At 61.5% G+C, this 57671-nt stretch carries 45 protein-coding genes and 1 other annotated feature; of the genes, 11 read left to right on the forward strand and 34 right to left on the reverse strand.

Translation table 11 applies throughout. From position 1 onward, the window contains the following. A partial coding sequence (locus tag AC1RO0_RS13390) for an ISAs1 family transposase (protein WP_498593383.1) occupies positions 1 to 320 on the forward strand: 320 nt, incomplete at its 5' end. A 425-nt stretch (positions 321 to 745) separates the two neighbouring features. Here AC1RO0_RS13390 and AC1RO0_RS13395 read toward each other — a convergent pair. The 6 genes from AC1RO0_RS13395 to AC1RO0_RS13420 all read right to left on the reverse strand — a co-directional run bounded on the left by AC1RO0_RS13395 (position 746) and on the right by AC1RO0_RS13420 (position 5771). After that, complete coding sequence (locus AC1RO0_RS13395) at positions 746 to 1084, reverse strand: carbohydrate-binding module family 14 protein (RefSeq protein WP_498593384.1); 339 nt, start codon at positions 1082 to 1084, stop codon at positions 746 to 748. A 183-nt stretch (positions 1085 to 1267) separates the two neighbouring features. Further along, positions 1268 to 2218 (reverse strand): aliphatic sulfonate ABC transporter substrate-binding protein, encoded by a 951-nt coding sequence (locus AC1RO0_RS13400; RefSeq protein ID WP_498593385.1) that lies wholly within the window; start codon positions 2216 to 2218, stop codon positions 1268 to 1270. Continuing rightward, a complete protein-coding gene (locus tag AC1RO0_RS13405; protein WP_498593386.1) occupies positions 2215 to 2961 on the reverse strand; it encodes an ABC transporter ATP-binding protein in 747 nt (248 codons plus the stop codon). Before AC1RO0_RS13405 ends, AC1RO0_RS13400 begins: the two co-directional genes overlap by 4 nt. Next, complete coding sequence (locus AC1RO0_RS13410; RefSeq protein ID WP_498593387.1) at positions 2958 to 3791, reverse strand: ABC transporter permease; 834 nt, start codon at positions 3789 to 3791, stop codon at positions 2958 to 2960. Before AC1RO0_RS13410 ends, AC1RO0_RS13405 begins: the two co-directional genes overlap by 4 nt. Then, positions 3784 to 4917: an LLM class flavin-dependent oxidoreductase gene (locus tag AC1RO0_RS13415; RefSeq protein ID WP_498593388.1), complete on the reverse strand. Its 1134-nt coding sequence runs from the start codon at positions 4915 to 4917 to the stop codon at positions 3784 to 3786. The genes AC1RO0_RS13410 and AC1RO0_RS13415 overlap by 8 nt, the downstream gene beginning before the upstream one ends. 2 nt (positions 4918 to 4919) lie before the next feature. Further along, positions 4920 to 5771, reverse strand: coding sequence for an ABC transporter substrate-binding protein (locus tag AC1RO0_RS13420; protein ID WP_498593389.1), 852 nt, complete (start codon positions 5769 to 5771; stop codon positions 4920 to 4922). A 145-nt stretch (positions 5772 to 5916) separates the two neighbouring features. On the opposite strand from AC1RO0_RS13420, the gene AC1RO0_RS13425 reads away from it, so the two are divergent. Continuing rightward, complete coding sequence (locus tag AC1RO0_RS13425; RefSeq protein WP_498593390.1) at positions 5917 to 6306, forward strand: metalloregulator ArsR/SmtB family transcription factor; 390 nt, start codon at positions 5917 to 5919, stop codon at positions 6304 to 6306. Between the two features lie 120 nt (positions 6307 to 6426). On the opposite strand, the gene AC1RO0_RS13430 is transcribed toward AC1RO0_RS13425, so the two are convergent. From AC1RO0_RS13430 to AC1RO0_RS13440, 3 genes are all read right to left on the reverse strand, one after another. Continuing rightward, on the reverse strand, positions 6427 to 7701 hold the full coding sequence (locus tag AC1RO0_RS13430; protein WP_498593391.1) for an MFS transporter: 1275 nt from the start codon (positions 7699 to 7701) through the stop codon (positions 6427 to 6429). Next, positions 7701 to 20183, reverse strand: coding sequence for an amino acid adenylation domain-containing protein (locus AC1RO0_RS13435; protein WP_498593392.1), 12483 nt, complete (start codon positions 20181 to 20183; stop codon positions 7701 to 7703). Before AC1RO0_RS13435 ends, AC1RO0_RS13430 begins: the two co-directional genes overlap by 1 nt. A 113-nt stretch (positions 20184 to 20296) precedes the next feature. Continuing rightward, positions 20297 to 24634 carry an amino acid adenylation domain-containing protein gene (locus tag AC1RO0_RS13440; protein WP_498593393.1) on the reverse strand — a complete coding sequence of 1446 codons (4338 nt, stop codon included), beginning with the start codon at positions 24632 to 24634 and terminating at the stop codon, positions 20297 to 20299. Positions 24635 to 24856: 222 nt separating this feature from the next. Here AC1RO0_RS13440 and gntB point away from each other — a divergent pair, with 222 nt between their 5' ends. From gntB to AC1RO0_RS13455, 3 genes are all read left to right on the forward strand, one after another. Further along, entirely contained in the window at positions 24857 to 25867 is a 1011-nt protein-coding gene (gene gntB, locus AC1RO0_RS13445) for a guanitoxin biosynthesis L-arginine gamma (S) hydroxylase (protein WP_498593394.1), read from the forward strand. Positions 25868 to 25945: 78 nt separating this feature from the next. Beyond that, complete coding sequence (locus tag AC1RO0_RS13450; RefSeq protein WP_498593395.1) at positions 25946 to 26701, forward strand: thioesterase II family protein; 756 nt, start codon at positions 25946 to 25948, stop codon at positions 26699 to 26701. Positions 26702 to 26770: 69 nt separating this feature from the next. Then, a complete protein-coding gene (locus tag AC1RO0_RS13455) occupies positions 26771 to 27157 on the forward strand; it encodes a tautomerase family protein (protein ID WP_498593396.1) in 387 nt (128 codons plus the stop codon). Positions 27158 to 27199: 42 nt separating this feature from the next. Here the strand turns inward: AC1RO0_RS13455 and AC1RO0_RS13460 are convergent, their stop codons facing one another. The 12 genes from AC1RO0_RS13460 to AC1RO0_RS13515 all read right to left on the reverse strand — a co-directional run bounded on the left by AC1RO0_RS13460 (position 27200) and on the right by AC1RO0_RS13515 (position 40838). After that, positions 27200 to 28345 carry an acyltransferase family protein gene (locus AC1RO0_RS13460; protein ID WP_498593397.1) on the reverse strand — a complete coding sequence of 382 codons (1146 nt, stop codon included), beginning with the start codon at positions 28343 to 28345 and terminating at the stop codon, positions 27200 to 27202. Between the two features lie 174 nt (positions 28346 to 28519). Beyond that, positions 28520 to 29221, reverse strand: coding sequence for an HpcH/HpaI aldolase family protein (locus AC1RO0_RS13465; RefSeq protein WP_498593398.1), 702 nt, complete (start codon positions 29219 to 29221; stop codon positions 28520 to 28522). Positions 29222 to 29237: 16 nt separating this feature from the next. Beyond that, positions 29238 to 30041, reverse strand: a complete 804-nt coding sequence (locus AC1RO0_RS13470; RefSeq protein WP_498593399.1) for an SDR family oxidoreductase — start codon at positions 30039 to 30041, stop codon at positions 29238 to 29240. 9 nt (positions 30042 to 30050) lie between these two features. Further along, positions 30051 to 31727 carry a hydantoinase B/oxoprolinase family protein gene (locus AC1RO0_RS13475; protein WP_498593400.1) on the reverse strand — a complete coding sequence of 559 codons (1677 nt, stop codon included), beginning with the start codon at positions 31725 to 31727 and terminating at the stop codon, positions 30051 to 30053. Positions 31728 to 31738: 11 nt separating this feature from the next. Further along, a complete protein-coding gene (locus AC1RO0_RS13480) occupies positions 31739 to 33802 on the reverse strand; it encodes a hydantoinase/oxoprolinase family protein (protein ID WP_498593401.1) in 2064 nt (687 codons plus the stop codon). Positions 33803 to 33955: 153 nt separating this feature from the next. Further along, the gene (gene nac / locus AC1RO0_RS13485) at positions 33956 to 34894 is read right to left on the reverse strand and encodes a nitrogen assimilation transcriptional regulator NAC (RefSeq protein ID WP_498593402.1); all 939 of its coding nucleotides are present in this window, start codon (positions 34892 to 34894) and stop codon (positions 33956 to 33958) included. Positions 34895 to 34972: 78 nt separating this feature from the next. Then, complete coding sequence (locus AC1RO0_RS13490) at positions 34973 to 36181, reverse strand: aspartate transaminase (protein ID WP_498593403.1); 1209 nt, start codon at positions 36179 to 36181, stop codon at positions 34973 to 34975. A 42-nt stretch (positions 36182 to 36223) separates the two neighbouring features. Next, the gene (locus tag AC1RO0_RS13495) at positions 36224 to 36967 is read right to left on the reverse strand and encodes a branched-chain amino acid ABC transporter ATP-binding protein (RefSeq protein WP_498593404.1); all 744 of its coding nucleotides are present in this window, start codon (positions 36965 to 36967) and stop codon (positions 36224 to 36226) included. After that, complete coding sequence (locus tag AC1RO0_RS13500) at positions 36957 to 37727, reverse strand: ABC transporter ATP-binding protein (RefSeq protein ID WP_498593405.1); 771 nt, start codon at positions 37725 to 37727, stop codon at positions 36957 to 36959. The genes AC1RO0_RS13495 and AC1RO0_RS13500 overlap by 11 nt, the downstream gene beginning before the upstream one ends. Continuing rightward, a complete protein-coding gene (locus AC1RO0_RS13505; protein ID WP_498593406.1) occupies positions 37724 to 38710 on the reverse strand; it encodes a branched-chain amino acid ABC transporter permease in 987 nt (328 codons plus the stop codon). Before AC1RO0_RS13505 ends, AC1RO0_RS13500 begins: the two co-directional genes overlap by 4 nt. Before the next feature lie 40 nt (positions 38711 to 38750). After that, positions 38751 to 39623: a branched-chain amino acid ABC transporter permease gene (locus AC1RO0_RS13510; RefSeq protein WP_007690626.1), complete on the reverse strand. Its 873-nt coding sequence runs from the start codon at positions 39621 to 39623 to the stop codon at positions 38751 to 38753. Between the two features lie 21 nt (positions 39624 to 39644). Continuing rightward, complete coding sequence (locus AC1RO0_RS13515; protein WP_498593407.1) at positions 39645 to 40838, reverse strand: ABC transporter substrate-binding protein; 1194 nt, start codon at positions 40836 to 40838, stop codon at positions 39645 to 39647. Positions 40839 to 41061: 223 nt separating this feature from the next. Here AC1RO0_RS13515 and AC1RO0_RS13520 point away from each other — a divergent pair, with 223 nt between their 5' ends. From AC1RO0_RS13520 to AC1RO0_RS13540, 5 genes are all read left to right on the forward strand, one after another. Next, positions 41062 to 41355, forward strand: coding sequence for a hypothetical protein (locus tag AC1RO0_RS13520; protein ID WP_498593408.1), 294 nt, complete (start codon positions 41062 to 41064; stop codon positions 41353 to 41355). Between the two features lie 611 nt (positions 41356 to 41966). Next, complete coding sequence (locus tag AC1RO0_RS13525) at positions 41967 to 42164, forward strand: hypothetical protein (protein WP_498593409.1); 198 nt, start codon at positions 41967 to 41969, stop codon at positions 42162 to 42164. Positions 42165 to 42177: 13 nt separating this feature from the next. Beyond that, positions 42178 to 42369: a hypothetical protein gene (locus tag AC1RO0_RS13530; RefSeq protein ID WP_498593410.1), complete on the forward strand. Its 192-nt coding sequence runs from the start codon at positions 42178 to 42180 to the stop codon at positions 42367 to 42369. 151 nt (positions 42370 to 42520) lie between these two features. Continuing rightward, entirely contained in the window at positions 42521 to 43396 is an 876-nt protein-coding gene (locus AC1RO0_RS13535; protein WP_498593411.1) for a hypothetical protein, read from the forward strand. 86 nt (positions 43397 to 43482) lie between these two features. Next, a complete protein-coding gene (locus AC1RO0_RS13540; protein ID WP_498593412.1) occupies positions 43483 to 44328 on the forward strand; it encodes a VOC family protein in 846 nt (281 codons plus the stop codon). Positions 44329 to 44775: 447 nt separating this feature from the next. Here the strand turns inward: AC1RO0_RS13540 and AC1RO0_RS13545 are convergent, their stop codons facing one another. After that, positions 44776 to 44922: a DUF1127 domain-containing protein gene (locus tag AC1RO0_RS13545; protein ID WP_007690640.1), complete on the reverse strand. Its 147-nt coding sequence runs from the start codon at positions 44920 to 44922 to the stop codon at positions 44776 to 44778. Positions 44923 to 45255: 333 nt separating this feature from the next. Next, positions 45256 to 45311, forward strand: a sequence feature (sul1 is cis-regulatory element that is thought to sense ions involved in sulfur or methionine metabolism; They are found in Alphaproteobacteria). A gap of 70 nt (positions 45312 to 45381) precedes the next feature. On the opposite strand from AC1RO0_RS13545, the gene AC1RO0_RS13550 reads away from it, so the two are divergent. Beyond that, entirely contained in the window at positions 45382 to 46848 is a 1467-nt protein-coding gene (locus AC1RO0_RS13550) for a SulP family inorganic anion transporter (protein ID WP_498593413.1), read from the forward strand. Positions 46849 to 46906: 58 nt separating this feature from the next. Here AC1RO0_RS13550 and AC1RO0_RS13555 read toward each other — a convergent pair whose 3' ends face one another. The 12 genes from AC1RO0_RS13555 to AC1RO0_RS13610 form a co-directional block, all read right to left on the reverse strand. Beyond that, the gene (locus tag AC1RO0_RS13555; RefSeq protein WP_498593414.1) at positions 46907 to 47938 is read right to left on the reverse strand and encodes an ABC transporter substrate-binding protein; all 1032 of its coding nucleotides are present in this window, start codon (positions 47936 to 47938) and stop codon (positions 46907 to 46909) included. 33 nt (positions 47939 to 47971) lie between these two features. After that, positions 47972 to 48739, reverse strand: a complete 768-nt coding sequence (locus tag AC1RO0_RS13560; protein WP_498593415.1) for an ABC transporter permease — start codon at positions 48737 to 48739, stop codon at positions 47972 to 47974. Continuing rightward, positions 48736 to 49599, reverse strand: a complete 864-nt coding sequence (locus AC1RO0_RS13565; RefSeq protein ID WP_498594020.1) for an ABC transporter ATP-binding protein — start codon at positions 49597 to 49599, stop codon at positions 48736 to 48738. Before AC1RO0_RS13565 ends, AC1RO0_RS13560 begins: the two co-directional genes overlap by 4 nt. A 308-nt stretch (positions 49600 to 49907) precedes the next feature. Beyond that, the gene (locus AC1RO0_RS13570; protein WP_498593416.1) at positions 49908 to 50774 is read right to left on the reverse strand and encodes a Pnap_2097 family protein; all 867 of its coding nucleotides are present in this window, start codon (positions 50772 to 50774) and stop codon (positions 49908 to 49910) included. 7 nt (positions 50775 to 50781) lie between these two features. Next, a complete protein-coding gene (locus AC1RO0_RS13575) occupies positions 50782 to 52050 on the reverse strand; it encodes an MSMEG_0569 family flavin-dependent oxidoreductase (protein WP_498593417.1) in 1269 nt (422 codons plus the stop codon). Positions 52051 to 52061: 11 nt separating this feature from the next. After that, positions 52062 to 52349 carry an MSMEG_0570 family nitrogen starvation response protein gene (locus AC1RO0_RS13580; protein ID WP_498593418.1) on the reverse strand — a complete coding sequence of 96 codons (288 nt, stop codon included), beginning with the start codon at positions 52347 to 52349 and terminating at the stop codon, positions 52062 to 52064. Beyond that, positions 52342 to 53499 (reverse strand): MSMEG_0565 family glycosyltransferase, encoded by a 1158-nt coding sequence (locus tag AC1RO0_RS13585; RefSeq protein WP_498593419.1) that lies wholly within the window; start codon positions 53497 to 53499, stop codon positions 52342 to 52344. The genes AC1RO0_RS13580 and AC1RO0_RS13585 overlap by 8 nt, the downstream gene beginning before the upstream one ends. Beyond that, positions 53496 to 54473, reverse strand: coding sequence for a sll0787 family AIR synthase-like protein (locus tag AC1RO0_RS13590; protein ID WP_498593420.1), 978 nt, complete (start codon positions 54471 to 54473; stop codon positions 53496 to 53498). Before AC1RO0_RS13590 ends, AC1RO0_RS13585 begins: the two co-directional genes overlap by 4 nt. Continuing rightward, entirely contained in the window at positions 54473 to 55015 is a 543-nt protein-coding gene (locus AC1RO0_RS13595) for an MSMEG_0567/Sll0786 family nitrogen starvation N-acetyltransferase (protein ID WP_498593421.1), read from the reverse strand. The genes AC1RO0_RS13590 and AC1RO0_RS13595 overlap by 1 nt, the downstream gene beginning before the upstream one ends. Continuing rightward, positions 55012 to 56130, reverse strand: coding sequence for an MSMEG_0568 family radical SAM protein (locus AC1RO0_RS13600; RefSeq protein ID WP_498593422.1), 1119 nt, complete (start codon positions 56128 to 56130; stop codon positions 55012 to 55014). Before AC1RO0_RS13600 ends, AC1RO0_RS13595 begins: the two co-directional genes overlap by 4 nt. Beyond that, the gene (locus AC1RO0_RS13605) at positions 56057 to 57109 is read right to left on the reverse strand and encodes a Nit6803 family nitrilase (protein ID WP_498593423.1); all 1053 of its coding nucleotides are present in this window, start codon (positions 57107 to 57109) and stop codon (positions 56057 to 56059) included. The genes AC1RO0_RS13600 and AC1RO0_RS13605 overlap by 74 nt, the downstream gene beginning before the upstream one ends. 59 nt (positions 57110 to 57168) lie before the next feature. Beyond that, positions 57169 to 57651 carry an MSMEG_0572/Sll0783 family nitrogen starvation response protein gene (locus AC1RO0_RS13610; protein WP_007690674.1) on the reverse strand — a complete coding sequence of 161 codons (483 nt, stop codon included), beginning with the start codon at positions 57649 to 57651 and terminating at the stop codon, positions 57169 to 57171. Between the last annotated feature and the right edge of the window lie 20 nt (positions 57652 to 57671).

The raw sequence follows: 57671 nt of genomic DNA on the forward strand, positions 1-57671 counted from the left end.
GACAGGACACGGAAGGACAGGGCGCACGTCTGGTGCGCTATTTCCTGCTCTCGACATGCATGAGCGCAACGGCGCTCACCGAGGTCGTGCGCGCGCACTGGACGATCGAGAACCAGCTACACTGGGTTCTCGACGTCAACTTGAATGAGGACAAGGCGAGAAGTCGAAAGGATCATGCCCCGCAGAACCTCGCAACCTTGCGCAAGATCGCCCTCAACCTCATCAGGCTTCACCCAGACAAGGCATCCATCCGACGCAAAATCAAAAAGGCCGGATGGGATGACCAATTCCTAACCGAACTCCTCGCTCATATGCGATAGCCCTGCCATCGTCACCATCGTGAATACCGACGACTTCGGAATAGTCGCAACGCGAGGTCACTGGATCGGGGCCTGAGTCCGGCACATAGTATAGCCTCTTCCCGCCGTGGCCCATCGCACATGGCATCTCGTATGCATGTTCATGGGCCACGCAGGCGACGTAGTGGTCAGGTTTGGTGGGATGTGGGTAATTGCCGTCTGCCTTGTCGGAGCAGTCGAAATGAAACGGAGGCTCGCCGCTATCTTTGGGCGCATCCTGTGCCCCGGCCATAGGCGGTGTGGCGCACAGCATCAGGGATACCAGCAAGGTTTGAATCTTCATGGTTACTCCGGTGGGGACGTAAATATTTCGATGTTGTTTCGATAGGTATGGCGCGCCGGCGCGGATGGGTCACCATGCCCGCGCACCCTCACTGAGGTGACGTCTACTCCGGCTCCTCACAGCCGGCCACCTCGGGATAATCGCAATACGACTTCGCCGGATCGGGGCCTGAGTTCTGCACATAGTGTAACGGCTTCCCATCGGCGTTCGTTGCGCAGACCATCTCATATGCCTCCGTCTGTGCCACGCAGGCGACGTAGTGGGTGCATAGGGTTGGATGCGGGTAGTTGCCGTCGGCTTTCCCTGTGCAGTCGAAATGGAATGTGGGCTGAGTTTTATGTGCGGGTGTAAGTTGTACCGGCGTTTTGGGCGCATCTTGTGCCGCGACCATAATCGGTGTTGCGCACAGCATCAGGGATACCAGCAAGATTTGAATCTTCATGGTCGCTCCGGTGGGTGATGTAAACCTAGGGGATACTGTTGATGACGAAGACTGCGTATGCGACGGGGATCGCATACGCAGATACCTATGAGGCATCATTCGAAAATCAAGGTGTGTGATACACTTTTGCAACCCGCCCGCCCGACACCGAGACGCTCCCGCCTCAACAGTCCCAAGCGCGGCTTATTTCAGGGTAATCACGCCGGCGGCGATATCCGGCGTTGCCGGGATGATGCCGCTTTTCGCATACCATTCAGCTATATTGCCGATCTGCTTGACGTCGGCATCGGTGACAGCGGTCGTCGGCACGGCGTTATTTTCGCCGATCTTTGCACCAAGTTCGGCCGGAATATTCATTTCCTTTGCCCAGATCGCGCCCGCCTCGGCCTTGTTTGCCAGCGACCAGGCATTCTCGGTCTTCACGACATCGAATATGGCTTGCAGCTGATCGAGCTTCTTGGATGCAAACTCGCGGCTTGCGACGAGCACGACCGCATTGTCGGATCCGATCGCCGCGCCGTTGGCAAGGACTTTGCCATCATAGGATTTCTCGGCAATCGTGAGGAAAGGATCCCAGGTCGCCCAGGCGTCGACATGGCCTTGAGTGAAGCTCGGCCCGCTGTCGCTGGGGCTGAGATAAACGCGCGTGACGGTCGATGGATCGACGCCGTTCTTTTCGAGGCCACGCATCAGCAGATATTCGCCGGTCCCGCCCCGGTTAACGGCGACCTTCTTGCCGGCAAGGTCTTTCAGCGACGAGATGCCTGAGTCACTCTTAACAACGACGCCTTCGGAACCGGCTGCCATCTTCTGATAAGCAAAGACGACAAGCGGGATCTTGGCGGCAAGTGCTGCGATCGACGATGTCGAACTGCCCGCGGTGATATCGATGCTTCCGGCATTCAGTGCTTCAAAGGCCGGAGCAGCGGCTGGAAAGGGACCAGCCCATTCGACTTTGATGCCCTTTTCGGCGAGCGCCTTTTCCAGAGTACCGCGCGACTTGGCAAGGGTCAGATCGTTCGGGCCGCGCAGCCAGCCGATCCTGACGACCTGATCCGCAGCCTGTGCAATCGGGGCAATCAGAGACAGGAGAGTAGCGGCGGCAAATGCCTTAAAAAGAGAGCGTTTTTTCATGGATGTCTCATCCGTTCTGCCCGAGGGGCCTGAAGGTTTTCAAGATTGTTCTGTTCGACACCGAGCTGCGACAGCAGGTCGGACTCGATTTGGATAGCCCGCGGGTCGTTTCGCTGCCGCGGATGGGGGATATCGACGTTGATTTCCAGACTGAACCGCCCTTGATCGATAACGAGAATCCGATCGGCCAGCGCCACGGCTTCCCAAACGTCATGCGTGACCAGGAACACGGCCGGCCTGTGCTTGCGCCATAGCTCGTCGACAAGTGCGTGCATCCTGATCCTCGTCAGCGCGTCGAGCGCCGCGAAAGGTTCGTCGAGCAGCAGCAATTGCGGTGTTCTGACCAGTGCGCGGGCCAGCGCTGCCCGTTGCGCCTCTCCACCCGACAAGGTCAGCGGCCAGGCGTCTCGGCGATGCGACAGTCCGACGTCGGCGAGCGCCTGTTCGGCCGCCTCGCGAGCATTCAGCGAATTCACGCCGAGAGCGATATTGTCGATGACGCGCTTCCACGGCATCAGCCTCGGCTCCTGGAAGACGACAGCACGGCGGTTGGGGATCTCAGCTTTTATCGCAGGTGCCTGATCAAGGCCGGCCAAAACCCGTAAAAGCGTGGATTTCCCAGAACCACTGCGTCCGAGTAGTGCCACGAACTCTCCCGGTTTTATCTGGAGGTCGATGCCGTCGAGCACCGCCGGGCCATCGAACGATCGGCTCAGGCCCTGAATATCGACGAGCGCGCTCATGCCGTCACCACTGGGCGCCAGCGTAGCGCATAGGCCTCGATGATCCGCACCAGGCCATCCGTCAGCAGCCCCATCACGGCATAGACCAGAAGGCAGACGACAATCACATCGGTTTGCAGGAAGTCGCGCGCATAGGTCATGATCGAGCCAATCCCGCTCGATGCGTTGATCTGCTCGCCGACCACGAGGCTGAGCCAGGCAACGCTCAGGCCATAACGAATACCCACCAGCAACGATGGCAGCGCGCCGGGGATCACGATATGGCGCACGATCCCGAGCGTACCGAGGCCAAGCGTCTTTCCGGCCTCGATCAGCTTGCGATCAATGCCGCGAATGCCGCCGTGCAGGGTGAGATAAATTGGGAAGACACAGCCAAAGGCTACCATCCCGACCTTCGGCACCTCGCCAATTCCAAACCACAAGATGAACAGCGGCAGAAGCCCAAGAAACGGCATCGCCTTCAGCATCTGAATCGGCGGATCGATCATCGTTTCCCCGAAGCGGGAAAGCCCGGAAATGAGCGCAAGTAATACCCCCACTACGAGAGCAATGGAGAAGCCGGCCGCCACGCGCAGGAACGACACGCCAAGACCGATGATGAGTTCCCCCGATGCGATCAATTTTGTACCGGCGGCCAGTATCTGAACCGGAGATGCCAGGATACGCGGCGGCAACAGTCCGGAGACGCTCAAAAGCTGCCAGAGAACTAGGATGGCCAGGGGAGACACGAGACGGCTGAAGGAGCCGAAGCGAGGCTTGCGCCTTTGGCTCCGGGGCTCCGGTATGGCGGGCCGGTCCAGCGCCTGCCCGATAGAGCGGGTATCAACCATTCGCCGTCTTTCCCGAGAGGTCCCGATCGAACAGTGTCGACCAAGTGAACTGCTTCTTCTCCGGAATCAATCTTTCGACCGGCAATCTCGGCAGGACCGTCTCGCCGAACCGATAAGCCTCCTCGAGCAGCGGCATGCCTGACAGAATGAAGGTGTCGACGCCGACGGCCTGATAGGCCTCGAGCGTGCGGATGACGGTATCGGGCGATCCGACGATCGCAGTCCCCGGACCGGGCCGGACAAGGCCGATACCGGCCCACAGATTTGGCGATATCTCCAGATCGCGGAGATTGTCCGGCTTGATGCCGCCGTGCATACGACTCATACGCTGCTGGCCGATGGAATCGGTGTTCGACACGAAACGTTGATTGGCGGCGATCGCGGCGGTATCCATCTGTTCGTAGAGGTCGGCTGCGGCCTCCCAGGCCTTCTCGTCGGTCGATCGCACGATGACATAAAGCCGGATACCGTAGTTCAGCTCGCGCCCATACTCGGCGGCTTTCGCCTTCACCTGCAGGACCTTTTCGCCCATCTGTTCGGGCGTTTCACCCCAGGAGAGGTAGGTGTCGACATGTTTGGCCGCCACTTCGATGGCGCTGTCGGACGAACCGCCAAACCAGAGCGGCGGCGCCGGAATAGAGGTGCCCGCCGGAAGCGCGAGCTTGGCACCTTCCGTCTGGAAGTATTTGCCATGATGGGTCACGCTTTCGCCAGCCATCAGTCGGTGCCAGACCGTCAGGTACTCGTCGGCCATGTCATAACGTTCGTCGTGCGGCAGCGTCATGCCGTAAGCGCCCAGCATCTTGGCGTCGCCGGACACCACGTTCAGAAGCAGTCGCCCGTTGGAAAATTCCTGGAACGTCGCGGCCATCTTGGCCAGCAAGGTTGGGGCTATCAGACCGGGATGGAACGCCAGAAGAAACTTCATCCGCTCCGTATATGGCAGCAGCGCGCCCGCCAGCGGCCAGACATCGTGGGCGCCCGTTGCAAACAATGCGCCGGTGAAGCCAAGATGATCGTAAGCTTGCGCCAATTGCTTGTAGTAGCCGTAGTCGATCGTGCGCGACCCCTCAGGCTTCCACGGATAAGCGCCGTCCGGCGCGCACATGTACCAAAGAACGTTCATGGCTATGAATTCCCCGCGATAGTATTGTTTGCGATCTCAAGCCTGGCCGCCAGGTCCTTGTGACGGAACAGGGTATCGGCCTCCGCCTGCTGCTCGCGAAGGATCACGTCGCTGGCCGGAACGACACGCCAGTCCCGTTCATTGACGACGCGTGTCCAGGCCCGCCGCTCCACCTCGGTTCCATTCTCGGACAGAAGTGCGGCCGCCTTTTCCGGATCAGCTTGGATTTCGTTGCCGATCCGCGCCAGCTCCTTCGCAAAGCCATCGATAACATCGGCACTCAGCCCACGCTCGCGGATCGTCCAGAAGGTCGACCGGTTCGGGATGGTCGCGCCGCAATGGGCAAGCACCCGAAACTCCCCTGATGACAGCGACTGCTCAAGATGCGGAGCCATCGCCACCCAGGCGTCGATCGCACCGGACCTCAATGCGTCGCGGGACGACACCGGCAATAGGTCGTGGCGATGCACGTCCGGCAATCCGAAACCGGCTTCCTCCAGGCTCCTGGCAAGGAAATAGGTCAGGAAGGAACCATCGACGAGCGCAACCGACCGACCTTTCAAATCCGCCAAGTTTTCAATTTCGGATTGGCGATTGACCAAAATCGCCCCATTGGCGGGTCTTGGCGACGAGCCGGCGACATAGATCACCGACAGGCCGGAGGCGGCCGCCAGGATCGGCGGCGTCGATCCGGTGCCACCGATGTCGAAAGCTCCGGCGGCAAGCTTGGCGGCAGTCTCCCGCCCCTCCTGGTAGGGCACGAATTCGGGATCGAAATCCGCAAAGGCGCCGGGCCAGCGGGACGCGAGACTGAGATGCAGATTGTTCGGGTGAAACCCGATCCTCAAGGCCATGAATGTTTCCGCGATCGTTGAAATTCTCAATATATAAAATTATATAATGGAAGCTCGATTGCAATCGAAGAACGTTTCGATCAAACTTTTTCAGGTCGAGAGAAAACTATTTCACGGCAAACGCTGCATGATGAAGAGCGCCACGATGAATCTCATGAATGCCGAAAGGCACGAAGCCAGGGACCGACAGAAGGTCAAATGCCGCGCCATCGGCGCCGCATCGGATTTTTTGAAGGCCATGGCAAACCCAGTCCGTCTTTCGATATTATGCGCCTTGGTGGAAGGAGCGCGATCGGTCACCGAACTGGAGGCCATGCTCGACGTGCATCAGCCGACATTGTCCCAGCAACTGGGCGAGTTGCGTGAAGCGGGCATCATCGTGGGCAAGCGCTCCGCCCGCGCCGTCGTCTATCGCCTCGCCGACCCAAGAGCGGGACAGCTCATAGGCCACCTGCGGCTATTGTTTGCCGATCCCGACGCCTCCGCGATTTGGCGAGGAACATCGGTTGAAGCCGTCTTCACACACCAGATGTGACAGCCTCAGCAAAGCGCAATGCTGTCATGTCCGGATGCATATGGGTCGATCGCGCATGGAACGGAGCGCAAGCGCCTAAAGGTCAAATCCGAAATCAAGGAATTTCAGTTTGACAGCCGGCTAATTCTTGGTGCGCCAAAGACCGCCAATTGCCAGCGCATACATCGCGACGCCGATCACGAAGGGCCACCCGACCGCTGCCGGGTCGCCCGTTCCTCCACCCACCACGGTCAAGGCGTAGGAACCAAGCAACGGCGCAATCGCGCCGACAAGGCTCAGCATCGATGTGAGGCCGCCTTGCAACTCGCCATGATGACGTTCGGTGGCACAGCGCGACAACTCACTTCGCATCGCCGGCTCCGCGACCAGACCCAACGCCTGCGCCGCGATCCCGGCATAGGTGAGCCATGGCGACGACGCGGCGAAATAGCAAAGATACGCGACACTGCAACACCCATATCCGATCGAAATGATCCATCGGTTTGACAGGCGGGCAGTCATGCGTCGGACGAGGTATCGCTGCGACAGTGCCATCCCGAGAGCCAAGGCGGCGAGCGCCCAGGACGCATCAACGACGTCCCAGCCGTAGCGCACCTGGTTGGCCAGCACGAAGCAGCTCTGAAATACGCCATATGCGAACCATGTGCAGATGGAGCCGAGCAGATAGGGACGCATCGAGCTGTTGTGAAACAGCGCGTACAGGCTGCCGACCGGATTCGCTCGCCGCCATTCGAACGGTCGACGGTTTTCCTGCCGCAGGCTTTCGGGAAGGTAGAACCATCCGTACAGCAGATTGAGTGCTGCGAGTGCACCGGCAACCATGAACGGCAGGTGTGGGCTGATCGACGCGAGCCAACCGCCCGCCACCGGCCCGACGACCAGCCCGACCGCAATCACGCTCCCCGCGCTTCCATAAAGATGCGTTCGCCGCTCACCGTCGCTGACGTCTGCGATATAGGCCATCACCGTCGCGATGTTTGCCGCCGACGCACCGCCGAGCGCGCGACCGACCAACAACGACACCAGCCCGCCGGCGAGCGCGACCATCCAGTTGCTGGCCGCCATGCCCGCCAATGCGACGAGCAGGACCACGCGGCGCCCATACCGGTCGCTCAACGCGCCAAGCATCGGCGCGAAGAGGAATTGCATTGCCGAATACGCCGCGATCGCCGCCCCCAGCACGAGCGACACCTGTTGCGCGGGCACTGTCGCAAGCTCGGCGATCAATGTCGGCAGCACGGGCATCGCCAGCCCCATACCAAGCACATCGAGCGCGAGGATCCACAGGATGAATCCCACCGGCGGCGCGCGATTTCGATCGGTGGCACGCAAAGCTTCGCCTTCGGAGCATACCGGCGCGCCACCCACGCCGGCAGGGTTCGATTTGGTGCCCATTAGTCAAACTCCGCCAGACGCCGTTTCAGCGTGCGCGCGATCTCGCCCGCATACTCCGCCGACAGGCATGTAAAGTGATCGCCCGGCACGTCATGGCAATCGACCGGCGCCGCGCTGAAGTCCTCCCATCCCCAGGCCGGCGTCTGCCGAATTTCCGGCAGATTGATGCCTGCGGGCATGGAATCGACGGCACGGAAGAGCAGCAGTGATGAGCGCAGTGGAGTCTTCGGCGGATCGTAGTTCATCCCGAACGCCGCTGCGGCCTTATAGACGCTGAAGATGCCGCGAATGCTGCCCTCGTCCGCGCGCGCATCGATCAGCCCGTATGATTGCAGCTGCTCCTTCAGGTGACGGATGCGCTCTTCGTGTCCCTGCGTTTCGAGCCGATCGAGCATCTCGCGCGTCACCTCGACCGGCTTGCCGGAATAGCGCCCGAAGATGCTCAGCAGCGAGCCGACCACCTGCGCATCGCTTGGCGGCGTCAGGCGCAAGTATGGCGGGGCCGCGGAATCGAACAGTGCGAGCAGGCCGGGCCTCTCACCCTCCGCCTCGAGCCGGCGCACCATCTCGAGGGCGACCTTGCCGCCGAGCGAGTGCCCGCCGAGCAGGTACGGCCCTTCCGGCTGAACCGAGCGGATGCACCGGATGTAGAGCTCCGCCATCTCCTCGACGCTGCCATGCGGTTCGGCATTGCCGTCCAGTCCGAGGCATTGCAGGCCGTAGAAGGGGCGTTCGCTGCCCATCGCCTTTGCGAGCGCCAGCACCTGGTTGACGTTGCCGCCCATGCCAGGCAGGCAGAAGAACGGCCTGCCCTCACCCGCCCGCTGAACCGGGACGAGGCAGTAGCGCAGGTGCAGATCCGCATCATCCTCCGGCGTGTCGCCGGTTTCCTCGACGGTACCCAGCGAAGCCGCCATCCGTTCGATCGTCGGCTCGTCAAGAAACTCGGCAAGCGTCAGGCACTCCGGGAAGCGTTCCCGCACGCGGGAGATCAACTGCGCGCCGAGCAACGAATGGCCGCCAAGCGCGAAGAAATCGTCGCGGACGCCGGGCAGTTCGCCCCCCAGCAACTCGCGCCACAGCTCAGCCAGTTGCCGCTCGAGCGCGGTGCGCGGCGCGACATGCTCCGCTGCCGGCGTGGATAACGCCGCACTGCGCCCGCCGGCCCCATTGCCGAGCGACCGGATCAACGTTTCGATATCCTGCGCCTTGTGCACGATGATCTGCGCGTCGGCATGCGCAAGTGCAATGTCGAACAGCCGGCAGCCCTCGGCGTTGAGCAAGCCGCTGGTCGTGTCGATCGGCGCCTGGTTCGGATGGGCGCGGTCGTACGCGACGCGCATGCCGACCTCGGCCCAGGCGTCCCAATTCACCGCGACCACCGGCAATCCCTGCCGGCGCGCCGCCTGCGCCGAGGCGTCGACATAGGCGTTTGCAGCCGCATAATCCGCCTGGCCGAGACCGCCGAGGACGGCAGCGAGCGACGAGCACAACACAATGAAATCGGGCTTCTCGTCGCGCAGCGCATCGATCAGCGCATCCGTGCCGATCGTCTTCGGCGCGAGTACGCGGGTCCATGCGTCGGGCTCGGCGAGCTGAATGAGCCCGCTCGCTTCGACACCCGCCGCGTGGATCGCGCCGTCGATCCGGCCGCAACAGCTTTTTATATCGGCAAGCGCAGTCGCGAACGCATCACGATCGCCGCAATCCGCTTGAACGACGGTGACGACCGCGCCAAGTGCGCTGAGCGCGACGATCGATGCTTCGGCACTCGGGTGCGATGCCCCCGAACGCGACACGAGAAACAGGCGAGGCGCTTTGGTCGATGTCGCAAGATGCGTAGCAAGCGCGAGGCCGATCCCACCTAGACCACCGGTGATCACATATGCGCCGCCGTCCACGAAACGTGGCGCGGCTGCTACTGCGGGCAATGTGCGGAAATATGGCTCGTAGAACGCACCGTCGCGCACCGCAACGGTCGGCGCGAGTGGCGAATGGTTGTGGCGATCGTACCGCGCAAGCGCTTCACGAAGCGCCGCTTGATCGGCACTTCCGGCCTCCACCGGCAGATCGATATGGCGGCAGCGCAGGTTTGGAAACTCCCACATCGCGGCTCGCACCGCACCGAGCAGCGCCGCCTGTGCCGCTCGTGGCTGCTCGTCGGCGAGCACCGCGCAGGCGCCAGCCGTGACAAGCGTCAAGACCGTGCCATGCGGCGCCTTCGGAGCGGCTGCCCGCAACAGCTGCATCAGATCGCCGAACAGCGCATCTGCCGGATGCCTCGTGCCATGTCGAACGCTATCGCCAACGATATAGACGATCTGCGTCGGCGGCGTGGCCATTTCGAGCTGCACCGCATATCCGTCCGTATCTCCGATCCATAGGCTGCCCGGGGGCACGGCCGGTGCGATCGACCTGGGGTCGACAGTCCCCCGCGCAATGATCGTCCACGCCCCTTCCGGCATCGGTTCGCCGCGCGGCGGCAAGGCCGTCCGCCACGCCGGCCGCGTGCACCATGCAGCCGGATCGGTGCGATCCACCGTGTCGGGCGCTCCGCGCTCCTCCCTCAATGTAAAGCCCTCGATCTCGACCAGCACCGGCCCGACATCACCCGCTTCATCCGCCGCGAACAGCGTCACATCATAGACGTTCTCGCGCACGCGGCGTGCGTGGCTAAAGAGCTCTGCCGTCAGCGGCGCATGCATCTTGAGCCTGCCATAGTGGAACGGCAGCCGCGCACCACGATTTTCCATCGTCGACAGGAAGCCGGTCGCCATGTCGAGCAATGCCGGATGAAGCGGGAAAGCCCCGATATCCGCGGCGAAATCCGGAGCAAGCGCTAGGCGCGCGACACCTTCGTCCTCGGTAAGCCAGAGTGAGCGGAAGCATCGCCAGCGCGGGCCGAACAGCCCAAGCCGCTCGTCGAGCGCCTGGCGAGCCGAAGCGTTCGCGAGCGTGTCCGCACGATCCGCAAGAACGCGATCAAGCGCGGATGGCACCGCGGGTGAATGCTCGTGCGCGGTGATCCTTCCCTGCGCGTGGACCGTCAGCTGGCCGTCATCGCCATCGAGCGCGGATACCAGCATGAATTCCTGCACGCCGTCCTCGTCTCCCCGGAAGGTGACCCGGGCGATCTGCACGCTGGTGTCGTCATCGAGTACGAGCGGCGCCGGAAAATATACGTCGTTGAACTCGATCCGCGAACCGTGGCCCATTCGTTCGAACGCGCCGCGCACCAGCTCCAGGCAGCCAGTGCCCGGCAGCACCGGCTTGCCGTCGAAGACGCGGTGTTCGTCGACGAGCCACAGCGTCGGCGACAGCACGAGTTCGTACTCCCGGCGCTGCCCACTCAGCTGCCGCCAATGGCGGTATACCGCTGGCCCTGTCCGCAGCTCCGCGCCTTCCGCATCGATCCAGTGCCGGTCGCGTGCGAACGGATAGGTGGGCAAGGGCACCCGCCGGCCGTCCTCTGCCCCACTCGCGCGCGGCCAGTCGAGCGCCGCGCCGAAGCGCCATAGCGCCGCGATCGCATTTGCAAATGTCTGGGCGTCGTTAGCGTGATCGCGCGGGTGACGGCCACAACCGGTTGTCGCGTACGCATCCGAGTCGGACTGGAGCGCATTTCGCAAGGCCTGTCCGGGACCGACCTCGACAAGGATCGGCGCGTCCAATTCGTCGTGCAGCATCGCGATGCCATCCGCGAAACGCACTGCATCGCGCAGATGCGAAGCCCAGTAAGCGGCATGGTTTGACTGATCGAGCGACAGCCACGTACCGCTGCGGTTGGATACGATCGGGATCGCGCCGGTATTCACCGGAATTGCCGCAATAGCGTCCTCGAGTTGACGCGCCGCATCCTCCATCATCCGCGAATGAAACGCATGCGATGTCTTGAGCGGATGGCTCTGCACACCGGCTTCGGCGAGCGCTGGCTGCAACCGCGCAATCGCGTCGATGCTGCCCGCAAGCACGCATTGGCGGCTGCCATTGACAGCCGCAAGCTCGACGTCGGCGCCCAGCCAGCGTTCGCACGCTTGTTCATCGAGGGTGACCGCCAGCATCGCGCCGCGTTCGGCGCGCTGCATCAACCGGCCGCGTTCGGCAACGATCGCAAGCGCATCCTTCAGCGTGTAGATGCCGGAGACACAGGCCGCGACCAGTTCACCAAGACTATGTCCGATCAGTGATTGCGGTCGGATGCCGCGAGCTTGCAGCAGCATTGCGCAGGCATATTCGACCGCAAACAGGGCCGGCTGCGCAACCTCCGTCTCGCGGAGCGCGGCGGCCGCCTCGTCCTCCCGTGCCGGATCGGGATACAGATAGCCAAGGATGTCCGGGCCGCCTTGCGCGGTAAGCAGCGCCGCGCATTCGCGCAGCGCATCGCGGAACACCGGCTCCCCTTCGTAAAGCCCTCTCAGCATCCCCACATGCTGCGAGCCCTGCCCCGGAAACATGAAGACGACCGGGCGATCCTGACTGGACTCACGGGTCGGAACGGCGAGCGGTGCCTCGAGCGCGGCAATTGCCTGTTCGCGCGTCTGGCATACAAGTGCATCCCGGAACGGGAAGCGCGTGCGGCCGGCACCCAATGTGAAGGCGACATCCGGCAGAAGCGCGCTCGTCGCGCGCAAATGGCCGGCGAGCCGGCGGCGCGCGCACCGCAGCGCTTCAGGCGAACGTGCCGATAGCGGCAGCACATGCCAGCCCTCGTCGTTCGGCTCGCGCGGCAGCGGCTCAGGCGGCTGCTCGACGATAATGTGTGCGTTGGTGCCGCCGATCCCGAACGAACTGACGCCGGCCCGGCGCGGCCAGGGCGACTCGGGCCACGGCTGCCGCTCGGTGTTGACGTAGAACGGGCTGGCCTCAAGGTCGATTTCGGGGTTGGGCTGCGAGAAATTCAGGCTCGGCGGCAGCACATCATGTTCGACCGCAAGTACCGCCTTGACGAAGCCGGCGATACCGGCGGCGGCGTCAAGATGGCCAATATTGCTTTTCACCGAACCCAACGCGCATCGACGGTCCGCCGGCCAAGGTCCGGCGCCTGTGTAAGCTGTGGCGAGCGCGCGAAACTCGACCGGATCACCGAGCCGCGTGCCGGTGCCGTGTGCCTCGACATAGCCGATCGACTCGGCCGGCAGGCCGGAACGTTCGAGTGCGGCGGCGATCACCTCGGCCTGTCCGGTGACGCTCGGCGCCGTGTAGCTGACCTTGGCTGATCCGTCATTGTTGATCGCCGAGCCACGAATGACTGCGTGCACATGGTCGCCGTCCTCGATCGCCTTTGCGAGCGGCTTCAGCATCACGACCGCGCAGCCGCTGCCGCCGGTCGTGCCGCTTGCATCCGCGTCGAACGGCCGGCAGCGGCCGTCGCTGGAGATAATGCTGCCCTGCATCGGCCGATAGCCGTAATACTCGGCCTCGATCGACACGCCGCCGACAAGCGCCATCTCACACTCGCCCGCAAGCAGGCTCGTGCATGCATTGTGCACGGCCACCAGCGACGACGAGCACGCCGTCTCGATCGTCACCGCCGGACCTGACAGATCGAGCTTGTAGGCGGTGCGTGTCGCGAGGAAATCACGGCCGTTGCCCAGCAGCCACTGGATGTTTTCGAGCTTCAGCTCGCGACGGCGCGGATAGACGTGGTCGAGCAGGTAGTGGCTGGTACTGGCGCTCGCAAACACGCCGACCCGCTGCCCGCCAGTTCCACCGCCATAGCCGGCCGCTTCCGCCGCTGCCCAGGCACATTCGAGAAAGAGCCGCTGCTGCGGGTCCATCAGAGCCGCCTCGCGTGCCGAGTAGCCGAAGAATTCGGCGTCGAATTTGTCGGCATCCTCAAGCCGGTTGCCGAGCTTCACTAGATCCGACTGGGCAAGCTTCGCGGGGTCGGCACCATATTCAATGAGCAGCTCGTCGCTGTAATGCAGTGTGGTTTCGACGCCTTCGACCAGATTATCCCAGAAGGCTTGCAGATCGGGCGCGCCGGAAAAACGGCCGGCCATGCCGACCACCGCGATCGCGCCGTCGGCGACGGGCACAGCTGCGGGTGCCGGCGGATCGACGGGCCGGTCATCCTCCACAACACTGACCTGAAGCCGTTCGAGATGCGCGACGAGCCCGCTCAGTGTCGGATACTCGAAGAGATCCGTCATCGCGATCCGCGTGGAAAACGTGTCCTCAATGCGCTTGCGCATTTCTACGATACGCAGCGAATGCCCGCCGAGATCGAAAAAGTTGCTGCCCGGCTCGATGTCGTCGCGCTCCAGTACCTGTTGCCAGATCGTCTTGACGCGCCCAAGCAGCCTCTTGCCGCCAGTCGGCCCGCGAACGGGCAGCGTGGGGGTCGTGGCCGCCACGACGGTCGCCGGTTCGTTGACAACCGGCTCGTCAACCCTGGCCACCAGCGCCTTGCGATCAACCTTGCCGGTCCGGCCCAGCGGCAATTCGGGCAGCTTCACAAGTCGCTCCGGCACCATATGCGCGGGCAGCTGCTGCGCGAGCAGGGCACGCACCTCGTCCTCGGAAGGCTCGCCGACATAGTAGCCGACGAGAATCCGGTGGCCGCCAACGCCAAGTGGCGTGAGGATAACAGCCTGCTCAACCCCATGCAGCGCATTGAAGCGCGCCTCGATCTCGCCGGGCTCGACGCGAAAACCACGGATCTTCACCTGCGAGTCGGCACGTCCGACATAGACGAGGCTGCCGTTCGGCTGCTGGATCACATAATCGCCAGTCCGATAGAACCGCGCGCCCGGTTCGGACGAGAACGGGTCCGGCAGGAAGCTGCGCGCGGTCGCCTCGTCGAGGTTCAGATAGCCCGCCCCAACGCCGTCGCCGCCGATATACAGCTCGCCCGGCACGCCGCTCGGCAGCGGATTCCGGTAGCGATCGAGCACGTAGAACGTAACGTTTGCCATCGGCCGCAATACGAGTGCGCCGCGTGCATCCCAATAGTCGGTCGCCGATGCGTAGATCGTCGTCTCTGTCGGTCCGTAGCCGTTGATGAAGCGCCGGCCGATCGCCCACATATGCGCGACGTTCAGCGGGCACGCCTCGCCGGCGGCCACGATCACCGCCAGGTCCGGCAAGTCGGAATAGGGCAAAAGCCGGAGCGCGGTCGGCGTGATCTGCAGATGCGTGATGCGCTCCGCACGCAGCAGGTCGAGCAGGTCGGGGCCGGGCAGCAATTGCCCGGTATGCGCGAAAACCAGTGTCGCGCCGCTGACAAGCACCGGAAACACTTCGCCGCAGACGCCGTCGAACACCGGTGAGAAATACTGCAATTGCCGCGCACCGGCATGGTGGCCGACGCACTCGGCAAATGCATTGGCGGTATTGTGCAGATTGCGCTGCGTGATCATCGCGCCCTTCGGCCGGCCGGTCGAACCGGACGTATAGAGCACGTAGGCCAGGTCGTCGGGTTCGCGCACGCAGCGCGGCGCGGGCGCGGGCGTGTCGCCGTCGAACTCGTCGGCAAACAGCGTTTCCAGACCAAGCGGCTCGCAACGGTCTGCCAAGCCACGATGCGCGATGATGAGCCGCACGCCTGCGTCGTTGATCGTGTAACCGAGCGTGCCCTCCAGCGAATCCTCGGGATTGAGCGGCACAAACGCGCACCGCGCCTTCAGCGCGCCAAGCATACCGGCGACGAGGTATGGATGGCGGCCCGTGAACAGGCCGACGCGCGTGCCCGGCGTCGCACCACGCGCAAGGAGCTCGTTCGCAAGACGGTTCGCCAGCCGATCCAGTTGCGCGTAGGTCCAATGCCGGCCGTCGAACTCGAGCGCCACGGTGTCGGGCGCCGCCGCCACGCGGGTTTCAAATTGCGCGATCACGTCGCCCGTACCGCTGAAATCGCGCTGTGTGTCGTTGCTCCCACGTGTCAGCGCGTCATATTCGTCCGCTGACAGAATCCCCACGCCGGCAACCGTCTGGTCGGCGTCAGTGAGCAGGTTCTGCAGCAATTCCCGGAAGTGTCGCGCGAGCCCTTCGACCAGCGCGCGGTCATAGCGCGACGTCCGGTATTTGAAGCCACCGCTAAGCTGTGTCCCGTCGATGGCGCGCAGCTCCAGCATCAGGTCGAGCTTGACGTCGCTCGACGACAATCCGATCTCCTCGATGACGACGCCCGGCATATCGAGCGCGACAGACGGCCCGCTTTGCACGACGAGCCCTATCTGGAAGAACGGGTGCCGGCCCGGTGTGCGCTCGGGATTCAAGACTTCAACCAGATGGTCGAGAGGGACCGCCTGCGCGGCCTCCGCATCGAGCACAGCACGCCGGCTCGCGGCGATCACCTTGGCGAGCTGCTGTTGCCCCTCGACGCGCAGCCGCACCGGCAGCAGGTTGACGAAGAAGCCGAGAAGCGCCTCGCTGTCGACATGATCCCGACCGGCGAACGGCAAGCCAATGACGATGTCATCCTGACCAGTGTAGCGGTGCAGCAGGATCGTGAACGCGGCATGCGCGACCATGGTCGGCGTGCAGTTCAGGCGCTGGCAGAGCCGCCCCAACTGCGCGGAATAGGTCTTCGGCAAGGCGAACGCCACGTAACCGCCGGCGGGGTCATCCGTTGCGGCCGGGTTCGAGCGTTCCGGCAACGGGAGGGTCGGCGGCAAGTCGCTCAGACGTTCCCGCCACGCCTCCACATGCTCGGCGAATGCCGGCGTGCTGGTCTGCGCCCGCTGCCACGCCGCATAATCCTGATATTGCAGCGCGGGCGCGATTGTTGCCGAAGCGCCGCTCAGCAAGGCGCGATAGCTAGCCGCGAGTTCCCGCCGCATCAACGCGCTCGACCAGCCGTCATAGGCGATGTGATGCAGCACGAGGCACAGAACATGCTCGTCGTCGGCAATCCGAAACAGCGTCGCGCGGATCGGCCCTTCACGATCCAGCACGAACGGGCGCTGCACCTCTCGCGCGAGCCGTTCGGCCAGCTGCCCGCCGTCCAGCGGCTCGACGGCGAGCGTGACATGCGCCGGCGGATCGATCTTAGCGAGCGGCTCCTTGCGCGTGGTGCCGGTATCGTCGGCAAATGTCTGCACGGCGGCCGTGAACCGCGTGCGCAGTACCTCGTGGCGCTCGATCAGGCGGTTCAGCGCGACTTCGAGCGCCGGGTGATCTAGTGCGCCGCGCAGGCGAAAAATCTCCGGCATATTGTAAGCGGAGTTCGGCTCCGACTGCTGCGCAAACCATAGCCGCTTCTGTGCGAACGACAGGCGCTGGCGTTCGATCCCCGTGGCGCGCGCAATCGGCGCCGGTTCATCTGCCGCGGCAAGCCCGCGCGTCAGCATCATCATCTCCTGCATCACGCGTTCGGCAAGTTGCGCGATGGTCGGCCGCTCGAACAGATCGGCCACCTTCAGCTTGACGCCAAACGCGCTATGAATGCGTGCGAGCGCCTGCGTGACGAGCAGCGAATGGCCTCCCCGTTCGAAAAAGTTGTCGTGCACGCCAACCCGCTCCACCTGGAGCAGGGCCTGCCAGTCCTTCGCGAGCCGTGCCTCGAGTGGATTCTGCGGCGCTGCATATGCGCGCGCGGTCATCGCCCAGTCCGGATCGGGCAACCGCTTACGGTCGATCTTGTTATTCGCCGACAACGGCAGTGCAGGCAGCAGGGCAAGCACGCGCGGCACCATATGCGCGGGCAGGCGCGTGCGCAGATAGTCGAGCAGCGCATCCGCCGTCGCGCTCGCGCTCGCGTAGCCGACCAGTTCGATCTCGCCGCCCGGCGCCTGCCGCGTGACGACAGCGCATTCGCGCACGGCCGGGTGATCGGCGAGCGCGCTTTCGATCTCGCCCAGCTCAATGCGGAAGCCGCGCACCTTCACCTGGTTGTCGAGACGGCCGAGAAATTCGATCGTGCCGTCGGCGAGATGCCGGCAGAGATCGCCGGTGCGGTAGAAACGCCGCCCGTCCGGATCGGACACGAAGCGTCCGTCCGCGCCGAACGAGCCCGTCGGGAAGCGCTCGCCGCTCAGCTCCGGCCGGTTCAGGTAGCCGGTCGCCACCGCGCCGCCGCCGATCATCAGTTCGCCGGGTACACCGAGGGGCACCAGGTTCAGCGCGTCGTCGACGACATACATCGCGGTATTCGGCAGCGGTGTGCCGATCGGCAAGCTGCGCTCGGGCTCGTACCAGTCGTCGCGAGGTTCGAAGGTCGCGCTTTCGCAGGTGGCTTCGGTGACACCGTAGACGCTCAATACGCGCGTCTGCGGCGAGCACAGGGCGCGCAGCTTGCGGTATTCATGCACGAACCACACGTCCGCGCCGCATGTAACGGCGCGCACGCCATTCAGACGTTTGCCTGTACGCTCGAGGTACTGGATCATCTGGCGCACGACCGCGGGCACGAACTCCATGACCGTGGCATGCTCGCGCTCGATCAGATTGTGAAGCGCCTCCGGATCGGTCAGGTGATCGCGCGGGCACATGATCAGCCGTCCGCCGCCGCCAAGTCCGCGTATCACATCACTCATGAACACGTCGAAGGTGTGATTTGCCATCTGTAACACGGCGGTCACGCCGACCTCGCTACGGTCGTAGGCTGCCTCGAATGCATGGAACAACGAGATCCAGCTGCCGTGCGACACCTGCACGCCCTTCGGCCGGCCGGTGGAGCCGGAGGTGAAGATGATGTACGCGATATCGTCCGCATGGGTATGCGCGCCGCCCCAGTCCGGATCGGCCGAAGGCATGTCCGCGTCCCAACCCAGATCCTCCATTGCGATCAACGGATAGTCGAGCGCCGCACCGTCCTCCAGGCGGGCGACGAGTAGTGTGGCTGGATTGACGTCATCGATGAGCACTGCATGGCGCGCGTCGTTCGGCGATACCGGCACGAATGCCGCGCCGACCTTGTGGATCGCCAGCAGGGCGACGATGACATCCGGTCCGTAAGGCTGAAACACGACGACGCGATCGCCGCGATGCACACCGCATTCATGCAAGCGCGCCGCGAGCGCGGTCGCACGCGCGTTGACCTGCGCATAGGTATGACGCGTGTCGGTGTGAACCAGCGCCATGACATCGTCGGCACGCGCGGCTACCGCTTCGAATGCGCGGTGAAACGGTACGAAGGTGATGTCGGGATCGCGCGCGCCGTCGTTTGCGAGCGTCAGCATCGCCGTGGCGGCATCCGGCGACAGCAGCGAGAAGCCGTCGATACGCGCATCCGGCTCCGCCGAAAAACGCTGAAGAATGTGCAGAAGGCCATCGCCCATGCGTTGCATCATCGCGTCGTCGAGCAGGTCGCTGTCATATTCGAACACGCCGTTCATCCCATCGTCGACGAGCTGTAGCGTCAGGCTCAGGTCGTATTTCGCGCTGCACGAGTCGAGCGTATAAAACTGCGTATCGAGGGCGGCGCCGAACGATGCCGTGAAGCCTTCGGCGGCCAGGTCGAACTGCACCTGGAATATCGGGGCGTGGCTGAGCGAGCGCGGCGGCTGAACGGCTTCAATGATCCTCTCAAACGGCACGTATGAATGCTGCAACATCTCAAGAACGGCGACGCGGACGCGATCGAGCACATCGGCGAACGACGGCGTGCCGGACACGTCGATGCGGTTCGGCAAGGTGTTGACGAAATAGCCGATAGCATCCTCGCGATCGAGATCGTAGCGGTTGGAGATCGGTGATCCGATCACCACATCGCTCTCGTGCGTGTATCGTTGGATGAGCACGGCGAAGGCCGTCAGCCCGATCATGTACAACGACACGCTGCGCGCGCTGGCGATGCGCTTCAGTTTGTCGACCACATCGGCAGGTACGGCGAAGGCGACGCGCCTACCCTTGAACTGGCGTGTGGCCGGGCGCGGATGATTGAGCGGCAGCGGCAGCACGGCCGGCGCACCCGACAGGCGGTGCTGCCAGTACTCGATGCCGGCGGCGAGATCCTCGTCGACCACGGAGCTATCCGAATACAGACCCTCGTCGACTGGGGACACATCGGGTTCACCGCCCTGCACGAGCGTCGCATAGGCGCTGGCAAGCTCGTTCAGGAAGACCTGCACGGAGCGGCCGTCAAAGACGATGTGGTGAATGATTACGATCAGCAGGTGATCGTCATCGGCGACGTGTACGAGGGTCGCGCGGATCGGCGCGCCATGTTCGAGATCGAACACATGGCATGCCTCGGCGTTCTGCAGATCGGTGATGCGTGCTTCCGCGTCCGGGTCGCCCGACAGGTCCACACGGTTCAGCGTGATGGTCTCTTCGCTCAACTGCGCGGATGGCTGCCCGTCGACACCTGGGAAGCGATACCGGAGCGCCGGATGCCGTAGCTGCACGACATCGAGAGCGCGCGCAAGCGCGTCTGGATCGAGAAGTCCGGAGAAGCGCAGCACGAATGGAACATTGTAGGTAACCCCACCGCGCTCGAGTTGGTTGAGGAACCAGAGGCTCTGCTGAGCGGTAGACAAACCAGTCGAACTTACCGAGGCAGACAGGTTGGGCGAAGCGATCAAATACAGGGAATCCATGTGTTGCTCCATGTGGAATGGGCGCGCATGCCGCGTGCCACGGTAATTCGGGACAGGAGGAAGGTCAGCGCGGACCGATCGCTGCAGGACCGGTCCGCGCGGCGGGGCAGCGCTCAGTGACGCGCGGCGTCGTGACCGTTTGTGATAGCCTCGGCGAACGACGCGACCGTCGGATAGCGGAACAGCATGTCGAGCGGCAGGCGGCGGCCTAACGTCTTGCTCAGTCGTGACATGATCCGCATGCCGGCAAGCGAGTGTCCGCCGATTGCGAAGAAGTCCTGGTGCCGCTCGACCTTGTCGAGCTTGAGGACCTCCGCCCAGACCGGCGCAATCAGCCCCTCCAGGGAACCGGCCGCGATATCCGGTACGTCGGCGGAAATGGCGGCCGGCTGTGGTGCGGGTTCTGGCAGTGTAGGCTTGCTCGGCTTGCCGCTCGGTGTCGTCGGACGCTGTTCGATCGAGTGGATGCGTGCCGGCGTAATCTGGTCAGGCGACGATTGCCGCAATACCTCGCCACCGCTTTTTATAGCCTCGGCGAACGATGCGACTGTCGGGTAGCGGAACAGCATGTCGAGCGGCAGACGACGACCCAGCGTCTTGCTCAGTCGCGACATAATCCGCATGCCGGCAAGCGAATGTCCGCCGATCGCGAAGAAATCCTGATGTCGCTCGACCTTATCGAGCTTGAGGACCTCCGCCCAGATCGGCGCGATCAGTCTCTCGAGAGAGGCGGACCCGGTATCCGGCGCATCAGTGGAAACGGGGCTCGGCTGCGCGGCGATTTCGAGCAGGGCGCGCTTGTTCAGTTTGCCGCTCGATGTCGTTGGCAGCTGCTCGATCGTGTAGACGTTCACGGGCACCATGTAATCGGGCAACGCCTGCCGCAATGCGTCGCGGATCGCCGACCCCGAAAGCGTCGTGCCGCGCACCGGGGCAACAAAGGCGATAAGCTGCTTGTCCGCGCCCTGTGCACGAACGATCACCGCGCAGTGGGCGACACCTTCGATCTCACGAATCGCCTGTTCGATCTCGCCCGTCTCGATGCGGAAGCCACGGATCTTGATCTGGCTGTCGCGGCGCCCGAGGAACTCGACGTGACCGTCGACTGTCCAGCGGCCGATGTCACCGGAACGAAACAGCGTGTGCTCAGACAGCCACGACAACTGCACGAAACGCTCCTGGCTCAGTTCCGGGCGTTTCAGATATTCGCCGGTCACGCCGCCACCGACGTAAAGTTCGCCGGGCACGCCTTCCGACGCCAGATTGCCGAATACGTCGACCACGTAGAGATCGCGGTGCGCAATCGGCCGGCCAATCAGTGCACGGCCGCTCACCTGTTCGGCTGCGTCGAGCGTGTAGGCAGTGGTGAACACCGTCCCCTCGGTCGGTCCGTAGCAGATCGTCAACTGACGGCCACCAGCCGCGAAGAACGCGCGCATGGCATCGGCGGACACCACGTCGCCGCCGGTCAGCACCCGCCGCGCGCGCGCCAGCGCCTCCGGATGCTGCTCCACCATCTCCTGGAATAGTGCCGAGGTCAGCCACAGGATGCTCACCTGCTGCGTGTCGAGCGTGTCACCCAGATCCTCGAGGCTCGCGAGCGCCCCGGGCTGGACGACGAGTTGCGCGCCGTTCAGCAGCGCCCCCCAGATCTCGAAGGTGGACGCGTCGAACGCGAGCGGTGCGAATACCAGTAGCCGGTCATCCTGACCGATCTTCAAATAGTCGGTGTTGGTCACCAGGTTGATGACCGCGCGATGGTCACTCGCCGTCGCCTTTGGCTCGCCGGTGGAGCCTGATGTGAACATGTAGTAGCACCGCGCGTCGGTATCGACGCGCGGCCGGTTCGCTGGCCGGACGCCGGCCAAGGATTCAACCAATGTGCCGTCGATGCGGTGCACCGCGATATGATCGGAGAACACCGGCGCCAAGGCATCGACGAGCACATGCGCGACGTCTGCCTCGCGCAACTGCCAGTCGCGGCGCGCGGCGGGCAGCGCGGCGTCGGCGGACAGGTAACAGCCGCCAGCCTTCAGGATGCCGAGCAGCGCTGCAATAAGCCATGGTGAGCGCGCCATGCACACCGCAACGGCTTCGCCGGGCTGCACGCCGTTGCTCAGCAGCAGCTCCGCGATTTCGTTCGCTCTCGCGTCGAGTTCCGCATAGGTCCAGACGCACACGCCGCTGCGCACCGCGACGGATTCGGGCTGTATCGCCACCCAACTCTCGAAAATTTCGTGCAGCGTCGACTGGTGGCACAGCGGACGCACGCCTTCGCTGATCGCGCGCAAGTGGTTGTCATCGAGCGCGGCACCCGCCCGTTGGAGCGTCGTATCCAACGACGCCGCGGCGGCATCGAGCATCCTCGAGAAGTCTTCCGCCAGCAGTTTCACGGCATGTTCCGAGAACAGATTCGACGCGTAGCGGACACTCAGCACCGGGTCTTCGCCCTCAGTCCTTACGATCATCTCGATGCGCGCGCGACCGGCAGCGGACGCACTCTCCGCGTCGTTTGACACCCCGAACGCGGATTGCAGCAGCGACGCGGCCGACCGCCCCGAGCTTTGCTGCCACGCCTCGATCGCGGCGGACAACACGTCCGGCGAGCGAGCGTAGTGCTCGCATGCGCGCCGGCAGAGCGCCTCCGCCGCGCGGAACGTGTCCGCGAACGAGGCCGCGGGGTCCACGCGCGTTGCAACCGGCAGGAGTGTCTTTAGCGCCTGGGCGTCGTTGTCGGCGACAAGACCAGCCAGCACGTCGAGATTGCCGGAGAAGCGCGCAAGCGACGTCGCGTGCAGGGCGAACAACGCTACGGCGGGTGTGATACCGGCGGTCTCGCATGCCTGGCACAGACGCTCGAACGGTTCACGGGCAAGCGCGATGTTAAGCCGGTCGAACCGAAGCTCACTACCGGCGAGCGTGCCGAGTTGGTCGGGAACCAGTTCGCCGGCGTCAGTCTCGATTTGCGCCGCCCAGAACGCAACGTCATCGGCCTCGGCGGAAGCAAGGTCATTGGTCACGTCTGTGGCCAGGCTGGCATGCACGATATCCGTGAGATGCTTCTCGGGATTGGCGAGCCACGCATTGGCGAGCGCAAAAAACTCGTCCATCAGCGAGACGACACCCGCCTCGTTCGTCGACGACGTCGAGTATTCGAGCAGGAACCGACCACCCGCTTCCGGCCGTGCTTCGTCGTCGAAAACGACGATCACGTTGAGGTCGAACTTCGCCGATCCGTTGCTGAGGCCTTCGACGATCTCGACATTGAGCCCGTCGAATTCGAGCTGGCGGGTCATCGAATTATGGAAGCTGAACCCGACCTGGATATAGGGCAGCAGGTTCGCGATACGCGCGGGCTTGAGGTCGGCCACCATGCTTGAGAACGGCACATGCGAATAGGCGCATGCCGCGCGGATCTCGTCCTTCACACGGTCGAGCAGCGCTGGCCAGCGCGTGTCGCCTTGCAGTTCGACGCGCAGCGGCAGCATGTTCACCAGCATTCCGATCGTGTTCTGAATACCGTGAATGTCTCGGTTCGCGACCGCCGTGCCGACGATCTGCCGTGCGTTGCCGGATCGCGTTCCGACGACGGAGGCAAACAGCGAGAACATCGTTTCGAACAACGTCGCCTTGTTTGCCGATGCATACTGCTTCAACCGCCTGGCAAGTTCGGCGGGGAATGGAACGGACACCGAGCTGCCGACGAAATCGAGCCCCGCAACACGCGCCTGCGCTTGCGGAAACGGCGAATGGCCGTGCGCGGACCAGTCGGTAAGACGACGACGCCAGAACTCGCGGCCGACGCGTCCGGCAGGCGAATCGAGCCATGCGCGCTCCCAGTTGCAGTAGTCGATGAACTGGATCGCGGGCTCCAGCGCCGCGAGGTCGAGACGGCCGCATTCCTCATTGTAGAAGTGGCTCAGCTCGCCCAGGAACAGGCGGAACGACCAGCCGTCGTGAATGAGGTGGTGCTCGATATGCAGCAGCGAATGGTCATGATCCCCATGTTTGAACAGCACCCAGCGCATTAGCGGCAGCGCTCCAACGTCAATCTTCTGTGCAGTCTCCATCCGGATCAGCGATGCGGCATAGGCATCGCGCATCGAGTCCGCCGCTTTCGACAGGTCAACGACGGGGAGCGTCACCTGCCACGCATCCTCGATCCGCTGCTGCGGCTCGCCGTCGCGATCGATGAACACCGTCGACAGGCTCTGGTGCCGCTCCACGAGCCGTCCAAGCGCGCGCTCAAGCGCACCAACGTCGAGTTCGCCACGCAAATTCAGCACGGCCTGGAAGTTGTAGGCGATGCTGTCCGGGACAAGCATTTCCAGAAACCACGCCTGCTCCTGCGACATCGACAGCCGCGCTTCGGTACCCGTCGGGTACGTGCGTCCGGCAGCGTTGCTCAGTTGGTCGAAAGCATCGACGCTTTCATCGACAAGATAGCTCATGAAGCACTCCTTATTCATCGGGCTGACGAAATTGCGAACTGGTATTCGGCGCGAGCACATGCCCGCAGCGAAGCGCAATGATTGGCCGTGAAAGGAAGACATCGGAGCGGCTACTCGCACAATCTGGGAAAAATCCCGCAGGAAACTTCCCGGACGATGAAGCAAAATCGATTTGTTAGCTTGCGAGCCACTTTAACGCGAAGTGTAAGCAAGGAGCTTGCCATGGAGAAAGAAGCGAAGGAAACACTGAATAAATTCAGGGTCAGCAGCGCAATAAAGGCCGATCTAAAACTTCTCTACGCGAGTAACGACTGGCATTGGCTGCTCGGATGGACGGCCGATATCTTGGTCATCGCCGTCGCGGTCGGCCTTTTCAAGCTTTCCCCTTACGCCTATCCGCTGACTATTCTGCTCATCGGCTCACGGCAGCGCGCGTTTGCATCCCTGCTGCATGAAGCGGCCCACATGACGCTTGCGCGCAATCGCCGGCTCAGCCGCTTCATCGGCCAATATCTGACCGGCCTGCCGGTGTTTCAGGATTTCGATTCATACCATCATTCGCACGTCAAAATGCATCACCATTATCTTGGCGACCCGCACAAGGATCCGGATTACATCTACTATATAGAATCCGGCCTGCAGCGCGCGGAGGACCGGTTTGAATTCGTCTTCAAGCACCTTCTCAAAACGGTATTCCTGCTCAAGGTCATCAGCTATCTGAATTACCTCATTCGCCATCGTCTGGCGGCACTGCTCGGCTCTCCCATAGGCGCACTCAAACTGCTCTCCGTTCATGCCGTCATTTTCGCCATTTTTTTTGCGGCGGCGGGTCCAAGCGGATATGTCCTGTTCTGGCTAATTCCCTACTTGACGACATTCCAGATCATTGGCTGGCTTTCCGAGGTATCCGAGCATTTCGGCCTGTTGGGCAAGGAAGACGAGGAACTCCTGGTGACGCGCAATCGCTTTCCCGCCTGGTGGGAACGGGCGTTCATCGGTATGCATGGTGACAATCTGCACCTCACGCATCACCTGCTTCCTGGAATACCCTACTGGAATTTGCACAAGGCCCACCGGATACTGATGCGAGATGAGCGCTACGCGGTCGCCAACGGGCAAACCGGTGGTATTATTTCGCGCGGTAAGTATCCCCGCTCCGTCATGCGGCAGATTCTCGATGGCTATCGCGCACAGCGACTGATCGCCCACAGTGCAGTTCGATCGGCGGCATGACGACTTGCGCGCGGCGAGCCGCCGAATCTCGCCGCGCCGGTTTGAAGGGCCGCATGTTCGTGTTCGAAAGGAAATATCATGAGTTCGTCCCGCTGGTTCGTTAACGGGCAATGTTCGTCCCCTCGGCTTCGCCTCTACTGCTTTAGCCATGCAGGAGGCGACGCGGCATCCTATCTCGGCTGGCAAGCCGCCCTGGCGCCAGACATCGAGATATGGGGCGTCCGGCTGCCCGGTCGCGGCAGCCGCTTCCACGAGGCGCCGTACCGGTCGCTCGACGACGCCGTCGTGGCCGTCACGCCAGTGATCGCCGCAGCCTCCGCCGGCATCCGCTTTGCATTCCTCGGCCACAGCCTCGGCGCACTGATGGCATTCGAGGTCGCCCGGTCGCTCCGGCGCCAGCGCCTGCCGGAACCGACCGCGCTGATCGTATCGGGCGCGGATGCCCCGGACACGCGTGATCCGCGACGCCGCCTCAGCCTGCTCGACGACGATGCGCTGCTCGACGCCCTGACCGCGTTCAACGGCATTCCCGCCGATCTCCTCGGTCAGCGCGAGCTGATGGAGCTTTGCCTGCCGACCACGAGAGCGGACTTCGAAATGGTGGAAACTTATCGCTATGTGCCCGACGAGCCGCTGGCGATACCGATCGACGTGTTGGCCGGAAGAACGGACACGCACATACGCCTGGATCAGGTCGCCACATGGAAAAACCAGACGAGCGCGCCATGCACGGTGGAATGGTTCGACGGCGACCATTTCTTCATCGACGCGGAGAGGGATCGGGTCTTGTCTCACTTGCGAGATATCCTCGATTGCCGGATGCCGGCACATTGAGCGCGATTTGCCGCGAAGCTTTCGGGCCGACCGAAACGTGAAGGCCAATCTCGGTTTGAAAGGGAAATCATGCCTGCCATCAGAATAGAAACGCGGCAGGGTTGGATTGGCGATCGTCGTTCCGACATCATCGGGGCGGTACAGCGAGCGCTTCTGACGGGGCTGGAAATCCTGGACGATGACTGTTGCATAAGTCTGGTCGAGTATGCAGCAGACGCGATCATCGTGCCTCCCGGCAATGGGCCGGCCTATCTGGTGATCGAAATCAAGCTATTCTCCGGTCGCCCGCTCGACGCCAAGCGACGATTGTATGCGGCGATCGTAGACGAACTTTCAGCATTCGGCATTCCGGCCGGAGACATCGAAACCATTCTCGTTGAGATTGACCCGGTGCATTGGGGACTGAGAGGTCTGCCCGCCAGCGAACTCGACCTCGATTTCAAGACCGATGCATGATCCCCGCAAAACGGGCTGTTGCCCGGAGACGGAGACACCGAATTAGGCGACGTGAGCACCGCTCCAGAGACGCCAGGAGGCTCCCAGGCGTTGTTTCAGCTCATAGGCCAGCGCACATATGGCAAGCGTCGCAATCACAATCGGAACGAAAGTCGAGGCCGACATCACCCCGAGCTGATGCAACTCATAGGCAATAAGCAGCATGACCGTCTGATGCAGCACGTAATAGGTGAGAATGGCCTTGTTCAAATAGCGAATAACGACATTTTCCGAATTCAGCCAGATTCTCGCATAGCCAAGAATCGCGACGATCGCGCACCACTGGAAGGTGCCGCCAAGCACCCTTCCCACAAACCGTCGCCAGATTTCCGGCTCTCCGACAGGCAAGGTAGGAAAGAGTATCGTCAGAGACAACGCACATGCCAGCGCCAGGATCAGGGCAGGTTTTCGCATGCGGACAATCGCATCCCAGCAATCGCTGCGCGTGGCCATCACGGCACCCAACAAGAACGACGCCAGATAGACCGCGTGGCTATACCAATCGGTCAGGATATCGAGCGTCGGGGGAAAAGCCGGCCGCAAGACAAGTCTCAGTAGAATGAACAGCATAGCAGGCAGTATCAAGATCGCCTTGCCCGCCAACCAGGGCATCAACCAGTCCCCTACGCGGCGCAACAGCCCCGGCCAGACCGACAGCGCAAGTGTCAGGATAGCCGTATACGCCCAGAGGTAGGCGAGATACCAAAGGTGCTGCATGCCTAGGAGATTGACCTCACCTCCATCCGGCAGCGGAACGGGCGTCAGGGTCAGATAATACCGAAAGACGTCGAGGAGGCTGATATTCACACCAAAACGGGCATTCAGGCAAACATACATCTGGGGCGGAATCAGAAGCAAAACACCTGCCAGCAATGGGGCCAGCAGCTGCCTCGTTCGCGCACTCCTTAACGCCTGGGGAGCTTGCCGCGTCAGCAAAATCCCCGTGACGACACCCGAGATCAGAAACAGCAGCGACATACGCCAAGGATGCGTCCACAGATGGATCACATCGAACATGGCAGAGCTGTCCTCAGACTTCAGCAGAAAGCTCCTGGAGTTGTACATCAAGCTGACATGATAGACGATCAGCAGCATGAATGCTGCGACCCTGAGAAAATCCAGATCATGCCGACGTGACATCGCTTCCATGGATTGGCATCTACATAACAATCATTAATACACTATTCATAGAAGCCGTTGAAATCTAACCGTGCAGTAGAAATAATGCGGATGCCATTTCCTCGATCAAGGAAAAAATGCCGTTAAATGCTCGCCTCGGCAGCCTTCGAACCCGGATCGTAGCGAGCATAACCCCGTCTCGGATTATCGGGCCAGCGTCTGCTTGATACCCGCCAGACCGCGGCGCAGGAATGGATCCGAGTGGATGTAGAAGAACTGGACGCCCTTATCGAGCCAGTGCGGCAGCTCCTCGGCAGTCGCGAGCGTGCCCGCGATCTTGCCGGCAGCCCGTATCTTCTCAACCGCGTAGGCTACTTTTTCGATGACTTCCCCCGGACGCGGCTCGCCGAAGGGCGGGGCCGGCGGAAAGCCCATGTTTTGTGAGAGATCGCCGGGTCCGATGAAGAAGACGTCGATGCCCTCGACGGCAAGCATCTCGTCAAGATTGTCGATCGCCTCGAGCGTCTCGATCATGCTGACGACCAGACGTTTTTCATAGTCGGACGGCAAAGCGTAGCGAACCGCCTCGACGACGGCGCGGGCCTGCTCGGCCGTATCCACCATCGGCACCATGAGCCCATCAGCGCCGGCATTCAGATAGCGGATGAGAACCGGCCGCTCGTGCGAATGGGGGCGAATGATCGCAGCCCCGCCAACCGAGCGGACAATCTGCGATGTCGCACGGACGTCCTCGAAACTCCAGGTGCCATGCTCGCAATCGACGAAGATGGAGTCCGCGCCAAGCTCGACCAATCGCGCCGAAAGGCCCGATGAGGAATGATGCGGGGTGAACATGGTAATGGTTTCGCCGGCCTGCAGCCGGGCGCGCAATTTCGCACCGTTCATGATGCTCCTCCTATTTTTACTTCTTTGGCAGGTCGGGCGTGTCTGCCGGCGCTCCCACCCAGCGCGCGGTTTCGATATCGGCCGAAGTGTCGCGCATGAATGTCGGGCAGATATGGAGCTCGGGTATCATCGCGCCCTTCTGCAGGCTGGCGCAGAGCAGGATCGCTCTCGCAACATCGTGCGGATCCAACATGACGGCGCGCTCATGCTCGAGCGGTGGCCGCGCCCGATTGTCCATGATCGGCGTATTGGTCTCGCCCGGGAGAATGGTCGTCGCGCGGATGCCCTGGTTGCGGTAGGTGTTGTGAACAAAGGTCATGAAGTTCTTCACGCCCGCCTTCGCCGCACCATAGGCCGCACCACCGAGCAGGTTCGGGTTGAGTGCGGCGAGCGACGAGACGGTGATGACGGTGCCTTCCCCTTTGGCGATCATGTCGGGCAGGACCGCCTGCGTCAGGTTGAAGACCGCCGTCAGGTTGACGTTGACCGTCGAGTTCCATTCGTCTTCGTCGAGGAAGCGCGCGTTCAGGACCTTGCTGGCGCTGCCGGCATTGTTCACCAGAATATCCACCGGCCCGATACCGTCGCGGATCCATTTCACCGCCGCGAGGATCTCCTCGCGGGATGCGATATCGAGCGCGCGGGTAAACGCACTGCCGCCCTTCTTTTCGATCCTGGCGGCAACGTCGCGCAGCGGCGTCAGGCGCCGGCCGGTGAGAACGACACGAGCGCCCTCTTTGGCGAGGAGAATAGCGGCTTCCTGGCCGATACCCGTCCCGGCCCCGGTAACCAGTGCGATTTTTCCGTCAAGCAGACCCATGACTTCCTCCTATTCAGCTGCGGCGGCAGACGTAGCCTTATAGCCATAAACGGCCTTTGCTGCCTTCGGCGTGATCAAGCCCTCGGCAAGGTCCTGTTCGATGATCTCGACGGACCGTTCGCTGGCGCGACCCCAGCCGCCGCCGCCCGGCGTTTCCACCTCAAGGCGCTCGCCGGTCTTCAGCACGACCTTCCCCTTCGGGAAGTGTGGCTTGCCTTCCTTTAATACTTTGCCGGCCGTGCCGTTCTGCCCTTCGACAACGCCGAAGCAGGGATGACGGACGCGCTCGGAGGCAAGATAGATATTCATTGGGGTCTTGCCGAGATTGCGCAGGACCACCCGCTGCCCGAGACCGCCGCGATGCTTTCCGGCACCGCCGGAGTCGGCTATCAACTCCTTGCGCTCCGTCAGCACGGGCACGGCAATTTCGAACATCTCGATTGCAGTCACCTTGCAGTTGGACGGGAAGCTCAGCGTGTCCAGGCCGTCAAGTTCGGCGCGCGCGCCCTGGCCACCATGGAAGTTCTGCACGGAGCCATATTGCGAGCCATCATCCCGTTGGCCGACGCAATTGGCAGCCCAGATCGGCGCGCCGCCGCTATCGCCCATGACCTTGTCCGGTACCACGCCCTCGAGTGCCTTGAAGATCAACGAGGGAATGACGTGACCGATGAGGTTGCGCGAGTTGCCTGCGGTCCACTGCTGTGGGTTCAGGATGCTGCCGAGCGGAGCTTCGTCGGTGATCGGAACGATGCAGCCTTCATTGTTCGGCGTCTCAGGGTCGAGCAGGCACTTCAGCGCGTAGACGGAGTGGGCGTAGCGGTAGTTCGTCCGGCAGTTGATCGAATGCAAAACCTGATCGGATGTGCCGGCATAGTCGACATGAATGGAATCGTCCCTGACGATGACGGAGGCCTTCAGCTTCACATCGACATCGTAGCCGTCGAGAAGAACTTCGGCGCTATAGGTGCCGTTCGGCCACTCGCCGATCGCCTTGCGGGTCTGCGCCTCCGAGCGGGAGTGGATGGCTTCCGCAAGACCGTCGACATCATCGAGGCCATATTCATCAAGGAACTTCAGAAGCTCGCGGCCCATGACGTTATTGGCGGCGATCATCGATTCGAGATCACCCTTCACCTCCGTCGGCAGACGGACGGAGGCAGCGATGATATCGAAAACATCCTGATTGGGGACACCCGCCTTGAGCAGCTTCACAATCGGGAAGCGGATGCCTTCCTCGAAAATGTCGCTCGCCTCGGAATGCAGCGGTGCGCCGCCAATATCAGGAAGATGCGCGATCGAGCCGGCATAGGCCACGACCTTGCCATTCTTGAAGATCGGCGTGAGCATCGTCACGTCGGGAAGATGGCCGGTGCCGATCTCCGGATCGTTCGTGGCCAGCACGTCGCCCTCTTCCAGGGCCTCCGCCGGAAACTTTGGCAAGAAGTAGTTCTGCGCGGCAGCCGGAAGCGACGTTATGAAGACCGGGATCGACCAAGTGCACTGCGCGAGCGCGCGGCCCTTGCTGTCAAGAAGGACGGTCACGTAGTCGTGGTTCTCACGCACGATCGGCGAGAACGCTGTCTTGCCGAGAACGTTGTCGGCCTGGTCGGCGATGAAGATCAGGCGGTTCCACATGACCTGAAGATTGATCGGGTCGTTGAAATCGGTAGCGGGCTTCAACATCTGGGGCCTCCTTAGAGAATATTGATCACGAGGTTGCCGTGGGCATCCACATGGAAGACGCCGCTCGGGCCGACGACCGCGGTCGATTCGCGCTGCTCGACGATCGCGGGGCCTTTCAGCTCCTGACCGACAGGAAGCTTGTAGTGGTCGTAGACCGAGGTCTCGGTATATGTCCCCAGCTCCTGAAAATAGACCTGACGGCTTCCCTTCCTCGCATCGGCGACCTCCGTCTCATGCGGACGGGTGACCTGATCCTTCTCGCCGCTGGCACGCAAACGCCAGGTGATGACTTCGACGGAGGCGGCGACCGTACGCCCGAAAAGCTCGCGATAGAGCTTGAAGAAATTGTCGAGAAGCTGCTTGAGGAATTCCTCTTTCGGCAGACTGCGGTCAGGCAATGCAACCGTGATCTCGTGGCCCTGACCGACGTGACGCATGTCGACAGTATAGCGGTTGGTGATCGTTTCCCTGGCGATGCCGGCGGCCGATACCACCGCGGCTCCCTGCCCCGCCAAATCATCGAGCAGCCGGTTCATGCCATCGAGATCCCAGGCATCGACCGCCATCGGATGGCTGACGGACAGATCGACAGCGACCGGAGCGATCAGGAGGCCGATCGCCGACGTCACGCCGGCGCCGGTCGGGCAGATCACGCGCTTGATGCCGAGCTTACGGGCGATGCCATAGGCATGAACCGGGCCGGCACCACCGAAGGCGACCATTGGCAGGGATCTCGGATCGACGCCGAGGTCCGTGGCGTGCATCGCTGCGGCCTTACTCATGGATTCGTTGACGAGATCATGGATACCCCACGCGCAGCGATCGACGCTGACATCCAGCGCATTGGCCAGCCTGGCCATGGCATCGCGTGCGGCATCCTTCGACACCTTGAAGGAGCCGCCGACGAAGGACTCCGTGCCCATATAGCCGAGCAGAATGTCGGCGTCGGTCACCGTCGGCTCGGTGCCGCCGCGCTGATAGGCGGCAGGTCCCGGAAGGGCACCGGCGGAACGCGGGCCGACGTCGAGCAGACCGAGCGGATTCTTGGCAGCAATCGAACCGCCGCCAGCACCGATTTCGATCATCTGGATGGACTGGATCTTCAGGGGAAAGCCGGAGCCCTTGCGGAAGCGCTGGTAGTGCGCGACCTCGAGATCGGTTCCGACCGTCGGTTCGCCATTTGGAATGAGGCAGAGTTTCGCGGTCGTGCCGCCCATGTCGAAGGAGAGGACGCTGCCCTCGCCGGCGATGCGTCCGAATTCAGCGGCGGCCACCGCTCCGGCAGCCGGACCCGACTCGATCAGCCTGACCGGTAGCTCGGCTGCGCGGCTGCTTGGAACCAGCCCACCGGACGATGTCATCCAGAGAACCTGGCGATCGATGCCTTTCTTCGCAAACTCGCGCTGGAGATGCGCGACATGGCCCGCCATTTGCGGCCGGGTGTAGGCGTTGACGACCGTCGTCGAGGCGCGATCGAATTCGCGCATTTCGGGGCAAACTTCCGAAGAAAGCGAGACGAAGATATCGGGGTCTTCCTCGCGCAGCAAAGCTGCGACGCGCTGCTCATGCTGAGGGTACTTATAGGCATGCAGCAGGCAGACCGCGACGGAACGGATGCCCTTTTCCTTCAACCGTCCGGCAATCTCGCGGACAGTTTCTTCCTTGAGTTCCGTCATGACGGACCCATCGGCGGCGATGCGTTCTTCCGCACCAAAGCTGTTGGCGCGGGTGACCAGCGGATCGGGATACTTGATGTTCAGGTCGTAGAGATCATAGCGGCCTTCATTGCGGATGCGCAGCATGTCCCGAAAGCCGTCGGTGGTGATGAAGCCCGTCTCGACGCCCTTGCGTTCGAGGACGGCATTGGTGACGACCGTCGTCGCTCCGAGCACCTGCAAGTTCTCGACGGTGATCGCTCCGGAGAACTTCTCCAACAATTCCGAGACGCCCTGCACGACCGCTTCCGCCGGGTTCTTCGGCGTACTCAGAACCTTGTGAAGATGCAGTTCGCCGGTGTCATCCAGAAGAGCGAAGTCGGTAAAGGTACCGCCGGTGTCGAAAGCCAGTTTTGCCATATTTCCCTCGAAGCGACTGTGCGGTGCCAAAGCGCCGTTGTGCCTAGGTTCGACCTTGCGAACCCGTTATCTGCTAGGAGGTTAGGTGACCGGGGCTTGTGTTGGCCAACACAACTACAGTCTGCCGCCATAGGGTTTGCTTATGGCAAAAACCTATACCGCGCGAATGCCTGGATGGTGGCCGGCCATCAATTTGCCGACGATCTCCAAGAGGACGGAGCGTGCGGCAAGGGCAGGTTCGGAAAGCGGGAGATGGTCGGAAACGCAAAGCGATACCGTCGCCTCGATGACAGGCCGGACGAGCGCTCGAACCTCGGCGCCCGCAAAGCCGGATGTCTCGGTGACTACCGAGGCAGGCAGGATTGTCGACCCCAGCCCATCGAGAACGGCAGCACTGAGCGCGGGAACCGATTCGATTTCCGAGACCACGTCCGGCTCGGCTCGGGCTCTCGCCAGCGCCTCATCGATAAGCCGACGCAGAAGATGGCCTTTGCTCGGTAGAAGCAGGGGGATCTCGTTCAGCGCGGACAATGGCAAGGGCTCTCCCGTTGCGCCAGGAAGCGTCGAGCCCGGCGGAGAAACGAGGAACATCTCTTCCCGAAAGAGCGGCTGCAGCGTCACGCCCTTGATCGGATTGGCAGAATAGATCAGCGCCATGTCCATCTTGCCGGTCATGATCAGTTCGCTGAGGATATGGCCGAAACTATCGTTGATATGAACGACGATCTTCGGATGCTGCGCCTTCATTTCCTTGATGATCGGCAGCGATAGCGCGCTGGAGGTGGAGTAGGTCGCCAGACCGATGGACACGCGTCCGGCAAGGGATCGGGTGGACTGATTGATATCGGTTTGCGCCTGCTCGATCTGCTTCAACAGCAGTTGCGCATGGCGATAGAGAATAAGGCCGGCCTCGGTCGGCGCGATGCCGACATTGCTGCGGATCAGGAGCTTGTGCTTGAAATGCGCCTCAAGCGCCGCAATCTGCTGCGACAGGGCCGGCTGCGCGGTGCGCAGAATGCTGGCGGCACGCGAAACGCTACCCGTATCGACGATCTTGACGAAGCTTCGCAGTTTTCTGAAATCGACGCTCATGGTTCCCGGCTTTTGTTTCGTGGAACCTAAGGCCTGTGGCAGGAGCGGCGCAAGTCCCTCCTGCATGGCGTGTGACTGTTAGCGAAGAGCCGCCACCGCATTCTCGATACGGTCACAGGCAGCCTTGATCACATCCATCGATGTCGCGATGGACAGACGGAAATACGGCGACAAGCCGTAGGCAGCGCCCTGGAGTGCAGCCACGCCAACGCCATCCAACAGATAGAGAACAAAATCGAGATCGGTTTCGATCGTCTTTCCATCCGGCGTCTTCTTGCCGATAACGCTGGCGCAGTTCGGAAACAGATAGAAGGCTCCGTCCGGCACAAAGCACGACAGGCCAGGAACGGCGTTCAATCGCGCGCAGGCATAGTCACGCCGCTCCTTGTAGACCTTTACGCTTTCGGTGACGAAGGACTGGTCGGCTGTCAGCGCATGTGCCGCGGCTGCCTGGCTCACCGAGGACGGGCAGGATGACATTTGCGACTGCAGCTTGTTGATCGCAGCGATCAGCGGCGCCGGACCGGCCGCATAGCCGATGCGCCAACCGGTCATCGCGTAGGATTTCGACACGCCATTGGCAAGCAGCACCCGATCCTTCAGCGCCGGCACGGCGGCCACCAGGGTCGTCATTGGCTCATCACGGAACCAGACCTGATCATAGATGTCGTCGGAGAGAACGAAGACATGCGGATGACGCAGAAGCACCGCGCCGAGTGCCTCCAGTTCGGCCCGTGTGTAAGCCGCACCTGTCGGATTGGAGGGAGCGTTGAGGATCAGCCAAAGCGTCTTCGGCGTAATCGCTGCCTCCAGTGCCTCCGGGGTCAGCTTGAAGCCCTGCTCCTGCGGGCATTGCACGATGACCGGCTTGCCATCATTGGCGATAACCATGTCGGGATAGGAGACCCAGTAAGGCGCGGGAATGATGACTTCCGCATCCGCCTCGACGCTTGCCATCAGCGCCAGGAACAGGATCTGCTTGGCGCCACCGCCGACACAGATCTCGTTCTCGGCATAGCGCAGGCCGAGGCGACGCTCGAAGTCACCGATAATCGCCTTGCGCAGCGCCGGTGTGCCGTTCACGGCCGTATATTTGGTCTCACCGCGGTCGATGGCCGCGTGTGCTGCGGCCTTCACATTCTCCGGCGTGTCGAAATCGGGCTCACCCACCGTCATATCGACGATATCGCGGCCGGCTGCCTTCAGTTCGCGTGCTCGCGCCGCCGCCGCCGTGCTGGGCGACACTTTGATTCTGGACACGCGCGATGCAGGCACAAAAGTGCTCATTGGAGTTTCCTCGGTTCTGGTTGTCAGCTGTTTGACGCGGCTTTAATGAACAGCGTCGGTTTCGCCGCGCATCTTTCCGGTCAGGAAGAGTTCGCCAAGCTCGTCATGCGTGATGTCCTTCGGCAGGCCGTCCCAGATGACCTTGCCGAGACGCAGGATAACGGCGCGCTCGGCGACCTCCATTGCCTTCTTCGTGTTCTGCTCAACAAGAAGGATTGTCTGGCCCGCCGCGTGAAGACGGAGAAGCTCATCGAACACCACGCCGATCGCCGCCGGCGACAGGCCAACGGATGGCTCGTCGACCAGAAGAACCTTCGGCCGCTGGAGGACCGCCATGGCTACTTCCAGCAGCTGCTGCTCGCCGCCCGACATATTGCCGGCAAGCGTCGAGCGGCGGGTCTTCAGGATCGGAAAGAGATCGTAGACATAGTCCCGGTCCGTCTTCACCTTGGCATCTCGGATCGTATAGGCCGCCATCTGCAGGTTCTCATCGACGGTCATCACCGGAAAGTTGCAGCGACCCTGGGGTACGAAGGAGATCCCCTCCCCCAGAATGGCGCGCGACTTGTAGCCGGCAATGTTCTTGCCCTGCCAGCCGATGCTGCCGCCCTTGATGGTGGTCATGCCGTAGAGCGTCTTGAGCAGCGTCGACTTGCCCGCCCCGTTCGGCCCCATCAGCGCGACGAACTGGCCGGCGGGCACATCGAGGTCGACGCCGTTCAGGATATCGAGATTGCCATAGCCTGCCTTCAGGCCCTGGATCGAAAGATTGGAATCAGCCTCCAAGATAGGCCTCCCTGACACGCTGGTCCTGAATGATGTCTTGCGGCAGGCCCTCGACGAGCTTCGCTCCCTGATCGAGAACGATCACGCGCTGGCAAATGCTGGTCACGACATCGATGTTGTGCTCGATCACCAGGAAACTGACGCCGAGCGACTTGTTCGCATAGACGATCGTCTCGACCACCCGCTCGATGATCTTCGGATTGATGCCGGCCATTGGCTCGTCGAGCAGGATGATCTTCGGTTCCGGCATCAGCATCGATGCGAACTGGATCAGCTTCTGCTGGCCGCCGGAGAGATTGCCCGCCGGCTGGTGGCGCACATCCCACAGGCCCGCCATCTTGATGAGATCGCGCGCCCTTTCCCGTAGTCCGGCGATCCGCTGGCGCGACATCCGGCCAAGCCCGAATGTCGACAGCAGCGACGGAAATGTAAACATCTGGCCGGCGATGACGAGGTTCTCCTCGACGTCCAGCGACTTGAAGGTGACGGTCTTCTGGAAGGAGCGGAGCATGCGGCCCTCGCGGGCGATGCGGTTCAGCGACCAGCCGGTAATGTCCTGGCCATCGAGGATGACGGTTCCGGAATCCGGCTTGGCGAGGCCCGTGCTGCAATCGAAGAAGGTCGACTTTCCAGAGCCGTTCGGCCCTATCAACCCGGCGATCTCGCCGCGGTCGATGTGAATGCTGACGTCGTTGACGGCCTTGACCGCGCCATAGGACTTGCTGAGGTTCTTGATCTGAAGAATGGGAAGATGGTTCATTTCGCACCTCCGATCGCATTCCAGAAGCGGTTGATAAGGGGAGCAAAGCCCTTCTTGAACCAGAAGACCAGCACCAGCAGGCAAAGCCCATAGGCGATCATCCGAAGCTCCGGCGTAACGCGTAGCGCTTCCGTCAGGCCGACGAAGAGGAGGCTGCCGAATACGGTTCCCGAGATCATCCCGGCGCCGCCGCCGAGCACGATGATCAGCATCGTCGTCGAATAGTACATCTGGAACGTCAGCGGGCTGACGACCGTCAGATAGTGAGCGTAGAGACTGCCGCCGACACCGGCAAAGGCGGCGCTGATCATGAAGACGATCAGCTTGTAACGCCATGTCGGAATACCGATCGATTCCGCCAGCGTCTCGTTTTCGCGGATGGCAATCATGTTGCGGCCAGCCGGCGAGCGGACGATTGCCCAGACGGCAAGCGTCGCGAGAGCGCCGACGGCCAGAGCCAAGTAGTAGAAATTCGTTGTCCCCGAAACGGTGAAGGACCAAGGGCCGAGCGCGAAGTGCGGCTTCGGTATCCCCGACAGTCCCATGTCGCCGCGGGTCACGGAAATCCAGTTCTTGGCGATCGCCTGGCCGATGATGACGAAGCCGAGCGTGCACATGACGAAGGATGTCGAGCGCAAGCGAAGGGCGGGAATGCCGAGAGGAAGCGCTATCGCTCCGGCAACGAGCCCAGCTGCGACAGCGTTCACATAGAATGGCGTTCCATAGGTGACCGCCAGAAGTCCGGCGGTGTAGGCACCGATGCCGAAAAAGGCGGCCTGGGCGAGAGACAGCAGCCCCGTATAGCCGACAAGCAGGTTCAGCCCATGGGCCGGAAGCATGAAGATCAGCGCGATAATCAGCGCGTGCGTGACATAACGGCTGCCGATGAAGGGAGCGGCCAGCGCAAGCACGAGCAAGACAGCGGCAAGCGGAACACGGAAATCGCGTCGGCGCACTTGTTTAATCGTTTCCGTGAGAGACATATCGAGTCCTCAAATTCGAGAAAGTTTCGGCGGGATGCGCTTAGAAGCGCGCCTGCGTCGAGAAGAGTCCATGCGGTCGCCACATCAGCATCAGAATGAGCGTTGCAAAGCCGACTGTGTCGCGGAATTGAAGCCCCACATAGGTCGCCACCAGGCTTTCGGCGATGCCCAGGATCATGGCCGCGAAGAACGTGCCGCGAACATTTCCAAGGCCGCCCATGATGATGATCGGCAGCGTCTTGAAGGTGATGAGTTCTCCCATGCCACCATAGACGCTGACATTGACCGGCGCGGTCAGCACGCCGGAGAGTGCGGCGAGTGCAGCCCCCAGGACGAAGGTTCGCAGCACCACCTGCGGCACGTCGATGCCGACGACTTCGCAGCACTCGACATTCTGTGAAACGGCGCGCATCGACTTGCCCATGCGGCTGTAGGTAACCATCAGCTCGAGGCCGATGAAGACCAGCAGACAGACGACCAGAATGATGATGCGCTGCTCTGCCAGGCTGAAGCCAAGGATCGAGACAGGCTCGATATATCCGCCGGAAAAGAATTTGTATCCGCCGCCGAAGACGAGGATCACCGTATTCTGCAGGACAAGCGCGATACCAAGCGTGGCAAGCACCCCGGACTCCGCCGGGGCGCCGACCATGCGCTGCATGACAAGCTTGCCCACGACATAGGCGACGACGATGGTCGAGAGGACGCCGACGATGATGGACGCCTCATAGGACAGGCCGAGATAATCGATCGCGAACCATGCTCCGAACGTCCCGAGCATATAATATTCGCCATGGGCGAAATTGATGGCCCTGAGCACGCCGAAGATCATCGTCATGCCGACCGCGACGATCGCGTAGACCGAGCCCGTCACGATACCGTTGATGACCTGCTCGAGGATGGTCGAGAACATGGTGATATTCCTCGCGCTCGGTTATTGGGCAGGGTACTGGATGTCCGCTGTAAAGGCACCCTTGATGCTTGGCTTGCCGTTCTCGATCTGGAGAAGGATCATCGGCAGGCGCGCCTGGTTGTGATCGTCGAAGGTGACCTCACCGACGGGGCTCTTGTATTTTATCTTGGAAAGCGCCGCCCGGACCTTGTCCTGCTCGATGCTGCCTGCCTCGTGGATAGCCTGCGCAAGCAGATGAACGGTGTCCCAGTGAACGTAGGCATGGTTGTTGGGCGCTTCTTTGTAAGTGGCGGTGAACTTCTCGACAAAGGCCTTGCTTGCCGGCGAATCCCATGCCGGCAGCCAGGCGGCGGCCTCGACAGCACCTTCGAGCGCCGTTGGTGCCGATTTGATGGTCTTTTCGGTGTTGAACTCGCCATTGCCGATCAGGGTGACCTTGCCGGCGAGGCAAAGCTCAACCATCTGCCGCGCAATGATCGGTGTCGTATCGGCAAGGCCGTAGAGGATGATCGCCTGCGCGCCATTGTCCCGGATCTTCGCCAGCACGCTGCGGAAGTCGACTTCGCCTTCCTTGTAATAATCCTCGCTGAGGATCTCACCCTTGAACTGCGGCAGGTATTTCTTGGTGAATTCGATCGCCGAGCGGCCATAGTCGCTGTCGACGGAAAGGACTGCAAACTTGGTAAAGCCGCGCTGTTCGGCAGCATATTTCGCAACGATGAGCGCGCGGTTTTCATCCGTCGGGTAGTTGCGGTAGGTCCACTTGTAGCCGCCGACGCCGGCGCCGTATGTGATCTTAGGATTTGACGAGGCGGCATTCAGCAGCAGGACTTCGGCGTCCTCCACGACGGGCTGCATCGCAAGCGTCACCGAGCTGGAGACGTCGCCAATGACGAAGCCGACCTCGTCTTCATCGATCAAGCGTCGCGTGGCCGAGACCCCCTCGACGGGCGTACCCTGGCTGTCGGCATTGTAGAGCTCGATCTTATGCCCGTCGACGCCGCCGGCATCGTTGATTTCCTTCACGGCGAGTTCCGCGCCATGCATCGAGAATGCACCATATCGGGCGTTCGGCCCGCTCATCGGCGCGACGATCCCGAGCTTGATGGGAGCGCCTTCGGCTCTCGCCGCGTCCGACATATTCGGCGCGAGTGTCACCAGTGCCAGCATGGCGGTAGAAATGCAAAGTGCTCTGCGGGTTATCGTATGCGTCATGTTCCCACTCCGTTTTCGGATGCGATCGCCCGGCTTTTGCCGTGACGTGCCTGGTGCCGCTTTTGCGGTTCTTCGTCGTCAACAGTAGGTTCATAGACGCGTATCTGGCCAACACAACTCCATTCTGCCGCCATAGCGTTTCTTTATGGCGAAGTACCATTTCCGACCGGCGGCTTTGTGCGCGAAGGCTGGAATTGGGGCACTGCTCGTGTAAAATCACACTATGACGAACACCTCACATCCGCATCATGACGGTGCAGAAATCCACCTCAGCCCTGACGAGGCTATAGTGCTCTTCGAGCTACTGTCCCGCTGGTGCGATTCAAAGGCTATTCATACCCATAGTCCGGACAGCGAATGCTTCGAAAGCACCGCGGAATGCGCTGTGCTCCACGGTGTTCTCGCAGGTCTCGAGAAACAACTCGTCGCTCCGTTCAAGGAAGACTACCATCAGATTGTAAAAGAGGCGCGGCGTCGTCTGGCGGATCTTTGGGATTATCCGACCCTCAAAGGCTGATCGGCGGAAACGTGGCGCTGTGGCAAAGCTTTGAAGGCAGCCGGCGGCCGCCTATTCCCAAAGCGACGGCACCTGGTATTTGAGATCGAGATCGAAATCGAATGCCAAATCCTATGTCCTTACATCGACACCTACACTACCGGACCTACCCGTTTGGGCGTCTATACGCGGGACAACGACGGTTGTATTGATAGGCCGTTCACTACCCGGTGAACCATACTGCGCCAGGCGTTAACGCCCCCAACCTACGCCTGGCGCCCCCTCTCCGCCAATGAATATCCCTCGCTACGCCAGCATGGCGGCGTCGGGATCTCAGGTGAGCTTCACCGTTCAGGCACATGGGACGTAAGCCGGGGGAACGATCCGCAGAGCCAGGAATACGCTTCCACCAACATCGCGCGGGGCGCCAACGGTTCGCTCGCAAAGCCGCCTGCGCACGCTCTGTATATTAGAAATCTTTTCTACGATCATACGGTTTATTTGGCATCGATCGGAATGGTCAGCCAGATACTCACCACATATAGTCTATTAAATTGGTAGATTATAACGCTGCCCTCGCTGAACACACTCGGTAGTCCAGTCGGCAGGGCAGATTTTAGCGGGTGATCGCAATGGCAAAACAGGTGATCGAATATGCCGGCGTGCCGGTCGGAATCGTCGTTCCAGACAGGGATCTGCTGAAGTTCATCGCCGTCAAGTTTCATGTGCATGATCTTGATGGCCAGCACTTTGCCTCCGCCTCCGACGTGCAGCGGGCAATCCACAAGCTGATCTCGGCCTCTGGCAACCACGTCGATCGCGCCGCTTGATCGGAGGGATATCATGGGCAGGTTGCGCCACTTCTTCCGTCTCTCCGCACAGCGCGACGATCTTGAAACGAGGCTGCTTGCTCAAGAGTATCGCTTCCTGCTTCTGGACGATCATTTCGACGACGGCATCGACAGGGAACTGCAATCGAGATGCGATGAGCTCTCCGCCGAAATCTCGTCGCGGCGTTACCAGCATCACCGTTGATAGTCCGCCTCGCCGCCTCGCCACCTTCCGGCGATCGGCCTCTGCCGTGATCGAGGCAGCTATCGGGCTTCATCTCACGACGTCGACAGCCGGTGTTCGCCATCACCATCAACACCAAAAGCGCTACAACGCTCAACCAGGAACATAGTGGATGCCCAACGGATTTTTCGCCAAAAGAACCCTCGTGTTGCAAGCCACATTAAGAGCAGCAATTCTCGCTGCCGTCATCCCGTTTGCCTTCCAGAATACAGCCCTTGCGGACCAAAAAGTGCTTCTGTCCTATGAGGCGACACCTTCCGCAGAGTTCCATCTGCCACGGCTCGCCCAGGCCAGCTATGACGACCGGGCGGCCTTCTCGGCCGAAGTTCTGAAAGACATCGTACCGAAGATCATAGCGGCCAATGGCATCGACCCAGCGATCCTGGAGACGGAGGTAACGCCCGGCGGGTATCTCCTGAAAACCAACGCGTCGCTTCAGACCGAGGGAACGCTTGATGACGCCGTGGCAGATCGCCTGGCCGGCTCTCTTGGTTATATTTTCCGCCAGTATAGTGTCCTCGTGTCTCGCCTGGACGATACAGCCGGCAGCACTGGCTTCGTTGTCGTGCAGTTCCCCAAGGACAGCCTCAATGCCACCGTCGCGCAGAAATTCTTCGAGACGGCCGAGGCGACCAGAAAAGGCTTGGGCGGCGGCTACACGGCATTCGGGGACGAGCAAATCTTCCTCAACGTCACGAATTCCGAAGGAAAACCCTATAGCGGCCTCGACGACACGACCTTCCTTGACGGCCTGAAGCAAGCCGCCGCATCGTTTGGCGCACCTTCACCGGAAGTATCGGCGTCCGGCAAGGCAACGGCGCGCTTTATCGGGAATGATTGGGACAAGTCCAAGGAAGGCGAAGACTATGTCAGCCGGCTCGGCGGACCGAATTCCGAACTGGTGAAAAAGCTGGATGAGATCGGCAAAGAGTACGCATCCCTTGTCGCCAAGACAGCCGAAAGCAAAGGCTGGAACAAGGGTGAATGAAGGCTAGCACCCGGCACGAAAGCACGAGCCGGGTTCAGCGAGAACACGCGATCCAATAATATAGTCAATATTCGAAGGCCCCACCCATGCCCGTTACAACTCAGCCACTCGCTCTTGATCACGCTGTCATTGGCGTTCTCGATCAGCTCGATGCCGCGGCGGCGATTTATCGCAAGCTTGGTTTTACGCTAACCCCTCGGGGCTATCACACGCTCGGCTCCATCAACCATCTTGCCGTCTTCGGCGAAAACTATCTGGAGCTTCTGGGTTTTCCACCGGAGGACGATAAGAAACGGAGCGATCTCTGGTCTTACCCGATCGGCCTGAACGGCCTTGCCTTTCGCACCACCGATGCCGCCACCTTGCAGGGCGAACTGGCCGCCGCCGGCAAACCAGTGACCGACTGGAAAGACTTTTCCCGCCCCGTTGACGTGGATGGCGCACAGAGGCCGGCCAGTTTCCGGACCTTCCAACTCGGTCAAGACGCGATTTCCAATGGCCGCTTCTTCTTTTGCCAGCACAATACGCCGGAGCTGGTGTGGCGCCCGGTCGATCAGGACCACCCAAACAGCGCTTTGGATATCAGCGACGTCTTTATCGTCAGCCGTAAGCCTCAAACGATTACCGAACTCTTCGACGGGTTCCCGGCTGCGGCGACGCCCCGGATCGACAAGGATGGTATCGTCATCCAAGCCGGCGATGTCACGATCCACATCATATCCGAGGACAAGGCAATCGCCCGTTTCGGATCAGCCATTCCGCAGAGCTTTGAGGGCAACGAGCGAAAGGTCGCCCTGGGGCTGAAAGTCCGCTCACTCAAGACCGCGGCAGATGCCCTCGCGCGCGGCGGTTTTTCGCCTCTCGCCTTCGAAGGCGGCTTGCTCGTCGATGCCGTCGCCGCCAATGGCGTCGCGCTTTGGTTCAAGGAATAGCAGCGGCTCACACCGACATCATGAAGCTCAAGTCACGTCCCTCCAGGACGATTGCCTCGATCTGCGGTTTGGCCATTTAGAGAAACATCATCCAGAAACGAAAAAGCCTGCCGCGGGAGGAGGTGCGGCAGGCTTTTCGAAAAGAACCGAACAGCGACTGGGAGGAGGAGTGTCGCTGTTCCTACAGACGTCCCTGGGAGGAGGAGCGGGCCGTCTGAAACTCGAAGCTCTGCGGGAGGAGGTGCATCGCTTCGATGGTTTGAACATACTCCGAATAGAAATCATTGCTATGCCTTATGCTGCACTGCAGCTATGCAAGAAATACATGTCGGAAAGAATTCGCGATGGAAGGCCCGCCTAACAGGGTTCAGCCATGGGCAACCGGCGCAAAAACGCCCGCGTCATGCGCGGGCGTCGGGCAGTCTTGGAGGCTGTAAGTCCGTGCGGTTAGCGCGCGACCGATGCGCGGGCAACGCTGCGGATGTCGGCGCGGTCGATGCCGAGATCCTGCAATTCGCGGCTGGACATGCGGCCGAGTTCGTTAACGGTCTGACGGAACTTGCGCCAGTTGTTGAAAGAGCGTGCTACGTTCATGATAATCCCCTTTCCTGAGGGCTAATGACGTCAGCAACCTTGCTCGGCTCCGGCGTCGTTTCGATGCTTGGAATATAGGCGTTTCAATCGGTTTAAAACAGTGCCAATCTCTCATCCCACCTATGCGTACGGCGCATTGGTTCGGTGGATTCCACAAGGAATGATCGTTTTTTAAGCCCTGAGTGGATCAAAACCGCCGACAAGTCGGCATCCCAGCAGCCGCGGATCATCATCGGGACGATGACACCGCCACACGCCCACAGACCTTCCGCGACGAAGGGCGATTTCATGTTGCGTCGCGGCAAAAATGCGGACTATAAGCGATGCACTCACCACGGACCCGGTGAAACTCCGGGTGGCTCTTCTGGCCGCCGATCCGCCAGATAACGCAAAACCTGCATGTCATCCAAACAACCGCTCCACAGGGCGCGTTCGTCATGCTTTGCGAGAATTCATCCTATGCAGCTTTCATCCATCCGTCGGGATTGGTCTGCCAATCCCATGCGCGAAATGCTCGCCGGAGCCGTCGCGACATTCGCGCTGATCCCCGAAGTCATCGCCTTCTCCTTCGTTGCGGGTGTCGACCCGCAGGTCGGCCTGTTCGCATCATTCGTCATCGGCATCGTCATCGCCTTTACGGGCGGCCGCCCCGCGATGATTTCGGCGGCGGCTGGATCGGTCGCGCTCGTTGCCGCCCCGCTGGTTCATGCACACGGACTGCCTTACCTCTTCGCTGCCGGATTGCTGGCGGGCCTTTTTCAGATCCTGTTCGGGCTCTTGCGTCTGGGCGTCCTCATGCGGTTCGTTTCAAAGTCGGTTCGCACCGGTTTCGTCAACGCGCTGGCGATCCTGATCTTCGCGGCCCAGCTTCCGCATATCATCGGGGGAGACTGGATCGCCTACACCATGCTGGCCGCTGGCCTGGCAATCATCTACCTGATTCCGAAAATCACGACGGCGATCCCGTCGCCGTTGTTCTGCATTCTCATTCTGACCGTCGCCTCGATAGGCCTCCAGCTTCCGGTCATGACCATCGCCGACCTCGGGAGACTGCCCGACTCTCTTCCGGTCTTTGGCTGGCCTGCAGTTCCGCTGACTTTGGAAACGCTGAGGATCATCGCTGGCCCAGCGCTTGCCATCGCCATGGTCGGGCTGCTCGAATCCATGATGACGGCCTGCGTCGTTGACGATCTTACCGACACTCCGAGTTCGAAGAACAGGGAGTGTACCGGCCTTGGCATCGCCAATGCCGCCGCAAGCCTGTTCGGCGGGATCGCCGGCTGCGGCATGATCGGCCAGACCGTCAGCAATGTGAAGTACGGCGGACGCGGACGTCTTTCTACCCTCTTTGCGGGTGCCTTCCTGCTGGTTCTGATGGTCCTCTTGAAGCCATGGGTGTCTCAGGTTCCCGTGGCGGCACTCGTGGCCATCATGGTGATGGTATCGATCGACACGTTCGATTGGTCGTCATTGCGCGCGGTCGTCATTCATCCCAAGATGTCGAGCGCAGTCATGATCGCGACCGTTCTCGTTACGGTGTTCAGCGCCAATCTGGCGCTGGGCGTGACTGTGGGCGTCCTGCTGAGCGGCGTTTTCTTCACCTTCAAGGTCGCCCGCCTAATGCGGGTGGAAAGCGAGACGGATGCTTCGACCGGTCGTTTGACATATCGCGTCTCGGGCCAGGTCTTTTTCGCATCCGCCGATGTCTTCGTCGAGGCCTTCGACATTCAGGATGCGAGCGATAGCACGGTCCTGATCGACGTCTCGCAAGCGCACTTCTGGGACATCACCGCTGTCGCAGCCCTCGAGAAGGTGGTGCAGCGATTCAAGGCGCATGGCATTCCAGTGGATGTCGTGGGTCTCAACCAGGCCAGTTCAACGCTCATCGGAAGCCTTGACGGGTCGATGAAGCTGAAAGAGACCTGATTGAGATCGGCGATCGGCAGTTTCGAAACCCCGAGCCAAAGCCAAGGGCATCATGACATCATATCTTGGCTGCCTTGATGAAACGCGGATCGAAGGTCTTGTCGTAGGGCACATCGGCATCGGCCAATTCCGGGTCGAGCGTCTTCAGGACGCTCATCATCGACTTATAGCCTTCCTCGCTGATCATGCCGTCGGGTGAATACATTTCCTTCGAGTTCTTGAAGGCCTGGATGTAAAGATCGCGGTTTCCGAGCAGGTATTCTTCGGGCACGGTATCCGCCACGTCTTCCGGCTTTGCCTGCTCGATCCATTTCAAGGCCTTCAAAAAGGCATTGGTCACCCGCTGCGTCGTCACCGGATTGGCCTCGCTGAAGCTGCGCTGGATATAGACCGTTGCGGCCGGGTTCGGGCCGCCGAACAGTGCGCGTGTTCCGGCTTCCGTTCGCGTGTCGATCAGGACGGACACCAGATCCTCGTATTGAAGCTGGGCGATCACCGGATCGAGATGGGACAGGCCGTCGACCTCGCCGTTCTTGATCGCCGCAACGGCGCTGGCACCGCCGCCTATGCCGATCAATGCGACATCGGTGGGCGCCAATCCGTTCTTCTGCAGGGCATATTGCAGCATCAGTGCAGTCGACGAACCCGGCGCCGTGACACCAATCTTCCGCCCCTTGAGGTCGGCGACGGACTTGATCTCGCCCGCGAGTTCCTTGCGCACGGCAATCACGATCCCGGGGAACCGGCCCAGGCCGCAGATGGCGACGATATCCTGTCCCTTGTTCTGCATGCGGATCGTGTGCTCGTAGGCACCGGCGACGACATCGACCGAGCCGCCGATCAGCGCCTGCAGCGATTTCGCACCCCCGGCAAAATCGTTGATCGTGACGTTTAGCCCCTCTTCCTTGAAGAAGCCCTTCTTTTCGGCAATCGTCAGCGGCAGGTAATAGAGCAGCGGCTTGCCGCCGACGGCGAGCGTCAGATCCGGCTTTTCCGGCTTCGCGTCATCGGCGATGGCCGGCCCGCTTGCCTGAAAGAAGGCGGCAGCACCGATGCTGGCTGTGCCGATCAAGAATGTCCTGCGTTCCATGTTTTCCTCCACTATATCCAAGATTGAAATCGCCTAATGCCGCCACCGCAGCATGTGCTGCTCGACCTTCGTCATCAGCCAGTCGACGATAAGGACGAAGGCCATCAGCACGAACATGCCGGCGAAGACGCCGGTCACGTCGAACACGCCTTCGGCCTGCTGGATGAGGTAACCGAGCCCAGCAGCCGAGCCCAGATATTCGCCGACAACCGCGCCGACGACCGCAAAACCCACGGAGGTATGGAGGCTCGAAAACATCCAGGACAAGGCCGAGGGAATATAGACATGGCGCAGCAACTGCCTCTCGTTCATGCCGAGCATGCGGGCATTGGCAAGCACAGTCGGGCTCACTTCCTTCACGCCCTGATAGACGTTGAAAAAGACGATGAAGAAGACCAGCGTGACACCGAGTGCCACCTTCGACCAGATGCCGAGGCCGAACCACAGCGCGAATATCGGCGCGAGCACGACGCGCGGCAAGGCATTGGCCGCCTTGACATAGGGGTCGAAGACAGCGGCGACCACGGGCCGGCGCGCAAACCAGAAACCGAAGGCCACCCCACCGATTGCGCCGATGAAAAATGCCAGCAGGGATTCCGACAGCGTCACCCAGAGATGATACCAGATCGATCCGTCGGCGAACCATTTCACAATCCGCGCGGCAACCTTGAGCGGATCGGCAAAGAAGAAGACGGCAGTTCGCGGGTTGCCGAAGACATGCGTTGCCGTTGCGAGATACCACGCACCGATGATGACGATCGCCACCAGCAATTGGCAGGCAAGGAGCTTCGTTCTGGTCATTGGGCGGCCACGTTGGTCTGCTGATAGGCGGCCATGACTTCTTCTCGCAGCGCATGCCAGATGCTTTTATGCAGTTCGGTAAAGGCCGGGTCGTGGCGGATTTCCGCGATATCGCGCGGCCGGGGGATCGAGACGCGGAAATCGCCGATGATCCGGGATTTCGGCCCCGCCGACATGATGACGATGCGATCCGCAAGGGCAATCGCCTCGTCGAGATCATGCGTGACGAACATCACCGCCTTCTTGTCCTCCGACCAGAGGTTCAGGAGAAGGTCGCCCATGATGAGGCGGGTCTGTGCGTCGAGCGGACCAAACGGCTCGTCCATCAGCAACAGCTTCGGATTGCGGATGAGCACCTGGGCCAATCCTACCCGCTTGCGCTGACCGCCGGAGAGCATGCGCGGATAACGATCGGCAAAGCCGCCGAGACCGACACGCTCAAGCCATTCCATCGCCGATTTGCGTGCTTCATTCGCCGACACGCCGGACACTTCCAGGCCGATCGCGACGTTTTCAAGCACGGTTTTCCACGGCATCAGCGAATCCTGCTGAAACAGGTAGCCGGCTTGCCTGTTCAGCCCCTTGAGCGGGCGCCCGAAAATCTCGACCGATCCGGATGCCGGCTCAAGCAGCCCTGCCGCCACGTTGAGAAGCGTGGACTTGCCACAGCCGGTCGGCCCGACGATCGCCAGAAATTCGTCTTCCGCCACATCGAGATCGGTGCCAGCCACCGCGTCGAAGCGCTTGCCGCCAGCGATCCCGAAAGAAATCGACACATTATTCAGGCGAACAGCCCGAGGAGCCGCGATCGTCACGGCTTCCGCTTTCGATTGAAAATTTTTCAACTCTCCCGAACCCATCATTCAACAAGCGACATCACAAAGGACCTGCGCCATCGGACACCAGGCCATCGCGATCCAACCTATTGCATTACCATTTGGAGCACACAGACTTGAGCGGCGGACCTATCCAATGCCGCCGAACTGCGCTCATCGATGAAATGACATAAGCTGGCTCGCCTCGCTGCCTCCTCCAAGCAGCGCTCCACCCGAACAATCTGGCATTATGTAGCGTATTTTCCATAACATTGTCATTGCGAAGCAGCCAGCATGCCGTTTGTCTTTTAATCTCAAGGAACCGTGATTGCCACCGACAAAAGCACTTTCGCTCAGTGCGACGCCGTCAGCAATATACGCCCGATGAGGTCGCCATCAGAGCGCCGGAGACTGCAAGCCGCCGACATTGTCTCGCAGTCCATGACCGTCAGCTCCATGCTGAGCGGTTCGCCGATGCCGGCATTGCCCAGGAAGAAACTATCCCTTCGGGTTATGTTGCGGAACGCGCCGTCAGGAAACCAGCTTTCGAAGGCACGCGCGACGAAAGCCTGGAAATGGGCGAAATAGAGCAGGCCGGCCCCATTGAATTCCTGGCTTGCAGCAGGTTGGAAACGAAAGTCCCGCAGGACATCCCGACCCGCTACCGGCATGCCGAGATGGGTCTCGCAACGACCGTTGCGGACGTCCGATGCAATCCGGGCAAGCGTGTTTTCCAGCCGCACCGGAAAACGATGCGCGCCGGGCAACTCGACACGGGCGATCGACACATTGTCGTTCTCGCGTGTCCGGCGGACAAAGGCCGAGAGAAGCTCGACGTCGCCGATCATCTCTCCCTCGACCAGAAGCAGGTGTCGTGAGGACACCTGGGTCTTCGACACCGGTTCAAGCACGGACTGTATGGCTAGCACCTGGTTGGGACGCGCCCGATTGAGCTGCCCATTTGTCAGCGATGTCGCGCAGATCGCCGCATAGGTTTCGGTCCCGTCGGCGGTGCGAAAGTCCGCATCGTCCATGCCCATGCATCTTGCCAACATCAGCCAGTGGCGATGTCCGAGCTCTTTCATCAGCCAGGTCTCGGAGAGGCCGAAGGGTGTCAGCTGCGGCATGCCGAGCAGAATATGCGGTTCGAGCGCCCTTTCCATCAGCGCGCGTCTGGAGGGCTGGTGGAACATCTCGACGTTGCGGATCGCGAGGCTCATCTGACGCTCATCCGTTCGCCGCTTGCTTTAACTCCGACCGGCCGTTGGCAAGCCGCTCCACAAGTTGACCCACCACATGTTCCGCATCCTTTCCAACGCTGAGGAAGCGGCCGGAGCCCCACGTCCAAAGCCAGGGCATACCAAGGACATAAGCCCCATCAACGCTGGTGACACCATGTCGATGGACCGGATAACCGGTGCCGTCGAAAATCGGCAAGGCAACAAAGGACCAGTCCGGCCGGAAACCCGTCGCCCAGATGACCGCACCGACGCCTTCGGCCACAAGGTCGATTTCCGTAGGCTCGATCTCCGGCTCCCACAACGGGACATAGGCCGAGCCAGCCGGTGCATCGATGTTGTTTGCGGCTATGTGCTTGTCGATCAGCGCGTTGATGCCGTTATAGACCCGGTCGGCGCCGTCGAGATTGGCCCTGAGGTTTGGCTCGAACAGCATCTTGCCATTCGAGATGCCGGACATCCGGCCGTAGAGCGCCATGCCTTCCAGCGCGAATTTTCGTAGGTCGATATCCCGGCCACCATCCCTGCCAGTCAGGTAATGGTTGGTGTCATGCTTCTTCTTGCGCATGCCGTCATGCTCGACCGTTATGTCATACTGGCCGATATCGGAAAGCCAATCGACCACGTCGCGACCCCGATAGAAACGCGCGCAACGCGGTGCATTACCGGTTGCCATATGCACCTTGCGACCGGCCAGATGCAGGTCCTCGGCGATCTGGCAACCGGACTGTCCGGAGCCGATGACGATGACCCCGCCTTCAGGCAGTTGATCGGAATTGCGATAATCGGCGGTATGAAGCTGCATGATGCTATCCGGCAGGCGCTCGGCGGCGCGCGGTATGGCCGGATCGCTATAGAGACTGGTGGCAAGGATCACGCTGTCGGCGGTTACCGTTCCGGCTGAGGTTTCGACCCTGTAGAGATCGCCGGCCTTTTCGAGCGCGGTCACCGCAGTATGTTCGAAGACCGGCGCATCGACCTTGCGAATAAACCGGTCGACATAGCCGATGATCTCGTCCTTGATCATGAAGCCATGCGGGTCGTTGCCGTCATAGGGATGATCCGGCAACTGGCACTGCCAGTTGGGTGTGACCAGGCAGAAGGCATCCCAGCGCTGCTCCCGCCATTTGTGCGCCATGGTCTTCTTTTCGAACACGACATGATCGATGCCGTGCTCTTTCAGGCAATAGCTTGCCGAAAGGCCGGCCTGGCCGCCGCCGATAACGACGGCACTGTAATGAGGCTCCAAAGTGGGCATGGCTTTTCCTTTTAGAGAATGAAGGTTTCACAGCGGACGCGCGCATCCGCGTCAGGCAGATAGGCGCCAGCAGCCTGCTCGATGCGCGCGAGCTGGCCACGCGCCAAGGAACAGGGGTGGCCATATTTTGCCTCGACCCGGTCGCTGGCGATCGTCAGCGCCTTGCGGCTGCGGTCGAGAAAATCGGCAACGGGATAGCTTTCGCCCTCGGCCAGGAAGTCGCGAATGACCAGCGACGGCGAGTAACATTCCTCGCTGCGGCCGTCAGGCCAGGTAATGACAAAACGCATCTCAGGCATGGGCAGCCTCCAGCAGACCTTGATAGACGGGTAGGTGCGCGGCGGCGACGCCGCCCCAACTGTGTCGCGCCGCGACCTCAATCCCGCGCCTGCCGAGTGCCGTGTGAACGGCGGGCATCAGCGACACGACCATCGCATCGGCAATGGACGCAGGTTTGGCCGGATCGCACCAGACGACATCGTTCTCGCCGAGATATTCGTCGAAGGGAGCGATCGACGAGACGACCACAGGCACACTGCATGCCATGGCTTCCAGAACGACGAGCCCGAAACCTTCCTTTAAGGACGGGAACACCAGTGTACTGGCGAGACGATAGAGCGAGGGCATATCCTCGTCCGCGATGGTGCCGATCACATGAACGAAATTCGCCTCGTTGCCCATGGCGGCAAGCGCTTGCTGGAAGCGGCCGTGATAGCCGCGATGATCGAGCAGCGACGCGCCGCCGGCGATGACGAGTTGCGCATCGGCATGCAGGACGCGCACCTGACGGAATGCCTCGAGAATGGCGATCGTGTTCTTACGCGCCTCGACGCCGCCGACCGCAAGAAAGATTGGCCCGTCCCGCAATCCGAGCCTCCGGCGCAATGCGTCGGTCTTCTCTACGGGCACCTGGGCGAAACGTCCGGCGTCGACACCGTTTCCAACGTTTGTCGCAAGGATTAAACGGTCATTGCTAAGAGCCTTTTGCCATGTCTCGCTCACCGAGAAGTGCGCGTCGGCAAAATCGATCGAACGATCCTGCAACGCCATGAGACGCGGATCGGCAAAACTGTCGATGTGATGCACCGTGCGGGCGAAATGGGGGATCAACCCGCGTGCCTTCAGGGTCGCGAGCACATTGCCCGAGATACCGTCATGGGCGTGATAGATATCGAAGGATCGGGAGGCCGGATTTTCGAAATGCCGTACATAATCGGCGATCCGCTGCTCGACCATATCGGTCATGTCCGGTAACGCCGCTTCGACCGGAATGCCGAGCGTCTCGCACGACGGCGTGCGGAAAAACCCATTGCCTGTCGCATCAGGCGCATGCAGCACAACCTCGTGGCCAAGACCGGCCAGCGCTTCGGCAAGCGACATCGAATGGACTACGCCGCCGCGCGGATTGGTGGAATGGGTCAGCATGGCGATACGTAAGAGCCGGCTCATGCGAGCACCCCCACGCGACCGAGCTGCAGCAACGGTTGAGCCGCATGATCTCGCACCACGGCGCGCGCGTCTTTGTCGACGATCGCCACTTCGCTTCCGGCCTTCACCTCGCCAATGGCGGCAGCAGCAATGCCGCGCGCGGTGAACCGTTCGATGACGGCAGCGACCTTGTCAGGCGCCACCGACAGCAGGTAGCCGTAGCTCGGGAAGGTGACGAGCCAGCGGTCGAGGCTCACGCCTTCCGGCAAGGGGATAGCCGCGACTGCGATATCGATCCCGACCCCGGAACATTCCGCCAGCATGATCGCCGTGCCGATAATGCCGCCTTGGCTGATATCCTTGGCCGCCAGCGCCAGCCCCGCCCCGGCGATCTCCGGCAGGATTTCCAGGTCCCCGCGCAACCGTGCTGCGGGCGCCCCAATGGCCGCCTGAAAATTATTGAACGGCTCACGATAAGCGCCGCGATGATCGATGGCCGCCACCAGCACATCGCCGGGCTTCGCATCGAAACTGGTCAGCAGCTTTCCGGCCCGGCCAAGGATGGCAACAGACAGCTGGCTCCGATCGGTCCTGATATTGGTATGGCCGCCGACGATCGGCACACCGTATGTGCTGGCTGCGGCACGCATGCCTTCAAGCACGGGTTTTGCGTCCGCCTCTCCATTGGCCCAGACCGCGTCGACGACGGCGATCGGCCAGCCGCCCATGGCGGCGATATCGGAAATATTGACCATCACGCCGCACCAGCCGGCAAACCAGGGGTCAGTGGCGACAAACTCATTGATGAAGCCTTCGATGGCAAACAGCAGATAGCCGTCGCCATCGGCAATCGCGGCGCAATCGTCGCCGACGGCCACAGGCTGGCCGGCAAGCCCAAGGCTCGATGCCGCAAAGCCGATATCTTGCTTGGCTGCTATGCCTGAAGTCGCAGCCAGCCGCGCAGCGAGAGCGGCGATGTCGAGTTCTGCGCTCATCACGCCGCCCTCTTCGGCAGCGCGACAAAGCCGGTTTCCGGCGTGCGGCAAGGCGGATAGTAGGAAAGATCGGCCTTCATCCGCAGATGCGGTTTGCCGTGGATCTCGAACTCGTCCAGCACCTCCCAGTGCAGCCGGCGAAACAGAAGACCGTTCTGGCTTTGCACATTGGCGAGAAATGTGTGACAGCCAAAGGCATTGGCGGAGGAAACCGCGAGCTTGATCAGCGTCGTGCCCAGCGCGCCGATCGCCCGGAAATCCGAGTGAACGGCGAGCCGCGAACCCCACCAGAGACCGGGTTCCTCCTCATGGATGCGGACCGTGCCTACCACGCGGTCGGCCGCGACACCCATCATCGACAGGGCGACGATGGGGATCGCGTATTCGTCGATGCCGTCGCGGTCATCACCCTTGAATATCCCCTGCTCTTCGCAAAAAACCTCACGACGAAGCGCATAGGCCTCACGACGCTCCCAGGCCGAGGTGGTGAATTTCACCATATATTCGCTCGCGTTGAACGCTGAGAACGGTTCGAAAATCATGGCGTCAACGTCCTCTCATAGGTGGAAAGGGCCGAGCAGGCGCCGCATTTGCCGCAACCGGCTTTGATGTCGACGGCCTTCAGACCGCTTGCGACCAACATCCGGGACAAAGGGCCGAGGATGGAATGCATGAATTCCGGCTTCGGCGCGGGATGGCTTTCGAGCGGCGTGCCGGAGATCGGCACGAAGGGCACGACGAAGGGATAAACGCCGATTGCGATCAACTCTTCGCAAATCCCGAGGATCGCGTCGCTCGAGTCGCCGAGCCCGGCAAGAATATAGGTCGAAACCTGACCGCGCCCGAAAACCTCGACAGCCGCCTTGAAGGAACGCATGTATTTCTCGATCCCGACCTGCGCCTTGCCCGGCATGATGCGGGCGCGGATCTCGGGGGTAACGACTTCAAGATGCATGCCGAGCGCATCGACGCCGGCATCCTTCATGCGCTGGAACCAGATATCGTCCTCCGGCGGCTCGCACTGGGCCTGGATCGGCAGGTCGACGGCCGCCTTGATGGCGCGGGCGCTTTCGGCGAGCACGGCAGCGCCGCGATCGTCGCTCCTCGGCGTTCCGGTCGTCATCACCATATGCTTGACACCATCCAGCTCGACGGCGGCTTTCGCCACTTCGGCCAGCTGCGCCGGCGTTTTGTGGGCGATTGTCCTTCCGGCCGCCAACGACTGGCCAATGGCGCAGAATTGACAGGTCTTGGTGCGGCTCTGGTAGCGGATGCAGGTTTGCAGCACGGTGGTTGCCAGCACGTCCTTGCCGTGCAGGACCGCGATCTGCGAATAGGGAATGCCCTCCGCGGTCGAGCGCTCATAAAATCTTGGGCGGAGCGGAAAGGACACTTCGCCGATGACGATGCCATCGCGGCTGATCCGGCTCCTGCCCGTCTCGTCCGGCTTCTCGACCAGATAGGGGCTTTCGAAAGCCGGCGCCGTGTGCACCGGCACCATGACGGTCATGCCGTCGATGGTCAGCGCCTTGTGGTCGGATGGCCCTGCTCCGCCGCGCCGGCTTTCCTGGCCGGCCTTGGGATCAACCAGCCGGGCTCCGAAGGATTGCAATTCGTTGATCAGCGTTTCCGTCGAAAGACGCATCCTGTTCTCCATCGGTCATGTCGGTTGTCAATGTCTCGCCGGGGAAGGCATCGGGTATGGTCGATGTCCTCATCGGCGCGGTCGGTCGCGCATCCATGACGAGGTGCAGCAATTCGGGCCGGGCATAGTGGCCGACCGAATCCATCATGCGCTTGCGCTTGAGAATGAGGCTCATGTCGAGATCGGCAACGAGGATGCCTTCACCTTCGGTGAGTGGCGGCACGAGATGCTTGCCTTCGGGGGAAATGATCGCCGTCATGCAGCCGCCCCGCAGCGCCTTTTGCAGGCCCGTATCCGGTGTGATCGAGGCGATCTGCTCGTCTGTCAGCCATCCCGTGGCATTGACGACGAAGCAGCCGCTTTCCAGCGCGTGGTGCCGGATCGTCACCTCCATCTGGTCGGCAAAGATCGGCCCGACCATGGAGCCGGGAAACTGCGCAATGTGGATTTCCTCGTGCTGCGCCATCAGCGCATAGCGGGCTAGCGGATTATAGTGTTCCCAGCAGGCCAGCGCGCCGATACGGCCAATGGCGCTGTCGACGACCTTCAGACCGGAGGCATCGCCCTGGCCCCAGATCATCCGCTCGTGGAAGGTTGGGGTGATTTTACGCCGCTTCAGGATCAGACTGCCGTCGGCATCGAAAAGCAGTTGCGTATTGTAGAGCGTGCCATGATCGCGCTCATTGACGCCGAGCGCCACGACGATGCCATGCTCGCGGGCGGCAGCCGCTACGCTTCTTGTGGTGGCACTTGGCACCACAACTGCCTCTTCGTAGAGCCGCAGGTGCTCCTTGCCTGACAAGACCGGGGGCAACACGAACGAGAAATAAGGATACCACGGCACAAAGGTCTCGGGAAAAACCACAAGCTCCGCGCCTTTGGCGGATGCCTGGGCGATCGCCTCGACCACCCGCGCCACCGTCTTTTCCCGCGATGTCAGATCCGGTGCAATCTGGACGGCTGCGACCCGGACGGTCGACTTTTTCTGCATGGCGAACTCCTTTGCGCATGTTTGACGGGAGACGGCACAAGTGCCGCCTCCCTGCCCGGTCAGAGCGTCCACGTATCGAGGATGAAGGCACCGTCGCGGCGATGGATGAGGATCAGATCAAGCACGTCGAGCGGGCTGATCGGGATGATCCCCGGGATGAGCGCCTGCTCGCCATGGCCATAGAGCGCCTGAAGCGCGAAACGGCAGGCATAGACCTTCCCGCCCTCTTCCATGAAACCCTTGATCTGGTTATTGAAATTGAGATGGCCTGGAAAGGCTTCGCTGCCGAGTTTGGGGAACCCACGCTGCACGCCGAGCGTCACGCCCGGACCGTAGAGCAGCACGGCTGTTTCGAAACCCTTGCGCTTCAGCCGTTTGGCTTGCAGCAGGTTGACGAGGCCGATCGATCCCTCGAAGGCAACCGTGTGAAAAGTGATGAGGGCCTTGTCGCCGGCCTTGGCCTGGACGTCCTCGAAGACCTTTTCCTCATAATCAACGAAGAAATCGCCGTCGGCATGGGCTGGTGTTGTGACTGCGGGCATTGCTGGCTCCTGTTTTTATC

The organism is Rhizobium sp. GW821-FHT14E12 (assembly GCF_058803745.1).

What these genes read in the sequence shown, in the direction of transcription:
- AC1RO0_RS13610 (WP_007690674.1), bottom strand. Translation starts at nt 57,651, where the DNA reads ATGCCCGCAGTCACAACACCAGCCCATGCCGACGGCGATTTCTTCGTT.
- AC1RO0_RS13595 (WP_498593421.1), bottom strand. Translation starts at nt 55,015, where the DNA reads ATGATTTTCGAACCGTTCTCAGCGTTCAACGCGAGCGAATATATGGTG.
- AC1RO0_RS13525 (WP_498593409.1), top strand. Translation starts at nt 41,967, where the DNA reads ATGGCAAAACAGGTGATCGAATATGCCGGCGTGCCGGTCGGAATCGTC.
- gntB (WP_498593394.1), top strand. Translation starts at nt 24,857, where the DNA reads ATGGAGAAAGAAGCGAAGGAAACACTGAATAAATTCAGGGTCAGCAGC.
- AC1RO0_RS13515 (WP_498593407.1), bottom strand. Translation starts at nt 40,838, where the DNA reads ATGACGCATACGATAACCCGCAGAGCACTTTGCATTTCTACCGCCATG.
- AC1RO0_RS13580 (WP_498593418.1), bottom strand. Translation starts at nt 52,349, where the DNA reads ATGCCTGAGATGCGTTTTGTCATTACCTGGCCTGACGGCCGCAGCGAG.
- AC1RO0_RS13450 (WP_498593395.1), top strand. Translation starts at nt 25,946, where the DNA reads ATGAGTTCGTCCCGCTGGTTCGTTAACGGGCAATGTTCGTCCCCTCGG.
- AC1RO0_RS13430 (WP_498593391.1), bottom strand. Translation starts at nt 7,701, where the DNA reads ATGGGCACCAAATCGAACCCTGCCGGCGTGGGTGGCGCGCCGGTATGC.
- AC1RO0_RS13425 (WP_498593390.1), top strand. Translation starts at nt 5,917, where the DNA reads ATGAATCTCATGAATGCCGAAAGGCACGAAGCCAGGGACCGACAGAAG.
- AC1RO0_RS13410 (WP_498593387.1), bottom strand. Translation starts at nt 3,791, where the DNA reads ATGGTTGATACCCGCTCTATCGGGCAGGCGCTGGACCGGCCCGCCATA.
- AC1RO0_RS13505 (WP_498593406.1), bottom strand. Translation starts at nt 38,710, where the DNA reads ATGTCTCTCACGGAAACGATTAAACAAGTGCGCCGACGCGATTTCCGT.
- AC1RO0_RS13500 (WP_498593405.1), bottom strand. Translation starts at nt 37,727, where the DNA reads ATGAACCATCTTCCCATTCTTCAGATCAAGAACCTCAGCAAGTCCTAT.
- AC1RO0_RS13400 (WP_498593385.1), bottom strand. Translation starts at nt 2,218, where the DNA reads ATGAAAAAACGCTCTCTTTTTAAGGCATTTGCCGCCGCTACTCTCCTG.
- AC1RO0_RS13480 (WP_498593401.1), bottom strand. Translation starts at nt 33,802, where the DNA reads ATGGCAAAACTGGCTTTCGACACCGGCGGTACCTTTACCGACTTCGCT.
- AC1RO0_RS13395 (WP_498593384.1), bottom strand. Translation starts at nt 1,084, where the DNA reads ATGAAGATTCAAATCTTGCTGGTATCCCTGATGCTGTGCGCAACACCG.
- AC1RO0_RS13470 (WP_498593399.1), bottom strand. Translation starts at nt 30,041, where the DNA reads ATGGGTCTGCTTGACGGAAAAATCGCACTGGTTACCGGGGCCGGGACG.
- AC1RO0_RS13460 (WP_498593397.1), bottom strand. Translation starts at nt 28,345, where the DNA reads ATGGAAGCGATGTCACGTCGGCATGATCTGGATTTTCTCAGGGTCGCA.
- AC1RO0_RS13475 (WP_498593400.1), bottom strand. Translation starts at nt 31,727, where the DNA reads ATGTTGAAGCCCGCTACCGATTTCAACGACCCGATCAATCTTCAGGTC.
- AC1RO0_RS13520 (WP_498593408.1), top strand. Translation starts at nt 41,062, where the DNA reads ATGACGAACACCTCACATCCGCATCATGACGGTGCAGAAATCCACCTC.
- AC1RO0_RS13600 (WP_498593422.1), bottom strand. Translation starts at nt 56,130, where the DNA reads ATGGAGAACAGGATGCGTCTTTCGACGGAAACGCTGATCAACGAATTG.
- AC1RO0_RS13420 (WP_498593389.1), bottom strand. Translation starts at nt 5,771, where the DNA reads ATGGCCTTGAGGATCGGGTTTCACCCGAACAATCTGCATCTCAGTCTC.
- AC1RO0_RS13570 (WP_498593416.1), bottom strand. Translation starts at nt 50,774, where the DNA reads ATGAGCCTCGCGATCCGCAACGTCGAGATGTTCCACCAGCCCTCCAGA.
- AC1RO0_RS13550 (WP_498593413.1), top strand. Translation starts at nt 45,382, where the DNA reads ATGCAGCTTTCATCCATCCGTCGGGATTGGTCTGCCAATCCCATGCGC.
- AC1RO0_RS13440 (WP_498593393.1), bottom strand. Translation starts at nt 24,634, where the DNA reads ATGAGCTATCTTGTCGATGAAAGCGTCGATGCTTTCGACCAACTGAGC.
- nac (WP_498593402.1), bottom strand. Translation starts at nt 34,894, where the DNA reads ATGAGCGTCGATTTCAGAAAACTGCGAAGCTTCGTCAAGATCGTCGAT.
- AC1RO0_RS13535 (WP_498593411.1), top strand. Translation starts at nt 42,521, where the DNA reads ATGCCCAACGGATTTTTCGCCAAAAGAACCCTCGTGTTGCAAGCCACA.
- AC1RO0_RS13605 (WP_498593423.1), bottom strand. Translation starts at nt 57,109, where the DNA reads ATGCAGAAAAAGTCGACCGTCCGGGTCGCAGCCGTCCAGATTGCACCG.
- AC1RO0_RS13575 (WP_498593417.1), bottom strand. Translation starts at nt 52,050, where the DNA reads ATGCCCACTTTGGAGCCTCATTACAGTGCCGTCGTTATCGGCGGCGGC.
- AC1RO0_RS13455 (WP_498593396.1), top strand. Translation starts at nt 26,771, where the DNA reads ATGCCTGCCATCAGAATAGAAACGCGGCAGGGTTGGATTGGCGATCGT.
- AC1RO0_RS13560 (WP_498593415.1), bottom strand. Translation starts at nt 48,739, where the DNA reads ATGACCAGAACGAAGCTCCTTGCCTGCCAATTGCTGGTGGCGATCGTC.
- AC1RO0_RS13405 (WP_498593386.1), bottom strand. Translation starts at nt 2,961, where the DNA reads ATGAGCGCGCTCGTCGATATTCAGGGCCTGAGCCGATCGTTCGATGGC.
- AC1RO0_RS13540 (WP_498593412.1), top strand. Translation starts at nt 43,483, where the DNA reads ATGCCCGTTACAACTCAGCCACTCGCTCTTGATCACGCTGTCATTGGC.
- AC1RO0_RS13415 (WP_498593388.1), bottom strand. Translation starts at nt 4,917, where the DNA reads ATGAACGTTCTTTGGTACATGTGCGCGCCGGACGGCGCTTATCCGTGG.
- AC1RO0_RS13585 (WP_498593419.1), bottom strand. Translation starts at nt 53,499, where the DNA reads ATGAGCCGGCTCTTACGTATCGCCATGCTGACCCATTCCACCAATCCG.
- AC1RO0_RS13545 (WP_007690640.1), bottom strand. Translation starts at nt 44,922, where the DNA reads ATGAACGTAGCACGCTCTTTCAACAACTGGCGCAAGTTCCGTCAGACC.
- AC1RO0_RS13565 (WP_498594020.1), bottom strand. Translation starts at nt 49,599, where the DNA reads ATGGGTTCGGGAGAGTTGAAAAATTTTCAATCGAAAGCGGAAGCCGTG.
- AC1RO0_RS13465 (WP_498593398.1), bottom strand. Translation starts at nt 29,221, where the DNA reads ATGAACGGTGCGAAATTGCGCGCCCGGCTGCAGGCCGGCGAAACCATT.
- AC1RO0_RS13530 (WP_498593410.1), top strand. Translation starts at nt 42,178, where the DNA reads ATGGGCAGGTTGCGCCACTTCTTCCGTCTCTCCGCACAGCGCGACGAT.
- AC1RO0_RS13555 (WP_498593414.1), bottom strand. Translation starts at nt 47,938, where the DNA reads ATGGAACGCAGGACATTCTTGATCGGCACAGCCAGCATCGGTGCTGCC.
- AC1RO0_RS13590 (WP_498593420.1), bottom strand. Translation starts at nt 54,473, where the DNA reads ATGAGCGCAGAACTCGACATCGCCGCTCTCGCTGCGCGGCTGGCTGCG.
- AC1RO0_RS13510 (WP_007690626.1), bottom strand. Translation starts at nt 39,623, where the DNA reads ATGTTCTCGACCATCCTCGAGCAGGTCATCAACGGTATCGTGACGGGC.
- AC1RO0_RS13490 (WP_498593403.1), bottom strand. Translation starts at nt 36,181, where the DNA reads ATGAGCACTTTTGTGCCTGCATCGCGCGTGTCCAGAATCAAAGTGTCG.
- AC1RO0_RS13435 (WP_498593392.1), bottom strand. Translation starts at nt 20,183, where the DNA reads ATGGATTCCCTGTATTTGATCGCTTCGCCCAACCTGTCTGCCTCGGTA.